This is a genomic window from Nostoc sp. C117, from assembly GCF_043099735.1.
Classification (GTDB): Bacteria; Cyanobacteriota; Cyanobacteriia; order Cyanobacteriales; family Nostocaceae; genus Nostoc.
On sequence record NZ_CP170991.1, the window covers coordinates 6,462,715 to 6,520,385 of the forward strand.

General features: G+C 39.9%; 50 protein-coding genes, 1 tRNA gene and 1 pseudogene (1 of these 52 running past the window's edge). 31 read left to right on the forward strand and 21 right to left on the reverse strand.

Translation table 11 applies throughout. The features are described from left to right. The 5 genes from atpE to ACFG4S_RS27755 form a co-directional block, all read right to left on the reverse strand. Positions 1–105, reverse strand: partial view of an ATP synthase F0 subunit C gene (atpE, locus tag ACFG4S_RS27735; RefSeq protein WP_012411162.1) — the 5' end (the start) only. The gene continues 141 nt to the left of window position 1, outside the view; the window shows 105 of its 246 coding nt (coding positions 1–105); the start codon lies at positions 103–105; its stop codon lies off the left edge, out of view. Positions 106–254: 149 nt separating this feature from the next. Beyond that, positions 255–1,016 carry a F0F1 ATP synthase subunit A gene (gene atpB / locus ACFG4S_RS27740; protein WP_392532135.1) on the reverse strand — a complete coding sequence of 254 codons (762 nt, stop codon included), beginning with the start codon at positions 1,014–1,016 and terminating at the stop codon, positions 255–257. 60 nt (positions 1,017–1,076) lie between these two features. Then, positions 1,077–1,559, reverse strand: a complete 483-nt coding sequence (locus ACFG4S_RS27745; RefSeq protein ID WP_392532136.1) for an ATP synthase subunit I — start codon at positions 1,557–1,559, stop codon at positions 1,077–1,079. A 468-nt stretch (positions 1,560–2,027) separates the two neighbouring features. Next, positions 2,028–3,209, reverse strand: a complete 1,182-nt coding sequence (locus tag ACFG4S_RS27750) for a class I SAM-dependent methyltransferase (protein WP_392532137.1) — start codon at positions 3,207–3,209, stop codon at positions 2,028–2,030. 327 nt (positions 3,210–3,536) lie between these two features. Next, positions 3,537–3,986 (reverse strand): hypothetical protein, encoded by a 450-nt coding sequence (locus tag ACFG4S_RS27755; protein WP_392532138.1) that lies wholly within the window; start codon positions 3,984–3,986, stop codon positions 3,537–3,539. A gap of 287 nt (positions 3,987–4,273) precedes the next feature. On the opposite strand from ACFG4S_RS27755, the gene ACFG4S_RS27760 reads away from it, so the two are divergent. After that, positions 4,274–5,008 carry a 2-phosphosulfolactate phosphatase gene (locus ACFG4S_RS27760; RefSeq protein WP_392532139.1) on the forward strand — a complete coding sequence of 245 codons (735 nt, stop codon included), beginning with the start codon at positions 4,274–4,276 and terminating at the stop codon, positions 5,006–5,008. A 31-nt stretch (positions 5,009–5,039) separates the two neighbouring features. Here ACFG4S_RS27760 and ACFG4S_RS27765 read toward each other — a convergent pair whose 3' ends face one another. Further along, entirely contained in the window at positions 5,040–5,570 is a 531-nt protein-coding gene (locus tag ACFG4S_RS27765) for a hypothetical protein (protein ID WP_392532140.1), read from the reverse strand. Between the two features lie 500 nt (positions 5,571–6,070). On the opposite strand from ACFG4S_RS27765, the pseudogene ACFG4S_RS27770 reads away from it, so the two are divergent. The 8 genes and pseudogenes from ACFG4S_RS27770 to ACFG4S_RS27805 form a co-directional block, all read left to right on the forward strand. Beyond that, a pseudogene (locus tag ACFG4S_RS27770) lies at positions 6,071–9,376 on the forward strand (phycobilisome rod-core linker polypeptide); the annotation flags it as partial. Positions 9,377–9,771: 395 nt separating this feature from the next. Beyond that, positions 9,772–10,257, forward strand: a complete 486-nt coding sequence (apcA, locus tag ACFG4S_RS27775) for an allophycocyanin subunit alpha (RefSeq protein ID WP_392532141.1) — start codon at positions 9,772–9,774, stop codon at positions 10,255–10,257. Positions 10,258–10,322: 65 nt separating this feature from the next. After that, complete coding sequence (apcB, locus tag ACFG4S_RS27780; RefSeq protein ID WP_392532142.1) at positions 10,323–10,811, forward strand: allophycocyanin subunit beta; 489 nt, start codon at positions 10,323–10,325, stop codon at positions 10,809–10,811. Positions 10,812–11,034: 223 nt separating this feature from the next. Beyond that, positions 11,035–11,241: a phycobilisome linker polypeptide gene (locus tag ACFG4S_RS27785; RefSeq protein WP_012411143.1), complete on the forward strand. Its 207-nt coding sequence runs from the start codon at positions 11,035–11,037 to the stop codon at positions 11,239–11,241. Between the two features lie 939 nt (positions 11,242–12,180). After that, a complete protein-coding gene (locus ACFG4S_RS27790) occupies positions 12,181–13,299 on the forward strand; it encodes a sensor histidine kinase (RefSeq protein WP_392532143.1) in 1,119 nt (372 codons plus the stop codon). Between the two features lie 19 nt (positions 13,300–13,318). Then, positions 13,319–13,996 (forward strand): response regulator, encoded by a 678-nt coding sequence (locus ACFG4S_RS27795; RefSeq protein WP_392532144.1) that lies wholly within the window; start codon positions 13,319–13,321, stop codon positions 13,994–13,996. Between the two features lie 132 nt (positions 13,997–14,128). Beyond that, positions 14,129–16,270, forward strand: coding sequence for a substrate-binding domain-containing protein (locus ACFG4S_RS27800; RefSeq protein WP_392532145.1), 2,142 nt, complete (start codon positions 14,129–14,131; stop codon positions 16,268–16,270). Next, positions 16,248–16,910 (forward strand): FHA domain-containing protein, encoded by a 663-nt coding sequence (locus ACFG4S_RS27805; RefSeq protein WP_392532146.1) that lies wholly within the window; start codon positions 16,248–16,250, stop codon positions 16,908–16,910. Before ACFG4S_RS27800 ends, ACFG4S_RS27805 begins: the two co-directional genes overlap by 23 nt. 312 nt (positions 16,911–17,222) lie before the next feature. Here ACFG4S_RS27805 and ACFG4S_RS27810 read toward each other — a convergent pair whose 3' ends face one another. Both ACFG4S_RS27810 and ACFG4S_RS27815 read right to left on the reverse strand, forming a co-directional pair. After that, positions 17,223–18,176: a polyprenyl synthetase family protein gene (locus ACFG4S_RS27810; RefSeq protein ID WP_392532147.1), complete on the reverse strand. Its 954-nt coding sequence runs from the start codon at positions 18,174–18,176 to the stop codon at positions 17,223–17,225. Positions 18,177–18,178: 2 nt separating this feature from the next. Continuing rightward, complete coding sequence (locus ACFG4S_RS27815) at positions 18,179–19,819, reverse strand: DUF4157 domain-containing protein (protein WP_392532148.1); 1,641 nt, start codon at positions 19,817–19,819, stop codon at positions 18,179–18,181. 164 nt (positions 19,820–19,983) lie between these two features. On the opposite strand from ACFG4S_RS27815, the gene ACFG4S_RS27820 reads away from it, so the two are divergent. The 5 genes from ACFG4S_RS27820 to ACFG4S_RS27840 all read left to right on the forward strand — a co-directional run bounded on the left by ACFG4S_RS27820 (position 19,984) and on the right by ACFG4S_RS27840 (position 27,650). Further along, on the forward strand, positions 19,984–20,223 hold the full coding sequence (locus ACFG4S_RS27820; RefSeq protein ID WP_392532149.1) for a hypothetical protein: 240 nt from the start codon (positions 19,984–19,986) through the stop codon (positions 20,221–20,223). Beyond that, positions 20,223–20,747, forward strand: a complete 525-nt coding sequence (locus tag ACFG4S_RS27825) for a phage tail protein (RefSeq protein ID WP_392532150.1) — start codon at positions 20,223–20,225, stop codon at positions 20,745–20,747. The genes ACFG4S_RS27820 and ACFG4S_RS27825 overlap by 1 nt, the downstream gene beginning before the upstream one ends. A 23-nt stretch (positions 20,748–20,770) precedes the next feature. After that, a complete protein-coding gene (locus ACFG4S_RS27830; RefSeq protein WP_392532151.1) occupies positions 20,771–25,000 on the forward strand; it encodes a hypothetical protein in 4,230 nt (1,409 codons plus the stop codon). A 42-nt stretch (positions 25,001–25,042) separates the two neighbouring features. Continuing rightward, positions 25,043–25,615 carry a hypothetical protein gene (locus ACFG4S_RS27835; protein ID WP_392532152.1) on the forward strand — a complete coding sequence of 191 codons (573 nt, stop codon included), beginning with the start codon at positions 25,043–25,045 and terminating at the stop codon, positions 25,613–25,615. Positions 25,616–25,859: 244 nt separating this feature from the next. Next, positions 25,860–27,650 (forward strand): VgrG-related protein, encoded by a 1,791-nt coding sequence (locus ACFG4S_RS27840; protein ID WP_392532153.1) that lies wholly within the window; start codon positions 25,860–25,862, stop codon positions 27,648–27,650. A gap of 297 nt (positions 27,651–27,947) precedes the next feature. On the opposite strand, the gene ACFG4S_RS27845 is transcribed toward ACFG4S_RS27840, so the two are convergent. Beyond that, positions 27,948–28,550, reverse strand: a complete 603-nt coding sequence (locus ACFG4S_RS27845; protein ID WP_392532154.1) for a PEP-CTERM sorting domain-containing protein — start codon at positions 28,548–28,550, stop codon at positions 27,948–27,950. Between the two features lie 460 nt (positions 28,551–29,010). On the opposite strand from ACFG4S_RS27845, the gene ACFG4S_RS27850 reads away from it, so the two are divergent. The 4 genes from ACFG4S_RS27850 (at position 29,011) to ACFG4S_RS27865 (ending at position 34,107) form a co-directional block, all read left to right on the forward strand. Then, positions 29,011–29,424, forward strand: a complete 414-nt coding sequence (locus ACFG4S_RS27850) for a GPW/gp25 family protein (protein WP_392536096.1) — start codon at positions 29,011–29,013, stop codon at positions 29,422–29,424. Next, on the forward strand, positions 29,421–31,622 hold the full coding sequence (locus ACFG4S_RS27855) for a putative baseplate assembly protein (protein ID WP_392532155.1): 2,202 nt from the start codon (positions 29,421–29,423) through the stop codon (positions 31,620–31,622). Before ACFG4S_RS27850 ends, ACFG4S_RS27855 begins: the two co-directional genes overlap by 4 nt. A 185-nt stretch (positions 31,623–31,807) precedes the next feature. Beyond that, positions 31,808–32,839 carry a phage tail protein gene (locus ACFG4S_RS27860; RefSeq protein ID WP_392532156.1) on the forward strand — a complete coding sequence of 344 codons (1,032 nt, stop codon included), beginning with the start codon at positions 31,808–31,810 and terminating at the stop codon, positions 32,837–32,839. 68 nt (positions 32,840–32,907) lie between these two features. After that, a complete protein-coding gene (locus ACFG4S_RS27865) occupies positions 32,908–34,107 on the forward strand; it encodes a DUF4159 domain-containing protein (RefSeq protein ID WP_392532157.1) in 1,200 nt (399 codons plus the stop codon). 471 nt (positions 34,108–34,578) lie between these two features. On the opposite strand, the gene ACFG4S_RS27870 is transcribed toward ACFG4S_RS27865, so the two are convergent. Continuing rightward, complete coding sequence (locus ACFG4S_RS27870) at positions 34,579–35,361, reverse strand: ABC transporter permease (RefSeq protein ID WP_392532158.1); 783 nt, start codon at positions 35,359–35,361, stop codon at positions 34,579–34,581. 136 nt (positions 35,362–35,497) lie between these two features. Between ACFG4S_RS27870 and ACFG4S_RS27875 the strand changes: the two genes are divergently transcribed. From ACFG4S_RS27875 to ACFG4S_RS27885, 3 genes are all read left to right on the forward strand, one after another. Further along, positions 35,498–36,103, forward strand: a complete 606-nt coding sequence (locus tag ACFG4S_RS27875) for a DedA family protein (RefSeq protein ID WP_392532159.1) — start codon at positions 35,498–35,500, stop codon at positions 36,101–36,103. 80 nt (positions 36,104–36,183) lie between these two features. After that, positions 36,184–36,711 (forward strand): hypothetical protein, encoded by a 528-nt coding sequence (locus ACFG4S_RS27880; RefSeq protein WP_392532160.1) that lies wholly within the window; start codon positions 36,184–36,186, stop codon positions 36,709–36,711. A gap of 196 nt (positions 36,712–36,907) precedes the next feature. Continuing rightward, positions 36,908–38,632, forward strand: coding sequence for an ABC transporter ATP-binding protein (locus ACFG4S_RS27885; RefSeq protein ID WP_392532161.1), 1,725 nt, complete (start codon positions 36,908–36,910; stop codon positions 38,630–38,632). Between the two features lie 239 nt (positions 38,633–38,871). Here ACFG4S_RS27885 and ACFG4S_RS27890 read toward each other — a convergent pair whose 3' ends face one another. Continuing rightward, positions 38,872–40,047, reverse strand: coding sequence for a toll/interleukin-1 receptor domain-containing protein (locus ACFG4S_RS27890; RefSeq protein WP_392532162.1), 1,176 nt, complete (start codon positions 40,045–40,047; stop codon positions 38,872–38,874). Positions 40,048–40,492: 445 nt separating this feature from the next. Continuing rightward, positions 40,493–41,950: a YdiU family protein gene (locus ACFG4S_RS27895; RefSeq protein ID WP_392532163.1), complete on the reverse strand. Its 1,458-nt coding sequence runs from the start codon at positions 41,948–41,950 to the stop codon at positions 40,493–40,495. Positions 41,951–42,076: 126 nt separating this feature from the next. Between ACFG4S_RS27895 and ACFG4S_RS27900 the strand changes: the two genes are divergently transcribed. After that, positions 42,077–42,754: an SMI1/KNR4 family protein gene (locus ACFG4S_RS27900; protein WP_392532164.1), complete on the forward strand. Its 678-nt coding sequence runs from the start codon at positions 42,077–42,079 to the stop codon at positions 42,752–42,754. A gap of 196 nt (positions 42,755–42,950) precedes the next feature. On the opposite strand, the gene ACFG4S_RS27905 is transcribed toward ACFG4S_RS27900, so the two are convergent. Next, positions 42,951–43,526 carry a GNAT family N-acetyltransferase gene (locus ACFG4S_RS27905; RefSeq protein WP_392532165.1) on the reverse strand — a complete coding sequence of 192 codons (576 nt, stop codon included), beginning with the start codon at positions 43,524–43,526 and terminating at the stop codon, positions 42,951–42,953. A 150-nt stretch (positions 43,527–43,676) separates the two neighbouring features. Continuing rightward, complete coding sequence (locus ACFG4S_RS27910; protein ID WP_392532166.1) at positions 43,677–43,901, reverse strand: hypothetical protein; 225 nt, start codon at positions 43,899–43,901, stop codon at positions 43,677–43,679. A gap of 42 nt (positions 43,902–43,943) precedes the next feature. Here ACFG4S_RS27910 and bioB point away from each other — a divergent pair, with 42 nt between their 5' ends. Then, positions 43,944–44,954: a biotin synthase BioB gene (bioB, locus tag ACFG4S_RS27915; RefSeq protein ID WP_392532167.1), complete on the forward strand. Its 1,011-nt coding sequence runs from the start codon at positions 43,944–43,946 to the stop codon at positions 44,952–44,954. 82 nt (positions 44,955–45,036) lie between these two features. Here bioB and petL read toward each other — a convergent pair whose 3' ends face one another. Continuing rightward, positions 45,037–45,132 (reverse strand): cytochrome b6-f complex subunit PetL, encoded by a 96-nt coding sequence (gene petL / locus ACFG4S_RS27920; protein WP_392532168.1) that lies wholly within the window; start codon positions 45,130–45,132, stop codon positions 45,037–45,039. Then, complete coding sequence (locus tag ACFG4S_RS27925) at positions 45,099–45,284, reverse strand: hypothetical protein (protein WP_392536153.1); 186 nt, start codon at positions 45,282–45,284, stop codon at positions 45,099–45,101. The genes petL and ACFG4S_RS27925 overlap by 34 nt, the downstream gene beginning before the upstream one ends. A 103-nt stretch (positions 45,285–45,387) precedes the next feature. Between ACFG4S_RS27925 and aroB the strand changes: the two genes are divergently transcribed. The 5 genes from aroB (at position 45,388) to ACFG4S_RS27950 (ending at position 51,037) form a co-directional block, all read left to right on the forward strand. Then, the gene (aroB, locus tag ACFG4S_RS27930) at positions 45,388–46,479 is read left to right on the forward strand and encodes a 3-dehydroquinate synthase (RefSeq protein ID WP_392532169.1); all 1,092 of its coding nucleotides are present in this window, start codon (positions 45,388–45,390) and stop codon (positions 46,477–46,479) included. A 185-nt stretch (positions 46,480–46,664) separates the two neighbouring features. Beyond that, positions 46,665–47,243: a Uma2 family endonuclease gene (locus ACFG4S_RS27935; RefSeq protein WP_392532170.1), complete on the forward strand. Its 579-nt coding sequence runs from the start codon at positions 46,665–46,667 to the stop codon at positions 47,241–47,243. A 57-nt stretch (positions 47,244–47,300) separates the two neighbouring features. Next, positions 47,301–47,879 carry a Uma2 family endonuclease gene (locus ACFG4S_RS27940; RefSeq protein WP_392532171.1) on the forward strand — a complete coding sequence of 193 codons (579 nt, stop codon included), beginning with the start codon at positions 47,301–47,303 and terminating at the stop codon, positions 47,877–47,879. 968 nt (positions 47,880–48,847) lie between these two features. Continuing rightward, entirely contained in the window at positions 48,848–50,251 is a 1,404-nt protein-coding gene (locus ACFG4S_RS27945) for a tyrosine phenol-lyase (RefSeq protein WP_392532172.1), read from the forward strand. 417 nt (positions 50,252–50,668) lie between these two features. Then, positions 50,669–51,037: a hypothetical protein gene (locus ACFG4S_RS27950; protein ID WP_392532173.1), complete on the forward strand. Its 369-nt coding sequence runs from the start codon at positions 50,669–50,671 to the stop codon at positions 51,035–51,037. 198 nt (positions 51,038–51,235) lie between these two features. On the opposite strand, the gene ACFG4S_RS27955 is transcribed toward ACFG4S_RS27950, so the two are convergent. The 3 genes from ACFG4S_RS27955 to ACFG4S_RS27965 form a co-directional block, all read right to left on the reverse strand. Continuing rightward, positions 51,236–52,018 (reverse strand): TrmH family RNA methyltransferase, encoded by a 783-nt coding sequence (locus ACFG4S_RS27955; protein ID WP_392532174.1) that lies wholly within the window; start codon positions 52,016–52,018, stop codon positions 51,236–51,238. An 84-nt stretch (positions 52,019–52,102) separates the two neighbouring features. Then, positions 52,103–52,184, reverse strand: a tRNA-Leu gene (locus ACFG4S_RS27960). Between the two features lie 149 nt (positions 52,185–52,333). Beyond that, the gene (locus ACFG4S_RS27965) at positions 52,334–53,053 is read right to left on the reverse strand and encodes a response regulator (RefSeq protein ID WP_392532175.1); all 720 of its coding nucleotides are present in this window, start codon (positions 53,051–53,053) and stop codon (positions 52,334–52,336) included. 503 nt (positions 53,054–53,556) lie between these two features. Here ACFG4S_RS27965 and ACFG4S_RS27970 point away from each other — a divergent pair. Beyond that, on the forward strand, positions 53,557–54,651 hold the full coding sequence (locus ACFG4S_RS27970) for a response regulator (protein ID WP_392532176.1): 1,095 nt from the start codon (positions 53,557–53,559) through the stop codon (positions 54,649–54,651). A gap of 127 nt (positions 54,652–54,778) precedes the next feature. Here ACFG4S_RS27970 and psb35 read toward each other — a convergent pair whose 3' ends face one another. Both psb35 and ACFG4S_RS27980 read right to left on the reverse strand, forming a co-directional pair. Further along, positions 54,779–54,988, reverse strand: a complete 210-nt coding sequence (gene psb35, locus ACFG4S_RS27975; protein ID WP_392532177.1) for a photosystem II assembly protein Psb35 — start codon at positions 54,986–54,988, stop codon at positions 54,779–54,781. Between the two features lie 238 nt (positions 54,989–55,226). Continuing rightward, on the reverse strand, positions 55,227–55,409 hold the full coding sequence (locus tag ACFG4S_RS27980) for a CsbD family protein (protein WP_392532178.1): 183 nt from the start codon (positions 55,407–55,409) through the stop codon (positions 55,227–55,229). Between the two features lie 756 nt (positions 55,410–56,165). On the opposite strand from ACFG4S_RS27980, the gene ACFG4S_RS27985 reads away from it, so the two are divergent. Beyond that, a complete protein-coding gene (locus tag ACFG4S_RS27985) occupies positions 56,166–56,444 on the forward strand; it encodes a GlsB/YeaQ/YmgE family stress response membrane protein (protein WP_096540082.1) in 279 nt (92 codons plus the stop codon). Between the two features lie 53 nt (positions 56,445–56,497). Continuing rightward, on the forward strand, positions 56,498–57,370 hold the full coding sequence (locus tag ACFG4S_RS27990; RefSeq protein WP_392532179.1) for a hypothetical protein: 873 nt from the start codon (positions 56,498–56,500) through the stop codon (positions 57,368–57,370). The last annotated feature ends 301 nt before the right edge of the window (positions 57,371–57,671 follow it).

Consider the following 57,671-nt stretch of genomic DNA (forward strand, 5'->3'; position numbering starts at 1 on the left):
TGCTTGTCCAGCAGCGTTTCCTTGACCAATACCAGGGCCGATTGCAGCTAAACCAATCGCTAAAGCAGCAGCGAGAACTGAAGCAGCCTGCACTAATGGATCCATGTTGATTTTCCTTGCTTTGATTACAAAACTAACAGACATTACGTTAACGATTAGAAACGTGTTTTTCACGCTGCACCGGGTTCTTTAGATCGCGCTTTGCGATGTTTTGAGCGAATATGCTCTTGGAACTGTGCTATCAACTGAGAAGCTTAATGCTCCTCATGCTCTTCTCCGCCATGTCCCTCCATGGCCTCATGAATGTATGCCCCGGCTAGGGTTGCAAAAACTAGGGCTTGAATGGCGCTGGTAAACAAACCCAAGGCCATTACAGGCAGAGGTACAAACAGAGGAACTAGCAGAACCAGCACCGCTACTACCAATTCATCCGCTAATATATTGCCAAATAAACGGAAGCTTAGGGAGAGGGGCTTGGTAAAATCTTCTAGGATGGCGATCGGCAACAGTACGGGTGTTGGCTCTATGTACTTCTTAAAGTAGCCCAAACCGCGCTTGCTAAAACCCGCGTAAAAGTACGCTAAGGACGTCAGCAGTGCCAATGCAACAGTCGTATTGATGTCATTAGTGGGAGCTGCTAATTCACCTGAAGGTAGCTTGATGAGCTTCCAGGGAATTAGGGCACCTGACCAGTTCGATACGAAGATAAACAAGAACAATGTGCCAATAAATGGCACCCAAGGGCGGTACTCTTTCTCACCAAGTTGGTTTTTTGCCAGATCCCGAATAAACTCTAGGGCATATTCCATTAAATTTTGGATGCCCTGGGGGATTCTTTGTGCGTTGCGAGTAGCAGCGATTGAAGCCACTACTAAAATGCTAATCACAAACCATGAGGTGAGGAAAACTTGCCCATGAATTTTAAGATTGCCCAACTGCCAGTAGAAATGATGACCTACTTCTAATTCGGCGAGGGGAAAAGAATTAAAGGCGTTTAAGACACTAAGCATTTGCATTCTTCAAGCATTTTCCCCAACGAGCGAGGATGGGATTATTGTCTTTGTGAGCCTGACTTTTTAAGAATCAGGAATGAACGCAGTTTGCACCATATAGACGAGGAGCGTGGCTTTGTAAGTGAGAAATCCTAAAAATACGGGCAAAATCTTTAGCTCATGCCATTGAGTTGCCAATACAATCACCCCAATAAACAGAGCAAGACGAGTTTTGCTCAGACGGGTTCTCTCACCACCGAGTTGCTCAACATCTCTAGCCAGCATTTTTAAGTAAACCACACCTGTACACGCCCCAATCAAATAATTGAGAGCAATGTTTAAGGAATAAAAAATCCACACAGAGATAAAAATAATCCCCGTCAAGACAAGTGTGATTACCAACAACCTTTGAAAGAGTTGATAAAACTCTCCCATAGAGTTAGCTAATTCTGTGTCTTCAGAATCAGTTTTAGCATCTTGTCGTGTCGTCGGAGTGGGTGCAATTGATTCTTCTGACAAGCTCACGGGACTCGAAACTAGTACAGTTAACGTATGATGACTGCACATTCAGTCAGCTGAATCATATCACGATCCGGTAACAATACTTTAGAAAAAAACAATTAACTTCTTGCCAAGGTTTGAAAGTAAATAAAGTGACGCTCCCCGAAGTGAGAAAGCGTTTGAGGGAGTCAGAGGGTGAAGCGGCAAATAATCAAGAATCACTGCCTGTAAAATTCCAAATTTCTCCAAATTTGTGCTTTTTTCTGGTGAATAACTGTCCTCCAAGGTTTTTGTATCATCAGCAGCTTGGTGTTGAAACTAAGTTGGTGTTGAGGACTACAGACGCTGACTGCAAAGCAGAACTTGTAGAGTAGCGACTTGTAGTTAGAGTTTGCACCACTGCTGAATTCCAGAAAATTTCAACTTTTGAGATGTGCAATACCCACTTTATTAGGCACTTTTCCAATCTACATTAGATTTACTAAAAGTGGTGATGGGCGATCGCTCATCAGCAAAGTATAAATTCCACTGCGATTAAGCTGGTGTCAATAAAATCAACTGTTGCTTTTGAAGTTTTCTCACCCCATCCAATCCCAATTCTACATTTGCCAAAATCTCTGCCACTGTTGCATGAGCATCACATCTTTGCATAAACTCAAACTCTGCTACAGATAAATTAACAATCTGGTAATCGTAGTTAAAGAAACATTGACTGGGAAATCCCTGAATACAAGGATTAAGTTCGGGAATTGCTGCCAGTAGGACGTTATCGTCTGTCCAGTCGGCTTTGTTCAGGGGAGGACGACCGAGGAAAAACTCGTAATGAGTGACTTCTGGGTCTAATAATTCTATCAGGCGGTAACGTTGGCGATCGCTTAATTCTTGTGCGCGTTCGATCAACTCTGGTGCTTTACCCAAAAGTCTCTCTAAATCCCAAAAACTCGGATTCGAGAAGCCAATAAATTCCAATCCCGAAGCATCAATTAATTCAAACAGCGTCTCAATGTTGTAGTCAATTTCCTGAGGATGAACATACATATCAGCAAAGTTTTCATCCTTGTGGTTTTCTAATGACCAACGTTGTTTATCGTATTTGACAATTCGATTGTTTTCTGGTAAAGAAGCAAATATTTTCCGTCCGACTTGGACGCCATCGCGGTAGTCGCCTTTTTTGTCACCTTGAATTAGGGCGATCGCTTTTTGCATGAGTTGAACTTCCCAGCGTCCCAATTCCCCATAGACAAAAATGTGCATCAAGCCACCTGGGGCTAACTTTTTCGCCAAAGCTTGAATTCCAGCGATCGGATCGGCAGTATGATGCAAAACGCCAACGCAGTTAATTAAATCAAACTCACCCGGTAGTTGTTCTGCATCAAACAAGCTGAGGTGATGAAACTCTACACGGTTCGCGCCAGAACGGTGACAACGCTCTTTTGCTACAGCCAAAGCGCCGCTACTGAGGTCAATTCCCACAACAGAAGCCTGAGGATTGAGGTGAACCAAGTATTCCGTACTCACACCAGTACCGCAACCTGCATCTAAAATCCGGATATCTTGCTTTTGGGGTTTTTGACCTGTGCAGAAGTTATGAGCCGCTAGCCAATTCCAGCGCCAGTTGTAGCCAGGAGGTGGTTCATCCAACAAGGCTTCCGGCGGAAAGGGATAGGTGTTGTAGAGTTTGGCAACAGCAGCACTAACGGTTTGGGAATCGGACATGATGAGGAATAACGCAGCATTTCTGAGTTTAGCGAATGCTGGACACTTCATGCTAGATAAATAATTGCGATCGCTATCTGAAAATGCAATGCTCGATTATTCCAACTTTGTTAAGTATCTATATTTGTTTAAATAAAAACATCGCTACATAAGTAAATCTTCATATATTGAAAAATTTAATTTAATTTATTTATATAATATAAAGCAATAAAAGACTTTGTAAAGCTGTAATTTTAGCAAATCAAAAAGGTATAAATTTACTTCCAGTAAGTAAATATTCATTAATTTCAATCGTCAATAACTTTAGCTATTTTTCATCTGGTAAAGTTATTGTCCATATGAAACTTTCGTCAATTCATCTAAATGTATCAGTCCCATTTTATCAAGATTAAGTTGGTCAAGATAAAAACGCTTCGTTCTGATATCATCCAAATCTGTCACTCCCAATTTTTCCAGTTCATTATCCAATTCATTAATAAAGTTTGCATGACATACCTCCATTTGTTTATCAAATTCACTACGATCTTCTTCTATAGAATCAAGTACTTCCTCAAAAAGAGGATTATCTTTGTCCATTCCGGCAAATTTCAACCAAGGATTTTCTGATTGAGTTGGTTCAATTGCTAAAGTAACTATCTTGGAATTCTCTAACCGATTTTGTAAACTTTGACTGACTTTTTCTATCGCTTCTGTTTCTGTATTACCTAAACCTTGACAGTCTGGTAAACCTATCAATGTTGCTTTAACTGTGCCATCTGGTTGATTTTCAATCAGCACATCATAAGTTAACTTGGGTGCTGTATCGCTAGAGGAAATTTTGACAGCGAAATCATAATATTTTTACTTTTTAAGTTTTATATCGATTATAGCTTGCAACGGAATAATTTATAAACGCCGATGCACTTACCGCCTAAACTTCGGTCAAAGCCTTATATTGAGGTGTGGGCATTAGTTTATAGTCAGGGTTAAAGCACTAAAGTGGTGACTACAAAACTTTAATTATTTACACTGGCTTACTTATCTATAGTTTGATTTTTATAATATTATCTTTTGCGATCGCTCCAATGATTTACAATCAATCAGAGTTTAATTTACGCTGTGAATGGGGTCTACAAGGAGTTGCTCAACTCGCTCCCATCAGTGATGTAATTGTGATAGTTGACGTTCTCTCTTTTTCTACCTGCGTGGAAATTGCCACTAACAACGGCGCAATAATTTTTCCCTACGCAATCAGAGATGAATCTGTCATAGATTATGCCAAATCAGTGCGAGCAGAATTGGCAAGTCATAGACAACATTGGACTACAACAGGATATTCTCTCTCGCCAAAATCGGTGCTTCAGATTCCTGCTGGAACTAGACTAGTTTTACCATCACCTAATGGTTCTTTTCTGACTTTACATACTGGGAATATACCAACTTTGGCTGGTTGCTTGCGAAATTGCCAAGCTGTGGCGCAGTTTGCTCAAAAGTATGGTGATAAAGTCGCTGTGATTCCCGCCGGTGAGAGGTGGAAAAAAGATGGTAGCCTACGTCCTGCATTTGAAGATTTAATTGGTGCTGGGGCAATTCTCAGTTATTTACATGGCAGTCTATCACCTGAAGCTGAAGTAGCTGTGACAACATTTCAGGCTTTCCAGCAGGATTTACTGGGGTACTTGAAAAAATGCAGTTCGGGTAAAGAGTTGATTGAAAAAGGTTTTGAGTCAGACGTTGAACTGTCTGCCGCCTATAACGTTAGTGATTGCGTACCTTTCTTTACTGATAATGCGTATGCAAATTACACGCCACAGGCTTAATCAAACTCAAAAATTACGAATTACGAATTAATTAAACGTCGCACTGATTAGTTTGACAATATTTTGCATTATCTATAAACTCTTGCAACTTATTCAAGGGAATTATCTCTAATGATGACCCACCCTGTACCTCAGAAGCGATGTAAACAAACTTTTGTCCGCGATAGAATTGGTCGCGTCCAACTTTGGTGACATATCGAGACTTCTGGAAGTCATTGGCAATATTAGAATTATAAATATTTTGTAACAATTTCACTGTATTGGCATTTTTTGTGGTGAATTTGAGGCGTTTATCACCACTAACGGTTATGCCTTCTTTAGTCACTGTCCCATTTTCTTCGGTGACATCAGCATAGAAGTATAAATTTCCCTTTGTACCCTCATAACCGTGGGCTTCGCTGTTATATTTCAGAGTGGGTAGTTGAGCTCTTGTTTTTGCCCAGTTGACAACAGTGCTGATGTTTTGACCTGGAAGCGCATGTGCAGGAGTGACAGCTAATATAACGGCTATAGCAGACGCAGTAATATTTAAGAAATAGTTAAATTTAAAACTTTTGTCCATAGTATTTTCCCTAGATAAAATGATGATAGCTAAAGCTTAATTCACGCTAATTTAAGAATTATTTCCCGTGGTTGTGATTGATTAATATTCAGCTATAAGTAGCAAAAACAACTTAACATTCACCAGTGACCATTGTCCACTAAGGTTATTCATGATCGGGTGGATACTAAATTGTTACCCGTTGGTAAGTTGCATATTCATGACAAAGGACAAATGACAAACTACCAATTCACTTTGTTACAAAACTTAAATTTTGTTTCAGACAAACAAGGTGTCTATTTGAGACTTGACGCATTCAAGCTACATATTCTACACACTTCTTAATAAACCAGCCTTGAGAACGCAAAACGTTCTAATCTAAAAGCTAATTGGGTTAATTTACTGGCAGTTTTGCAGGCAGTACTCTTAGGCTCATAAAGCATAGACACACCGATGTGTCAAGCCTCAAAGCGACCCAGACTTAACACATAAATGATTATGATGGGAGTTTTAAAAATCCGATGAGTGTTAAGGCAAGTGGTGGAAGCTCAGTTGCGCGTCCGCAACTATATCAAACCCTAGCTGTAGCGACAATTACCCAAGCAGAGCAGCAAGACCGCTTTTTGGGTAGTGGTGAACTAAATGAACTGGCAAGCTATTTTGCATCTGGTGCAAAGCGTCTAGAAATTGCCCAGACGCTCACGGACAATTCCGAGATTATCGTGTCTCGGGCTGCCAACCGAATTTTTGTCGGTGGTTCGCCAATGGCTTTTTTAGAAAAGCCCAGAGAAGCAGAACTAGTAACTGCTGGTGCTAATGTTCAACAAGGGATGCAGCTGGGAACTGTAACCTACGTTGAAAGCCGTGGTGGGTTCCTAGAAAATTTACGCTCAATCTTTAACTCATCCCCCAGTGGTCCCACACCTCCAGGTTTTAGACCAATTAACATTGCTCGTTACGGACCGAGCAACATGGCTAAGAGCTTGCGGGATTTATCCTGGTTCTTACGCTATGCTACTTATGCGATCGTTGCTGGCGACCCCAACATCATCGCCGTGAATACACGAGGTTTGCGGGAAATAATTGAAAATGCCTGTTCTGGTGAAGCAACACTGGTAGCTTTGCAGGAAATTAAAGCGGGCGCTCTTTCATTTTTCCGTCAGGATGCTGAGGCTACAGAAATTGTGTCTCAGTACATGGATGTTTTGCTCACAGAGTTCAAAGCAGCCACACCTTCCAATAAACTGCGCCAACGTCCTTCTAGCGACCAGCAAGGGTTGCAACTGCCGCAAATTTACTTTAATGCAGCAGAACGGCGTCCGAAGTTTGTGATGAAGACTGGGTTATCAGCTAGCGAAAAAAATGAGGTAGTTAAAGCGGCCTATCGGCAAATTTTTGAGCGCGACATTACCCGTGCTTATAGCTTGTCTATTTCTGACATAGAATCCAAAGTGAAGAATGGCGATATCTCCATGAAGGAGTTTGTTCGCCGTCTAACGAAATCTCCCCTTTACCAAAAACAGTTTTACCAGCCTTTTATTAACAGCCGAGTCATCGAACTGGCTTTCCGTCACATTTTGGGACGGGGACCAAGTAGCCGCGAAGAAGTACAAAAATACTTCTCGATTATTTCTACTGGTGGTCTAGCAGCCTTAGTGGATGCCTTAGTAGATTCTGCTGAATACAGCGACTATTTTGGCGAAGAGACTGTACCCTACCTCCGGGGTCTGGGTCAAGAAGCACAAGAATGTCGCAACTGGGGACCGCAACAAGACCTGTTTAATTACAGTGCGCCTTTCCGCAAGATCCCTCAGTTCATTACTACATTTGCAGCTTACGAGCAACCGCTACCAGATCAACATCCTTACGGTTCTGGTAACGACCCCTTGGAAATTCAGTTTGGGGCGATTTTCCCGAAAGAAACTCGCAACCCCAGCACCAGTCCTGCTCCTTTTGGCAAGGATACCAAGCGCATCCTAATTCACCAAGGGGCAGGGATTAATAACCAAAATAGCAATCCTAAGGCACGCGGTGAAGCTCCTGGTACTCTTGGACCGAAGGTCTTCAAGTTAGACCAACTGCCTGGTACCATTGGCAAAAAAGCTGCCAAAGGTTCTAGCGTCAGATTCTCCGAAAGCTCCACGCAAGCAGTGATTAGAGCTGCTTACCTGCAAGTTTTCGGTCGAGATGTTTACGAAGGTCAACGTCCGAAAGTCTTGGAAATTAAGCTGGAAAACGGCGACATCTCCGTGCGGGAGTTTGTCCGTGCTTTGGCTAAGTCGGATGTATTCCGCAATCTGTACTGGTCATCGCTGTATGTTTGTAAAGCGATCGAGTATATTCACCGTCGCTTGTTGGGTCGTCCGACTTACGGTCGTCAAGAAATCAACAAGTACTTCGATCTCGCTGCTAAACAAGGCTTCTACGCGGTGGTTGACGCCATCATTAACAGCGTAGAATACAGTGAAGCATTTGGTGAAGATACAGTTCCTTATGAACGGTATTTGACTCCTGGTGGTGTGTCCGGCCGACAACTGCGCGTTGGTAGCATTCGTGAAGATATTGCGGCGAAAGTCCAGAAGGAAGTAGTACCGAGCTTTGTGACACTGGGTACTGTCACTGAAAAACGCACAGAACCAGATATTCAATTCCGCATTAACCAAGGCGTTAGCAAGCAACGGGAACAAACCAAAATCTTCAAGCTGGTGGCGAATACCAGTGATAAAGTTGCACTGCAAACTTTAATCAGTGCTGCGTATCGTCAGATTTTTGAGCGCGATATTGCACCCTACATCGCTAAAAATGAATTTACGGCGTGGGAAAGCAAACTGGGTAATGGTGAAATCAGTGTGAAAGAATTTATTGAAGGTTTGGGTTACTCAAATCTTTATCTGAAAGAATTCTACACACCCTACCCCAACACCAAAGTAATTGAGTTGGGAACGAAACACTTCTTGGGACGTGCGCCACTAGACCAGGCAGAAATCCGTAAATATAACCAGATTTTGGCTACTCAAGGTATTCGTGCCTTTATCGGTGCTTTAGTAGATAGTGTGGAATATAACCAGGTCTTTGGTGAAGATACGGTGCCTTATCGTCGCTTCCCGACCCTACCAGCGGCAAACTTCCCCAATACCGAGAAGCTTTACAACCAGCTAACTAAGCAAAATGATGATGTAGTTGTACCTAGCTTTAAGCCTGTACAACCTCGTCCAGGATCTAGTGATACGCCGCTTTTAGCCCAAGCGATCGCAGATATCGCAGCCCAAACAAAAGCGATCGCGGACAAACAGCCCTCTTTTGCTGAATTGGGTCGTTCTTATAACAAGAGTACCGTGGAATCCGTAGAACTAGGAGTACGTAAACATGCACGTATTTACCGTCTCGCGGACAACACAAGTCCAACTGAAAGACAACAGGCAGTTAACGCTATTTATTCTCAGGTATTGGATATCTTTAGCGGTCAAGTGCCTGATAATTTCCGCTTGACTGACCTCGATAACAAACTCCAAAATGGTGAAATTTCCGTCCGGGAGTTTGTGCGTGGTCTGGCGAGTTCCGAAATCTATCGCCAGCGCTTCTACACACCTTATCCCCATACTAAAGTGATTGAGTTCCTCTTCCGTCACTTGTTGGGGCGTGCGCCTACAACTCATGAAGAAATTCGCCAGTACAGCACACTGCTAGATGATAGTGGTTTGTCGGCTGCTGTAGAAGCAATAGTCGAAAGCCCAGAATATAGCCGCTACTTTGGTGAAGATGTTGTGCCTTACAACCGCTTCCCATCGTTGCCAGCAGGTAACTACCTCGGCAGCGTACAGGTGGCTGAGTAGGAATTAGGGAGTGGGGACTAGGTAGGTAAACTTTACAATCCCCAATCCCCAGTCCCCAATACCTATTACCCAGTCCCCATAACCCTTTGCAACCTTTCGTAATATCGTTCTCAGATTGCCCCGAAAACAGTAAATCTGAAAATTAATATTACAAAGTATTAAGAGCAGTCATAAATGCTCAACAGAATGCCGGAAAATGTTTTGCGGAAGGTAACTGAGTTTAAAAGCTTGTGTACTTATGTTGACTCAAGCAAATTCTTAATTTATTAGTCCTAGCAGTTATTCAACTGTTGTGTCTAAAAGCACGAGAAAACAAACTCAGTAAACCAGTTTTAAGTCGCACCAGTTTAATCAAATCCTGGTTTCATTCGTATTGGAGGAATCCATTAATGAGTATCGTCACGAAAGCGATCGTGAATGCTGACGCAGAAGCCCGCTATCTCAGCCCCGGTGAGTTAGATCGGATCAAATCCTTTGTCGCAGCTGGTGAGCGCCGTCTGCGGATTGCTCAAGTTTTGACAGAAAATCGCGAACGGCTAGTTAAGCAAGCTGGCGATCAACTGTTCCAAAAGCGTCCTGATGTTGTGTCTCCTGGTGGTAACGCTTACGGTCAAGAATTGACCGCTACTTGTCTGCGTGACCTCGATTATTACCTCCGCCTCGTTACCTACGGTATCGTTGCTGGTGATGTCACCCCCATCGAAGAAATTGGTGTTATCGGTGCCCGTGAACTCTACAAGTCTTTAGGAACTCCTATCGATGGTGTTGCTGAAGGTATCCGTGGGTTGAAGAACAGTGCTGCTAGCCTGCTATCGAGTGAAGATGCTGCTGAAGCTGGTGGCTACTTCGACTATCTAGTTGGCGCTCTACTGTAGGCTGAAGCTATTTACCTGCTGAAACAGAAGTATTGCAATACGGTTGGAAATAAGGAATTAACAACATGGCTCAAGACGCAATTACCGCTGTCATTAACTCCGCAGACGTTCAAGGCAAATACCTAGACGCTTCTGCTTTAGAGAAGCTAAAAGGCTATTTCTCTACTGGCGAACTGCGGGTACGTGCTGCTAGCACCATCAGCGCCAACGCTGCTGCAATTGTCAAAGAAGCTGTAGCAAAATCTTTGCTATACTCTGACATCACCCGTCCCGGCGGCAACATGTACACCACTCGCCGCTATGCTGCTTGCATTCGTGATTTAGACTACTATCTCCGCTATGCCACCTACGCTATGTTAGCTGGCGATCCTTCCATTCTGGATGAGCGTGTACTAAATGGCTTGAAGGAAACCTATAACTCTTTAGGTGTACCCGTTGGAGCTACTGTACAAGCTATCCAATCCATCAAAGAAGTAACTGCCAGTTTGGTAGGTTCTGACGCTGGTAAGGAAATGGGCGTTTACTTAGACTATATCTCCTCTGGCTTAAGCTAAGAACTAGTTTGCGCTTAAGAATTTAGGTGCGGCTTTATTAAGGTCTGGAAATCAGCCGTGAGTGCTAGAACGTTGTATTGCTTATCTTGGTAAATTATCAGTGATGAGTGTTGGTGGTCTAGTATTGATGTTTGATTTCCAGCCTTTGAATGATTAAAAGATTTGCACTCAAGATTTTGAGATAAAAAAAGTTTTCACAAACTATACAGGAGATTTTCAGAATATGTCCCGTTTGTTTAAAATTACTGCTCTAGTTCCCAGCCAAACCCGAATTCGTACCCAACGCGAACTGCAAAATACTTACTTCACTAAGCTAGTTCCTTATGAAAACTGGTTCCGCGAACAGCAACGTATTCAAAAAGCGGGTGGCAAAATCATCAAGGTAGAACTAGCAACTGGTAAGCAAGGTGCTAATACTGGCTTGTCATAAGTGCTATAGACAGAATATTTTTTTAGGGAATTGGTAAGAGGTCTTTTTAGACCTCTTTTTTATTTAAGAATTGATACTAGAAGAAATTTGGTAATTGAGTATTTAATAAATAACATCGTAATTACTCTCAGCGCAACTCTGACAGATAAGTTGAGTATGTATCTAAGCACAGGCAATTGAAAGTTATTCAAATTAGCTAACGATACTTATGTATCCAAAGCTAGTTCGTTGGCAAAACGAATTTGGCTATTACAAATTAACAAGATTAAGGAGAGGGAACTGAGTTTTAGATTGAAATATCCTCTATCGATGAAAAAGCAAGCAGTGACAGCAGAAGTCAGAAGTACGACAGACTTTATGCCTAGCTACCAGACTTAGTGGTTCATCAACCCAAAATTCATAGGTTATGATTGATTTGGGGCACAAAGATGCAGGGATAGGGAAATTTTAGCTTAGATAATTAGGGCGAGCATTTTGCCCACCTTTGCGTATGGGCAGACTTTTTGGCTTACTCTCAAAGATTGAATAATTTATTTTTTCGAAATCTCTAAGTTTGAAAACTTGTATTTTTCGTTTATAAACCCGATTTATTTGGTTTTTTAAGAACAGTGAAAGATATTAGCTTTATCAATTAGCTGCAAGACTAATGAAAGCTAAACTCACAAGGATGTTAAGGAAAAAATCTCACATTTGGCAAAACATTTCTTAAAAAATCCGAAAAGCAGCAACTCCAGTTTGGAGATTAATCTGGAGATGATTGGTATATACGTACAAAAGTTAAGATGCGTTTATGAATGTAAAGTTAATAACTACTTAATAATTACTTAATAATTATCTCCGAAGATAAATTAATAAAAAAATAAACATTGCTGTAACTGCATAAATTTATACTGGACAGCAGACCGATCAAAATATTTGTGACATAAGGCGAGTGAAGCTATGACATTAGGCTTTTCTCTACAAAAACTAGAAAATGGCTCTAATTATTTGAGTTCTTCAGATATTCAAAGTTTTTGTCAACTTGAATCTGAGCAGTTAACTAGTCAAGATCGAATTTTTTTCGCTCGTATTGTCTATCATGATTGGTTGCTCAGAACTCATCAGGAAGTGATTAATTATCGTCAAAACCAACCTCCTTTTTCTCAAAAAACTTTAGCTTATTTGCGCTCAGAAGTATGGTTGACAGACTTTCCACCTATTTTTACTTTAGATAAATTTCCACTGGAGGATTCTTCATCGATTTGCTACATTTGTCCCATAGGCTATAGAAATCAAAAACCTGAATACATTCAAATTATTACTGATAAACCTCTATCTGATAGTTCCAAATTATACACAAAACGCTGTGCCATACTATTAAGTAAGTATGTAGATATTTACATAGATTATGGCAGACAAAAAACCGAGATTCAACTACTGGAAGATATTTTACATCGAATAGGGCATCAATTGCGTAATTCTCTAGGACTGATCGGACTGTATGCACATAATTTATGCTTAGGATTAAAGGAGAATCCTTGGCAAGAACAAGCAACTATCATTAGCGAAAGCATACAAGATTTAGATACTAATTTAAATGAGCTTATTGATTGTGGTCAAGGTGCAAAATTAAGGGTTACCCTTCAAGATTTAAGAAGTTTAGTGGTTGAAAGTGTAAAAAACTTACAACCATTGATTAATGATAAGAAACTTACAATAACCATTTCTGATACATCTACAATCTTAAAAATAGACCGACTACAAATGAAGCAAGTATTTGACAATATATTGAGTAATGCTGTTCATTTTAGCCCTAATTTAGGAATTGTTAACTGTAGCTGGCAGATTTTCCAAGATGAAGTTTTAATTAAAATTTCCGATCAAGGTCCAGGGCTATCTCCAGAGGATTTACAAAAAATATTTACTCCTTTTTATTCCCGTCGTAGAGGAGGTACAGGGCTCGGTTTAACCATTGCCAAAAAAATTATTTTGGATCATCAAGGAAGTATTTGGGCACAAGTTTTATCCGAAAGAGGAACACAAATTTCTGTAATTTTGCCTAGACCAAAAAGCGGATAATTAATTCATAATTAAAAAGATGATTGACGATAAAAGACTTTCAGTTTTACTGGTAGATGACGAAGAACGGTTTCGCCAAGGGTTACGTACCCTACTAAATTTTTATAATATTAATTCTGAATTACCTGTAGAAGTTGTGGGTGATGCAGATTGTGTAGAACAAGTTTTAAAATTTACAGGTCATAAGAATCCAGATTTGATTTTGCTGGATATGCAATTGACAGGATGTGATGGGATTACAGTTCTGGCACGCCTAAAGGAAACTGGGTTTTCTGGTAAGGTTTTAGTATTATCTGCTCATCAAGAAGATGACTGGATTTTTCGAGCAATGCAGGCGGGAGCCGCAGGTTATGTGTTTAAAAATCGTTTGGCGACTCAGCTCTGTGAAGCTATTAGTACTGTAACCAGATCGGAAATTTATTTACCTTCAGAAGTTGCTAGTCGCTTTTTTCGGTTTTTTCAAGCTTATTCGGATTCTTGTGTGAGAGCATGTCATGAAGTACATTTAACTGAAAGAGAGCAAGAAGTTTTATACTGGTTAACTCAAGGTGCTTCTAATGAAGAAATCGCTAAGCATTTATATGTGACGGTTGCTACTATTAAGGCTCACCTCACAAGTATTTTTGAAAAACTGAAGGTTACTAGCCGTACTCAAGCTATTGTGACTGCACTCAAGTTAGGATTAGTTAAAGCTTGATAACTCAGGAAGCAATAGACGCAATTAACGAAACTCTTTGTAACCTATTTAACATTTAAATTTCATAATATCCTCAGTATTCAGGATATTTGGTAACAGAAGGTTTCTCATTTTGAATTTTGAATTGCTTATATGCCTTCATTTGAATCTTTTTATCAAGAATACCCCTGCTCTTACAATTCTCCCTTAAATTGCGATCGCCCTTTTCAAACGGCACAGCAAATCAAGGGAGCTAAGTTTTGCTTGGAATGTGGTTTTCCAGCAACTTTACCGCAGGAGGCCGAGATTAAAGGAAGTCAGGGTACATATCAAATAGTTAGTTTTTCCGGTGTGCGGGGTTTAGGACGCTTATATTCAGCTATCCAACTCAAGGACAAACAGCCTGTAATCATCAAAGAATACCTGCTACCCAATCGCTGTTTTAATGAAAACGAGACTCTCAAACGGAAAGATAGTTTTAAAAGGGTAGGGGGAGTAAGTTTAGCCGATAGTCGAATTCAAAACTTTCGGCTGGTAGAAACTAAAGAAGCGATCGCTGATGATAAAGGAGAACGCTGTTATCTAATCGTCAAAGGGATAGACTCATCCCAAACTTTAGGTCAATATATCATTGAAAAGGGAGCAATGACAGCTCCTCAGGTACGAGAAGTACTAAATCAAGCATTACAAACTCTCCAGTTTCTCCACACCCAAAAGCTACGTTTTCCTTCCAACCAAGTACAACTCGGTTTAACTCATGGCAACATCAGTTTAGATAGTACTTTAATTAAAGTAGAAAATCATCAAAAGTTTTCTATATATTTTTGTGACTTAGCAATCTGGGAAAACTTATTTATTCCACCCATTATTTCTCAACCAGCGTCGGCTAGACCCGAACAAGATTTACAATCTTTAGGAATGGTAGCCTTTTATTTATGGGTAGGACGGACAATTAATTTGGCTTCTAACCAAGCTTTAGATCCTAGAGATAATCAACAATGGCCAGATACCGATAACCATTTAAAAGAATTTATTTATCGTTTAATTGGGCTGGAGACTCCTTTTGAAAATGCGGAAGCAGCTCGCCAAACTCTGTTGCAACTTCCCAAAGAAGATCCCGCTAACAATTCCGTGCGTTCTTCTGCTTCTGAAGAAATAAAAAAACCTTTAGCAATGCCCTTAATTATACTACTAGGAATTTTGGCTTTCTTACTACTAGGAGGTGGAATTTGGTGTTTGTTTTTCTTTTTTAGTAAAAAAACAAATCTTCCTATATACATAGAATGGGCTAAACTTGTGCGGAATTTCTCTGAAATTCCTAACGTTCCTTCGGGACAATTTACTTACACAGGAGAAAAAAATAGTTCATGGAGTTATATTTTAACCCAACCAGTAGATAACAATCGTCTAGGAGATATATTGGCTAAACCAAAGCCAGATGCAGCAGTAACATATAATTATGAATCTGTTTTGTCATCAGATGTAAATAATCCGATGAAAAGTGTAGAAGAAGTACAAATAGGTAAAAAAGACTTTGCAATTACTAGTTTAGTAAATAACATTACAAGTAAACTTACTAAAGAACGAGTTGCTTATGATGGGTTGATTGTTTTTGTAGCATTTAATAAGAGAGACTCAAATCTCGCTAATGCTTTGGGAGGGCAAATTAGTCTTGAACAATTGCGTCAAATTTACACAGGTAAAATTACCAATTGGCAACAGATTAATCCGAAATTTCCAAATTCTCTTGATATTAAACCTTTTGCACCAACTGAACCGGAAGCAATAAGTAAATTTCAAGAAATAGTTCTGAAAAATGACCCTCAGGACAAAGCTTTATTTGCAGCGAAAATTACTAAACTTGATACAACAAAAACCCAGAACCAGATACGTAGCGAGACTCTAGAAGGGCGAAGCACTGGGATTATCAGTTTTGGGATTATGAGTAAAACCTGGAAACAGTGTACAGGCTATCCCCTAGCGATCGCAGTTGGTAACAAGCCACCTAGCCAGCCTTTGTTTCAAAAGCGCGATCGCCGCTCAATAAATCCTTCCGATGACTTGTGCCAACATGATGATTATTATGTTGATGTCACAACTTTCCAAAGCTACCCCTTGGGATACCCTATTTTTGTAGTGTACCCTCAAGACAGCAACCGCCTAACTGGTGGTTCTACATTTGCCCAGATGCTAACTACTCGTCAGGGTCAGTGTTTACTTAGTAAAGTAGGTCTTGTAGCTTTACAACCTATGCCTGATGATATAAATTCCTATGCCTGCAAATCGGTGCCCTAATCCTAGTTGCGAATATTTTAACCGCGCCCTGCCTAACAATGCTAAGGTTTGTCCCTGGTGTTCCACTCCTGTGGGTAATGTAGTTTCCCCGACACCACAAGCGCCTATTCAGCCACAGCCTAGTCAACCACCTATTCAACAACCACCTATTCAACAACCACCTAGTCAGTATCAGCGGCCAGCAACAGACCAACCTAATTACCAAGTTCCTCAACCACAACAACCCCCCGTAGATTATTCAACAGTCTATCAGCCACGGGTTTCTTATCAACCAACACCTCCTGTTTATACCCCCCCGCCTCAAAGAGCGCCACTCTTAAAGCTGATTCATAGCACTGGCAGGGAATTTCAGCTCGTTGGCGAAGGAGGTTATATTGGTCGCCGCAGTCAAAGTCCAGGAATAGCGCCGCCAGAAATTGACTTGACTGGCATTCCCAATGAAGGAATAGTCTCTCGTCGTCATGCGCGAGTTGATTGGGACTGGTCGCAAAATGCATACATGATTGTTGATATGAGTACTAATGGTATTTATTTAAACAATACTCCTCTAACTCCTGGGATGCAATATCGACTGCTTAACGGCGATTCATTGAGGTTTGGTCAGGATAATCTAGTTAATTTCACAGCATATTTAATGTAATAGAAAGATTGTATTTCTCAGGAGTAAGCGGTGTAGTAGCTTTGTAAAAAGCTTGAAGATTTCATGGGGTAGTTGAGCGATCGACTACCCTTTAATTTTGGCAAGAGTTACCATAAATTAAACTGAATTTGACATTACAAATCGTTAATGCACGCCACAAGAATTTGAAAGATGGGGCGATCGCACTAAATTAAGTTTCATACACGAGCGATCGCAAGACTATTAAGATAGTCGCTACAAGAAAGGCGATTGCAGTGAAAAATGGTATCTTTTTGCACCATCAAAATTAAGCGATCGCACTTTTCAAAAGCGCTATAATGCCTTAGCCTTTAATAAACGTTCGCCATCGCGCCATAACCAATCCAACCAAAGTCTAAGAATTTTGCTTCCTGCTGGATTAACGCAGTTATCGAGGAGCGTGATTGCCCGATCTCGATGATCGAGGGCTAAGTTTATCAGTCTCGTCCGAACGTGCATTTCGTCAAGCAAAGCGCATAATTGAATGCGGTCGTATCCTTGGGTCGTCTGCTGTTGTTTTAAAAGTTGGGAAGCAGGATGATCGAGTTTCAAACCAAAAAGTATGGGAAAATTCATCTTTGCTTCTGCCAGACTATTGGTTATGATTGGGAACCATAATGACTCAATGTCATCTAATATTTGTGTCATCCAACCTAGATGAGTTCCACAATTAGAACACAATTCAATTAAATTGATATCAGAAGAAGTGATTTGTGCGCCTGCATAAGCAGCAAATTCATAAGCAGGTATGGTCTTGAATTTGACGATCTCCTGATATTCTTCCAGTGATTTTGCAGTTCTCTTTATATCGCGCTCTTGTCCTTGACAAACCTTGAGAAATGAATGAAAGTAGCCATTGGTCAGACTTGCTAATTTCTGGGTTGGTATCTTGATATTTACCAATTCTCGAATTGTGAGAGTATTGAGTGCGATCGCATAATTAATTGCCTGTCCAACACCAATAGATTTATATAAGGCATAGGGATTATCTTGATCGGCGCAATCATCGATAATCCTCAAGGACATATCTGCGAGAACAATAATAGCGGCGATATCAATGAGTGCGCTACTGTTGCTACCAACTGCTGTACCTGTGGCAACAGTTAATAGTATCATAGGATTCAAAGGACTAGGAAGAATATTATTAACTAAAGCTCCTAACTCTAACCATTCCCCTTGAGCTATTGCAATCGCCCTACTACGAATATCAGCAAGTATTTTCTTGTAATTAATTGCACTTTCAATCATTATTAGAACAAGTTGGATACGTCTATTTTATTTCCACTATCTTGCTTGGTTTTAGGCTGTTCTAAGGTACCTTGGACTGCCCTGCGGTGTATCTTGCCTTGAAGCTCGTAATATTCCTCGAAATTTCTACACTCTAAGATCAGACCAAATGAAGATATCCAAGTGATGCTTGCGACTTCACTCGTGTATCGCTGGGAGAGATCTCTCAATGCATTTTGCGCTATTAAGCAACTATTCCATTCGTAATATTCTTGAATCAGCGAGCGTTTTGACGCTGCATTTTTAGGATCGTAATCATTTTGATATTTTCCTAATAAAGAAGGATCTTCAATATAGGATTTCATCGGCGTATCCAGGAGTATGCCTTTATCGTAATCACTCTCTATCTTTTGGAATATTCCAGCCTGTGCTGCATTGGCAGTTTCAAAAACGATATTCAGGACAGTCGTAGGCATAGGTGCTTCCCGATCAAAATAGGTAACGCCATCTTTGTAATAAGCTGCGCTAGTACCTCCCCCTTTCTTAGGCTTATCTTTATATTCAACACCACCTTCCTTTCCAAAGGTGTTATTAACTTCTGTATCTGCTGTTCCTCGCAACTTCGCAAAAGCTGGAGAAGAGTCTGCGAGCTGATTTGCTATGGTGCTAGGCGATGCTTTGGCACTGGTGTTAATTAGAGCATCAAGCGTAGGAGGATTGCTTCCAATACTCCCACATATAAATTGTCTAACAGGAGCGCCCTGAATCGTTCTGTTTTGTAATGGTTGACCTAACAGTTCGCTGCTGTGTGCTGATTGAGAAGTTGAGGGTAGGCGTGACTCCACAGATGATAAGTTGTTTGCTTTTTCTCCCATGATGTCAGCTTCTTTTTCTAGCATGAGGTCAACATTGGCATAGATTCCTTTCATTTGAATGGAAGGCTCTACTCTTCCTTGCTTTTGCTGAACCACATGCCAAGCTTCGTGCGGAAGGTGCTTTTCCTGTCCTGATGCAACATAAATATCTTTTCCTTGGGTATAGGCTAATGCCTGTATCTTTGCAGGTTTCGCAGAATTATAGTGAACCTTGACATCATCCATTGCTATACCAGATAGGCTTTCAATCCCTGCTTTTAAGTTATCCGATAGTCCAGTTTGGTTCGGGCGGTGCGCCTCTCCACCCCCTTTTGCTTGGTTGATAGACGCTTCTAAGTCTGGGATAGCAGCCATTCCACCTTTAGCCTGATGCTGCACCAGCGAAGACATTTGTAATTCTTCTGACTCTGACTCTGCTATTTCTTCCCGTTGCACCACAGGGGTAATCGAACTTGCCAGAGGTTTCATTTGCCATTCTTCCTCTTCTGGCATTTCTTGGCGCTGGATAGACTGATAATTTAGAGGTTGCCCTAATCTGACCATCACCTCTTTTGCCACCGTATCAGCTTCTTGCTCGTAAATATCTCCTGGCTGATTAACTGTGAGTTTGGTTTGGGGACGATGCAGTGGTATTCGACTAATGTCGTGGACTAGAGATTTGTTGTTTGGCGTTGCTGGGGATGAAGCACCAGAGGACTGTGAACCAAAACCAAGTGTTGCTTTTCTGAGTACAGATATTGAGAAGGAATCTGTGGAAACTTTTTTAGGCTGAACTATGCGTTCTTTCATTTTCTGATGTCCAAGCCGTAAGTAGATAAATATTTTGCTGATACCTATATCTAGGGTACAGCGATCGCATTTGCAACACAATTGTGAAATCAAGTTCGACTTTTGGCTACTTTTGATTCTGATGCAGTAGCCTTAGCCTGGATTCTAGGAGAGTTTTTTTATTTATGGACTCAAATCAGGAACAAGCTTTTTTTACGTTTAATGGAGACGTTGGCGGTACTGCTGGATACGCTGGGGTTTCAACGAGTTCTAATGCCAGCAAAGTCGGTCAAACGGCAAGTAAATACCTCAACGATGCACTGCTGCTGAACCAACTCACAGAGCATGTCTATAAACTTTTGCAAGAAGACCTGCGATTGCAGCGAGAAAGAATAGGTAATTATAGTTCTCATAGGTGGTTCTAATGGCTGGAAATGCTAATAATGGCAACGTTACTCACGAATTAAATTATGTCACTAGTAATCGTTTTTACATAGAAATAGACAGTTCTATTGCAGCATCTTTTACTGAATGTACAGGCTTAAGCCTTCAAATTAAGAAAAATGTTTTTCAAGAAGGTGGTGTCAACGACCAGCAAAGAATATATTTAGGCCATACAGAATTTTCCGACGTAACTCTTAAACGTGGAGTTACCGACCATCCAGGTTTTTGGAACTGGATAAATGCAGTTTTTGATGAAAAAGAGAAAACATCCAGACGAAATGTCAATATTCTGATTTTTAATCAATCTGGTGAAACGATGATGAGTTGGACTTTGATTGGTGCTATTCCCATAACTTGGAAAACACCTACACTACAAGCAGATGGCAAGGCAGTTGCTATTGAAGAATTAACTTTGGCTTATGAAGGCTTACAAGTTGCAAGAACTACAGGAGGAGGCAATCTTGGACAACGAAATGAAAAAACAGGATATTTCGTTTCTAGTTAATCATTTATTTTTTAAGTCTATTTATGCAAATAATTCAACATACACTAGGAAATAATATTTATCCACTTGGGGTAATATCATCTTTATCTACTACTCACAGATTAGGCTTAAGGCAAGAGTCTGACTTTCTGCATTCGCAAAGTCGTTTTATCAGTCCTACACAAACAAAATCACCATTACTTAACTCTTCGGAATTTTTATTATATCGTCAAGAAGAACCATCGATAAAACCATTCATAGATTACGATAGTTGGGATAATCAAGATATTGACTTTAATCCTTCTGATTCAATAGATTCACAAGAAAATAAGAATTCTAATAATCAGAAAATATTAAAACAGAGTACTCTAGAAATATTTCCAACTATCATCGATCAAAACAATACGATTAATGATACATCACCACAAATAAATACTAAAATTGATTCAATAGATTTAGAAGAAACTAATAATTTTAATAATCAGGAATTAGTAAAAACAAGTATTCCAGACATATTACCAACTATTATTGAAAACAAAACGATTAATAATACATCACCAGAAGTAAATATTAAAACCAAGTATAAAGCAAAACAAAAAAAGAAACCTCAACAGACACAAAAATCAAAATCTATAACTAAAAAATCAGTAAAATCATCTGCGGCTAAGAATGTTGTTCAAACTTCTGATGAAAACAATATTAATATTCATCCTAAATTAATAGCATCAGAACAACCTCCGTCTGCTAAACTTAATTCCGAACTCCCCAGATTACAACAAGACTTGGCTTTAGATAATACTACAAATGAGGATGATTATGTTAGTAGTATCTTACCTAGTACAAAGGCATCTACTTTGCCTAATATTGAAGAAGAACCAAGTTTTTTTCGGAAACTTGCCGAGGTAGAACAGCAAGTTTTTTCTGATTTACCATCTGATTTAACAAGTTTAGAACCGTCTATCTCAGATAAAAGCTTGCCATTACAACAAAAGAAAAAATTGGACGTTAACAAAAGTGAATTAGCGCATAATTCACCTATAGAATTAACTTTTCCTCCTAATGTGGAGGAAAAATTTACCTCGTCTAGTAAGTTTACTGAAAATGAACAGCAAGTAATTAATCAATCATCACAATTAGTTGATACGTCAGACATTAGACTCAGCCCAACACCGCTACAACAGAATATTGAAACATATCAAGTTCCTCCTAAAGTTCAAAATCAGAGTAATGATTCTCTAACTAATTTAATCTCCAAAAAAGAACTATCATCAACCTCAAACTCTCTATCGCCTACAAAAGAATCACCCAATACAAATAATAACTTTGAGGTAATTACAGCCATTGAGCCAAATTTCATCTTAGAAAGTACCACTAGTGATTTGGACACAGGTAATACTGTCCCTAGTAATTCTCTAGAAAATGCACCTTTACCTTCAGCGCTTACTTCAGTTAGTGTTGAAAATACTGTAGAGGGGAACAGCTATGCGCCTCTAAAACCTATTGCTGTAAATATTCCTGAGTCTTCCGCTACAAAAAGCTCTATTCCAATACAACAAGAAGAAATTGATTCGATTATCCCTAGTGAGTCTCTAATCTCTGCACCTCTTAAACTAACACCTAGTTCAGATTATATTGAAGATAAACTTAGTTTTATTGGCAACTCTAATAATAATGAACAGTTAGGAACTTCAGAGTCACAATCAGATGTATCGGTTAATGTTTCAGATGTCTCAGCAAATTTAATTTCACGGCATAGTGACAACAATCTTGAGAAGATTATCAGCAAGTCTACAGAAAGTGAACCTATCTTAGTAGCACCTGAGATTGTTGAAGTACCAAAAGTTAGCGCCACATTACCTGAGATTGTCCAAGCACCAGCAGTTAGGGATGTATCACCTGAGATTGTTGAAGTACCAAAAGTTAGCGCCACATTACCTGAGATTGTCCAAGCATCAGCAGTTAGGGATGTATCACCTGAGATTGTTGAAGCACCAAAAGTTAGCGCCACATCACCTGAGATTGTCCAAGCACCAGCAATTAGGGATGTATCACCTGAGATTGTCCAAGCATCAGCAGTTAGGGATGTATCACCTGAGATTGTTGAAGCACCAAAAGTTAGCGCCACATCACCTGAGATTGTCCAAGCACCAGCAATTAGGGATGTATCACCTGAGATTGTCCAAGCATCAGCAGTTAGGGATGTATCACCTGAGATTGTTGAAGCACCAAAAGTTAGCGCCACATCACCTGAGATTGTCCAAGCACCAGCAATTAGGGATGTATCACCTGAGATTGTCCAAGCATCAGCAGTTAGGGATGTATCACCTGAGATTGTTGAAGCACCAAAAGTTAGCGCCACATCACCTGAGATTGTCCAAGCACCAGCAATTAGGGATGTATCACCTGAGATTGTCCAAGCATCAGCACTTAGCGATGTATCACCTGAGATTGTTGAAGCACCAAAAGTTAGCGCCACATCACCTGAGATTGTCCAAGCACCAGCAATTAGGGATGTATCACCTGAGATTGTCCAAGCATCAGCACTTAGCGATGTATCACCTGAGATTGTTGAAGCACCAGCAGTTAGGGATGTATCAGCTGAGATTGTCCAAGCACCAACAATTAGCGCCGCATTACCTGAGATTGTCCAAGCACCAACAATTAGCGCCGCATTACCTGAGATTGTCCAAGCACCAACAATTAGCGCCGCATTACCTGAGATTGTCCAAGCACCAACAATTAGCGCCGCATTACCTGAGATTGTCCAAGCACCAACAATTAGCGCCGCATTACCTGAGATTGTCCAAGCACCAACAATTAGCGCCGCATTACCTGAGATTGTCGAAGCACCAGCAGTTAGCGCCGCATTACCTGAAATTGTCCAAGCACCAGCAGTTAGGGATGTATCAGCTGAGATTGTCCAAGCACCAGCAGTTAGGGATGTATCAGCTGAGATTGTCCAAGCACCAGCAGTTAGGGATGTATCAGCTGAGATTGTCCAAGCACCAGCAGTTAGGGATGTATCAGCTGAGATTGTCCAAGCACCAACAATTAGCGCCGCATTACCTGAGATTGTCCAAGCACCAACAATTAGCGCCGCATTACCTGAGATTGTCCAAGCATCAGCAGTTAGGGATGTATCATCAGATGTTGTGGAAAAATCGACTATTTTACCGAAAATAGTGGAAAATGAACAGACAATAGAATCAAAATTATTAGGAGCGATCGCAAATCCGAAAATTTCAACCTTTATTGATACCTCAGATAACCAAGATATCGCAGAAAAACCAACTCTTCTACAAAATCAAGTCAGCACACCACCTCAAGCTGAACAAAATACCACCATTAAAAATTTCGCCGCACCTAAAGGTTATGCTACTGGCGGTCAAGTAACAGACTCCCAAATTCAAAATCCTCAGTACATCGCACCCTCGGATACAGTACCTGCAATGCTTACACCTGGGGAGTTTGTGATTAATACCAGGGATGCACAAAAAAATCTAGGTCTACTACAGCACATTAACACTGGTGGTACACCCCAGGATATTATTCTTCCAAATTTAGAGATACCAAATCCCAAAGAACCAGAACAAACAACTTCTCCTCAGACTTCGACTAAAGTCGATTCTTTTTCAGACACTTCATTACAACTTAAAAGCTTTGATAATCAATCACCTCAAAAATCTAATTCTTTAGTTCCTTCTTCTTTGGGGTTGAATGTTGAAAAACAAAAACTTTCGATACTCAATTCTCCACAGCTGAGTAGTGTTGAAAACAAAATGACTGATGGAGGTGAACCTTCACCTCAATACTCATCACCTCCGATGATTTTCAGAAAAGCAAATTCTACAAATTTTAGGACTAAGACACCTTCCAAATGGTCAGATACACCTTCTGAATGGTCAAGTGTAGAAGAATTATTAAATGGAAATGATGATAAATTTACAAGTTTCTTTACGGGTGCAGAATCTAAAAATCAAAATTCTGAATTTTCTCCTGTTTCAAAATCAGAATATTCACAAGTTTTTCCTAAACATCTTCCTGCACCTAGAGGTTTTGCTGATGGTGGAGAAGTCACTGTATCCGATGCATATGAAAACAGAGAATCGCTAACTGAGACAGTAGGAAACAGTTTTTCCCAAGACGAAGAACATAACAAAGATAATACATCCGAACTTGAAACTTTAGCTCGTGAAATCTATAGCAGATTACGCCAACGTCTAGAAATTGAGCGAGAACGTCACGGTGGTTATTCAGGTCGTTTATCTTGGTAAATATCATTTAATAAATTTAGGAAATTTAGGAGAGATATTCAAATGTTAAATCTACCAATTATTGTTACTCAAAAACCAATTATTGTTACTCAAAAGCTGAAACCACAACTTGAGAAAGCGAAACTTATAGCTTATAAAAAAGAAGCCCCAGATATTGAATTGATGTTTAATCCAACAGAGGTTAGTTTTAGTCGGTCTGTTGAGTGGAAAAGCAATGATGGTAATAGAGGTACTGAACTCTTACCAAAGGTTAACTTTTCTGGTGTAAAACCTTATATGTTTACCTTGAAACAATTGTTATTCGACACTTATGAAACGAAAGAGTCGGTGATGAATAAGTACATAGACAACATTAAGAAAGGTGTAGAAACAATTCAAGGATCGGCTGATAAGCGTCCACCTGTTTATATATTAACATGGGGAACAGAGTATTTTTATTGTGTAATCACGAAGCTAACTTACACATTAAATATGTTTTTGAGTGATGGAACACCGGTTAGAGCAATAGTAGATATAGACTTGCAAGAAGTAGATAAAAATAACCTTCCTGGAGGTAAAGAATCTCAATCTAAAGGAAAAAACCGCACAAAAAATTCTAAGGTGGCGAAAAATTAATCAGGAATCAGAATACTTACAAATTAAAAAATTAGCTAATATTTTATGAATGAATATAGCACTTATGGGAATATTAAATCATTTGTGAATATTCTGATTTTAGTAATCCTATTTGAGTTGTAAAAATACTCTCGTGGAGAATAGAAAAACAAAGGATAAATGATTTAGGGTTGTTATAATCACTCCAAAAAATCTAAAATTTACAAGCTTTGTCTGAAGATTTTACATTTATACAAGATAGTTTATGCCTAATACCAAAGAATATTTAAGCGAACCGGAACTCGCAATAGAAGGAAAACCTGCTTCTCCTGAATTACTTAAAGATTTACTGCAAATTACTGTAGAAGAGAGCTTGCATTTACCAGCAATGTTTACGATGGTGATACATAATAGCTATCTGCCAACATCCGATCGTTCACAAAATCAACCTTGGCGATATGACGATCTGTTAAAAATTGGGAATAAAGTGAAGTTGGGTTTTACTTCAAGTATTACTCTAGATCCGAATTTTAAAGATCTGATAGAAAAAATACTAATACAAGGCGAAATTACAGGGATAGAAGTTCACTTCAATGAAAAATCTGAAGCTAATATAATAGTCCGTGGCTATGATGTTTCTCATCGTCTTCATCGAGGTCGCTATAATCGTTCTTTTTTAAATACAACCGATAGCCAAATAGTAGAAACAATAGCTAAAGAGGTAGGTATACAAACTGGTAAGATACAAAAAAGTACTCCAATTCACAAGTATGTCTTCCAAGAAAACCAAACTAATATGGAGTTTTTGCAAGAAAGGGCTGCTCGTATTGGTTTCGAGCTATTTATTACAGAAGACAAAATAAATTTTTCCCAACCAAAAACTCAGGGATCTTTACCATTAAAATGGCTAGATGATATTAGTAAATTCAATACCCGTGTTACGAGTGCTGAGCAGGTTAGTTCTGTGGAAGTACGCGGTTGGGACTATACTAAGAAACAAGTGATTACCTCAACAGTCAACAAAGAAAAGCAAATGACTAAGACAGGTAATCAACTAGGAAGCAGTACTAGTAGTGCATTTTCTAATATTAAAGCCCCAAAAATGATTGTTGTAGATAAACCTGTTGCCAGCCAAAAAGAAGCAGAGATAATGGCTCAGGCTTTGTGTGATGAACTGGGAGGGGAATTTGTTTATGCAGATGCTACAGCAACAGGGAATCCTGATATTCGCCCAGGACGGCTTGTTGGTCTTAATGGTATGGGCGATCGCTTTAATGGTGAATATTATGTCACAGAAACCCGCCATTTCTTCAAGAACCGGGTTTATGAAACTGAGTTCAGTGTACGCGGGTTACGTGCTGGTAATTTATTCACAACTCTATCGCCGAAAAAACATTTACAGCCATCTGAGACTTTATTAGTCGGAATTGTGACTAATAATAAAGACCCACAAAAATGGGGTAGAGTGAAGCTTAAATTCCCCACCATGACAGAAGATCATGAAAGTGACTGGGCGAGAGTTGTAGCTGTGGGAGCAGGAAAAAACAGAGGTTTCGACTGTTTACCAGAAGTAAACGATGAAGTGTTAGTAGGTTTTGAGCATGGGGATATCCATCGTCCTTACGTGATTGGTGGTGTATGGAATGGTAAAGACGCACCACCCGAAAAAGTAGATGACTCAGTTGGCAGCGGCGGTGTCAGATTACGCACCATTAAAACTCGTGTTGGACATGTTTTACAGTTTGTGGAAGAAGATAAAGCAACCAGTAAAACAGGTATTCGGGTAGAAACTAAAGACGGTCACAAAATATATCTCAATGATAGTGATCGCTATATCGAACTTAAAACCGCAGGGGGTCATACAATCAAAATGGATGACAAAGGTCAATCTATTTCTATTCAAACCACAGGCGGTCATCAAATCGAAATGAGGGATATAACTAAATCTATTTCAGTAAAATCAACAGGTAATCTCTCATTAAATGCTTTTGGCAATATAGATATTACCGCCAACGGTGAGATTACAGTCAAAGGTGCGATTATTCGACTTAATTAGTCTGGGAATGGGGAATGCAGTTTTGATGTGCGTCCACTAGTCAAAAAGTTTTTTTCAGGAGCAAAAATTACTCGTTCATGAGTATCAAAGACTCATTACCCGGCAAAATATGCTCGTTAATCCGCAAAATATACTCGTTCATGAGTATCAAAGACTCATTAACGAAATAATATTAGAAGTTATTTCAAAATAAAAATTCCTTAAGATGCCCAGATAATCAACTTTTTCAACAAGTCGGTAATCTGGGTAGGAATAAACATAAATATTTAGCGCTTAATGCACGCTACTTAAGATTTACTAAATTACTTTTGCTGTCTTGTCAGTCAATTTGGATGACTTTTTACGTTTAACAGCTGAAGCAACACCCAGAGTACCGAAGGCGAGTAAGCTAACAATAGAGTTAGGTTCAGGGACAGTGACTATACTTGCAAAAAAATTAACAGGTAACTCACTATCTTCAGATCCTAAATTTTCAGCACCTGATATAAATGGTGGCGCCGAAAAAACCTCTAAATAACCCGGTGTATCCAAAAAACCGGCAAAAAATGGACTAGAATAATTTCCCCCGGAAGTGGAATATCCAAAACCATCACCCGTTAACTGTTGAGTATTAAGACTAATTAAATTGTCAACATTAAAAGGTTCGTTTCCTGGTACGGGAGTTCCAGTAGGTTGCAGACCAGTAATTGTTTCGCCATTTCGTGTGCCAGTAATTCCTAAAATCTGATAGAAACCCAAATTATCAGGAGTGTTATTAGTAGTAAAAGTACCACCGGCCGTTATGCCAGTACCAGAATAATTCCAGTTCCAATTTAAAGCGGAGGCGGCTTGCATTGTGCCGAAAAATAATCCAGATGTAGCAGCAATAGCTGTAACAGATAGTAGAGCTAAGTTTTTCATGGAGATTGTTGTTAGTGTGATTGCTTTTAGCACGCCAAAGGCGATCGCAAATTTTAAATTTTATAGGTTGAGTTAAGCTACAGCACAACCCAGAACCAATGGAAGTTTACCACCAAACATATAGCAAAGTACTAAGTGCTGAGTGCTGTACATGGATAGCGGGGCGTTTAGCCCGTGCTGAGTTAGCACTTAAGAGTTAGGAGTTTTGTTTATCTCCTTGTCCCCTTGTCCCCATACTTCTCTACGAGAGGCTGCGCCAACGGCTTTGCGGTAGTTGAATCTCGACTTCTCCTAACGGAGACGCTACGCGAACGCTCGATTTGAGCGTAGTCGAAACTCAGTACAAGTCTCCCCATCCCCGCGTCTTGTTTGTTCATCCTCGACCTTTGGCGAATAGGCTTAAACCCTCTGTGCCGATATCTTTGAAGATATCCATGTAACAGCTGTCTAAGTGCCAGATATGGTTTATGGTCGCGATCGAGCCTATTTGGGAACAGGTTGGGCTTATCCTCTGCATTTAAGCGTGCAAGGTGGGATAAAGCTTAGCCGTGAAGATCAAAAAGTTAAAGAATCTATTTGGATTATCCTCCGCACTGGAGTCGGTGAGCGGGTTTATCGACCTAATTTTGGTTCGCGCTTATCTGAACTAGCGTTTGCAACTTTAAATACTGATACCCTGCTGCGAATCCGTATTTATGTTTTGGAAGCTTTAGAAGTTTGGGAACCACGGATTATTGTTGATGAAGTTCTGACTGATGCTGACCCTCTGCGTGGCAGAGTAGATATCACCATCAATTATCGACTTAAAGACAGTCCCGATATTTACAGCTTTGTTTATCCTTATTATTTGGTTTCAGCTGGGGAGGAATCGTGAACTTTGACTTTTTACCAAAATTACCTTCTTCCAACTTAGACGATCGCGCCTTCGATGATTTAGTAGACGAATGTATAATGCGTATTCCGCGCTACTGTCCAGAATGGACAGATCATAACCTCAGCGATCCGGGAATTACGCTCATTGAGTTATTTGCTTGGTTAACTGACCAGATGTTGCTCAGATTTAACCAAGTACCTCGAAAAAATTATGTCGCTTTTCTAGAATTACTCGGTATTCGTCTCCAGCCTCCCGCCCCAGCATACACAGAATTAACTTTTTATTTAAGCTCGGCACTGCCGGAAGCCTATACTATTCCCGCAGGATTAGAAGCTTCAACTATCCAAACTGAGACAACAGAATCTATTACTTTTAGTACAGATTCGCCGCTAATTATCGGCAAACCCCGAATACAGCACTTGTTAACTGCTCAAACCACCGAAGATATTCCCCAATCTCTACGAGAGAGAATCACAACTTCCTGGACTCGTCAATCTAACGGTTACTGGACAGGTAACGAACAGCCGATATTTGAAGAGGAACCGCAGCCTGGCAATTGCTTTTATTTAGCAATTAATTCTGACGATTCTTTAGATGCTAATGTCTTAGAAATTATTTTCCAAGGGGCGGCGGCTACCCCTGCTGGGATTAACCCAAATCAACCTCCCCGAAAGTGGGAAGCCTGGGATGGTGAAAATTGGCAACCAGTTTTATTGCAAGAATCAGATGATAAAACTCGTGGCTTCAGTTTTTATGAAATGGCTCAACAAGGTGGAAATCCGTCTCAAGGAGCAGAAGTACGTCTGCATTTACCGATGATTTGGCCTGTAACTAACTTTACCTCTTACCGAGGTCGCTGGTTGCGCTGTAGCTTTGTCATCACAGACACAAATCAATCTGGTTACAATCGTCCACCACGACTTACTGGGTTAGCAGTGAGGTCAATTGGCGGTACAGTTAGAGCTAGTCACAGTAAGCTGATTCTAGATGAACGCTTAGGAATTAGTGATGGGACACCTGGTCAGAGTTTTCAGTTACAAACAGCACCAATTTTAGAACGCAAAGAAAACGAGTATATTTTAGTTACTCCTGCGAATGGTTTGCCTCAGAAATGGACTGAGGTGAGAGATTTTGCTGATTCTGCACCGCATCACTTTCATTACACCGTTGATTCCCTCACGGGTACAGTGCAATTTGGCCCGTTGATTCGAGAACCTGGTCAACTCAAACAGCAAACCCAAGTGCGATCGCGCATTCAGCAACCACGATTAGACGACACATCTGTACAAGTTAGTACTCTGGAAAACAGAGAGTCTGAACACCAGTATGGGGCGATTCCTCCCCGTGGCTCAGAGATTAGAATGATAGCTTACCGTACAGGCGGTGGTAGAGAAGGCAATGTTCAAGCTGGGGCAATCCAGTTTTTAAAGTCTGCATATCCGTATATTGCTAGTACAATCAATCGGATACCAGCAGTCAATGGTGCTGATGCCGAGTCACTAGAACAAGCTGTGATGAAAGCACCGCGAATTCTTCGCACCCGCGATCGCGCCGTCACCGCCGAAGATTTTGAAGTTTTAGCCCAACAAGCAGGTAGAGGAGCGATCGCTCGTGTCCGGTGTTTACCAGCAAATGCACGTAGGCAAGCAGGTATAGTTAGTTTGTTGATCGTTCCCTTCGCCAATACAGATGCGATCGGTCAAGGGGATGGCATGACACCAGAAGAATTTGCCCTCAGTAACGCACTCCAAGACCAAATCTTGAGTTACTTAGATGAAAGACGTTTATTAGGAGTACAACTAGAACTACAAGAGCCAAATTACGTAGGCGTTTCCGTACAGACAGAAATTACTCTAGAACCTTCTTACGACAACCCTTTTGCCAGAGAAGAAATTCGCCGCAATTTAAGAGTATTGCTGTATAAATATTTAAATCCATTAACTGGAGGAATCGACGGCAAAGGTTGGCCATTTGGGCGACCCGTTTATACATCTGATATTGTTGCCTTACTGCAACAAACCCCAGGCGTCCGCCATTTAGGCCAAGTCCTAATGTTTGCCATCCGCAAACAAGGAGAAAATTGGAGACGACAATCATCACCAGAACAATTAATTGATCCAGGATCGGAAGGTTTAATATGTTCTTGGGCTGATACAAATCTGCGTTCAAATCACGATATTCAAATCATTAATCGCTGATAAGTCATTTTATTGGGAGTGTTGACTGTTGACTGTTCATTGTTGATTGTTGACTGAGGATGAGGAGTTATTATTCCTCTACCCCTCTACTCCTCATATCCCAGTCCCCAGTCCCTAGTCCCCAATCCCCAATCCTACTGAGGAGTTATTATTCCTCTATCCCTCATCTCCCAATCCCCAATCCTATGGTTCAAAGTCGCTCTAGTCCGGCTGTAAGCATTCAATTAACGCCAATGCAAATTCCCGAAGCTTTACCTGTAGCAGGTTTAGACTTTGCTAATGCGGAAAACACGGATGTGGCTTCTCGTAGTTTACTCTTACATCCTGGATACCCAAGCGAGATGATCGTGCAAGTGCAAAACTTAGAACCGCGTCCTTTGCGAGTAAACTTAAGCGTTGAGGGAAATTTTCCGCCTGAGTGGTGTCAAATTGGCACAGAAGGCACTGAGATACCACCTCGCGGACAAATGGATGCAGTTCTCTACTTTTCTATTCCTGAGACATTTTTTGAAGATCGAGAAGCGATCGCCCCAGGAAAAAAAGATAGACTAACTCTTAATTTTCGCAGCCTAATTACTCTACACATCGACCGAGGTACAGACAACGAACAAACCCACAGAAGCGAATACTTTGATTTATACATCCGTCCTTACACCGCCTACATGGAATTCTTGCCAATTTTGTATCGAGAAGTAGACTTTATTGGTCGCTTCATGAAAATATTTGAGCAAGCTTTTCAACCAATAATCGATAGTTACAACGTCATGTGGGCAAATCTCGATCCCTTGACAGCACCCCAAGCACTACTACCCTTTATGGCTCATTGGGTTGCTTGGCAAGTAGATTCTGTTTGGGATCTCCAGCAACAGCGGCGTTTAATTCGCCGAGCCGTAGAACTTTATCGCTGGCGAGGAACTCGTAAAGGATTGCGTCTCTACTTACATCTTTATACAGGACTACCTTTAGACGATCATTTACTTAATGAAGCAGATAAACATATTAGTATTACAGAACCTTTCGGACCAAGTTTTATTATCGGAGACGCACAACTAGGAAATGCAGTTTTAGCAGGTGGACAACCATATCACTTTATAGTCCGTTTGCGTTCCAATATTTCTAGTGGCATCATCAATGAAGAACTTATCCAAAGAATAATAGAACAAGAAAAACCCGCATTCTGCACCTACGAACTATCTATTGAAAATCCTCCTAGCTAATAAAATCTCAAACTTATTCTCTGTATGTGAGCTTTTCTTAATTTTGAATTTTAAATTTTGAATTACTTATGTCCCATCCTTTCCCACCCCCACAAATTAAATCTTTTGAACGTCTGCAAGCCGCAGATGGTTTACTCATTAATGCTGAACGTTGGCGAACAGCCCACGATTATCATCGTCTCCGGCAAAATGCTCAATATCAAAGTTTAAATCAACCAGGAATTGTCTGTGGTTTAGGCGTCCGAGATGTTACTGCACCTACCCAAGTAGAAGCCAGATATCGAGATGGACGTTGGGTGCAAATTCAACCTGGTATCGCCATTGATTTAGCAGGTAATTTAATAGTTGTACCTACCTCCTATGACTTTCCCATTGATATAGAAGTAGCAACTTCAGAACCACTCATGATCTACTTAGTCGTCAGCTATGTAGACCCTGATGAATTGCGGCGCGGACAGCAAAGAGATATTGTTCAAGAAACCTATCGAATTGACCAAAGAAACTCCACACCAGCCAGTTCAGAAATAGAAATATGTCGAATACTCCTGCAACCAGGACATACTGATATTACCCAACCTGCGGATGCTTTTTTTCCTGGATATAACAATGTTGATTTGCGTTATCGCCGCCAAGCACAAATGCGTCCCCAAGCACTTGTGTGTATGGCACAGGCGAATCATAGTGACCCAGAATGTGCGCGTAATTTTTTCAGCCTTTCCTACTTATTGCAAGCAGTAGAACCGCTATATCCAAGTTTGCGAGGTGCTGATGAACCAGGTCAGGTTTCTTTATCAGAAAATATTCAAGATTATGACCTACTTTATTTGACAGGCGGACAGGCTATATCTTTAAATAGTCTAGAATTTGAATCCCTCAAAAATTACTTAAATTTAGGTGGCGTGCTTTTAATCGATGCACCAGCAAATGCGAACCCTTTGATTGAAAGTACTCAAGCATTAGCACAACAATTAGAGAGTCCTTTAAGGCCTTTAGAAGAATTACAACGGAGTCATCCTTTAAGAACAAAACCTTTCTTATTTGCTGCTTTACCAATGGTTAATCAACAGCAGATTAAACTATTAATGGGTGGAGGAATTATTTTAGTAATTGGTGATTTAGCAACTGCTTGGGGACTCGATAGAGATTTGAGTTTACCCCGATTAACTATTCGTACAGCTCAGGAACTCGGAATTAATATTCTTCACTATGCTTGGAAGCGTCGGCAGTTAATCGGTTTGCAACAAGAAGATAATTCCGGACAGTGGTAAGTATAGCAATTTTCGGCGTTGCATAAAGTACAAAGCTAGAGGTTTTAAGGCAGAGGAGGTAGTAGACAGGGTTCTTATTTGATTTGTGAATTTCTTATTAAGGAATAAGAATTAAATAACATATAATTTATGTCCTTGGTTTACCTCACCCTCAATCCCTCTCCTTATAAAGGCTACGGTGTACATACAAGTTATCGAATCACTACCAGCCCTCGAATTACCCCACCCTAACCCTCCCCTTGTAAAGGTGAGGGAACTAGATTTTCCGGTTTCCCCCCTTTCCAAGGGGGGATTAAGGGGGGTAAAACCCGGATCTCAAATGTAACTCCGATTTGTGTGTACACCATAGCCTTATAAAGGAGAGGGAAGCTAGAGACAGGATGAGGTTTTGCATCTTATTTAATCCACGTTTCTAAGAGGATGTTTGAAAAGTTTTGAGATGCGTGTTTGTATGTTAATACACGGACTATTTTAACTCGAAGCACTAGTATAAAAGCGCAACGCAAACCGCCAAAACCTAGTAGAAACGAAAAGCAAGACCATTGCCAATATTCCCGCACCTATCAACCAGCTAATTTCACCCCTACCCAACATCACTTCTGCTGGGACTGTAGTTAAAAAAGTGACTGGTACTACGAAGGTGAAAAAAAAGCGGTATGCAGTTGGATAAGCTGTGATTGGATATCGTCCTGCTTCCAATAAACTACGTAGTACTTCAGTTGCATTGTATATTTTTACGAACCAGATACTAGTCGCTCCCAGCATAAACCATAGGCTATATAGAATCACTGAGCCAAAAAATAAGGGCACTACACTGAGTAGATATTTGTCTATTGCTATACCGAGGCGTTGACCTGCGTAGCCAATAATGATGCAGCCAAAAAGAATATCTGGTATTCCCCAAGGTGAAATGGTGTGAGTGGAAAGCCAAAACTGACTGCCAATGGGTTTCAATAATACAAAATCAAGAGTGCCTACTTGGACATGGCGGACAATGTAATTTAAGTTCGGCGCGAGAAAAGTAGCAGAAAAACCTTGCAATAAAGTAAAAATTCCCAGAACTACTAAAGCTGCTTCCCATGACCAGCCAGCAAAAGTGTAACCTGTACGGTAAAACAAGAATAGTCCAAAGAGACTGCCGACAAGATTTCCCAAGCTGCTGAGGGTTGCAATGAGAAAGTTGATGCGATATTCCAACTCAGCTGCGATCGCAGCACTCCAAAATAGTCTTAGTACTTTCAAATATTTTTGCATCTTGCACCACACCTGAACTAAATATTTACTTTAAAATTCCCAAAGAACTTTACGTAAATTTAATATTACTTTTTATTCAGAAAAATTGCTGAACGTTAAGATGTTGTAGGCCTATTGTTCAAAACTCAGAATTTTTATGCATTTTGATTTACCACAACTGATTAAATCACTTGGCTACTTTGGGGTGTGGGCGATTGTCTTTGCTGAATCTGGCTTGTTAATTGGTTTTTTTCTACCTGGGGATAGCTTATTGTTCACTGCTGGGTTTGTCGCATCTCAGAATTTACTGAACATTTGGGTTCTAATTTTTGGTGCTTTTGTTTGTGCAGTTCTAGGTGACAATGTTGGCTATTTTACTGGACATAAATTTGGCAGAAGACTATTCCAGAAAGAAGATTCTTGGTTGTTTCATAAAAAACATCTTGTTAAAACCCAAAACTTTTATGAACAACACGGTAAAAAAACAGTTGTTCTAGCACGGTTTATGCCAATTGTACGGACTTTTGCGCCCATTGTGGCGGGCATTGGTGCGATGCATTACCGAACCTTTATGTCTTACAACTTAATTGGTGGCTTCCTTTGGACATTTGGAATCACCTTATTAGGCTTTTTCTTAGGAAAATCTCTCCCACCTGAACAGGTAGACAAGTATTTGTTACCGATTATTGGATTAATTATAGTTGTTTCTTTACTGCCATCGATTGTTCATGTAATACAAGAAAATAGAGCAAACAAAGGTTGAAAATCAAGGTCGTTAGTCTACAAAAATATTACTTAGTGAGAATGACAAGTAAATAGCAAGTATAACTGGATAATATTTTTATGGATTCCCTTAACCTCTATTTATTTCGAGAAAATCTTTTCTTTGTCTTAGTTGCCACACTTTTTATCGTGGTTGTGAACTGGGGTTGGAAAAACACAAAGCCTTACACTTTGCCTCTACCGTTTCCTGGTTGGTATAAATTTTGGTTTGGCTCAGTGCAAATACTAGGAGTACTGCTGCCTTTAGTAGTAATGCTATTCTGGGGTGTATGGTGGGGCGATCGCACTGTATTAACTGTAGTTGGTTGGTACTTTATAGTACTAGTATTGCAAATTATTTCTGAGGCAGTAGCGCTTAGGCAGTTGCAAAATGTAGTGTGGGTGATGATTCCTTACATATACTTACCGTACCGTTTCTGGCAATTATATGAGGGTTTAACAATTTTAGGTTCTGAAACAGAGTTGCGATGGGTGCGATATTTCTTGATTTTTGAACTTGTGTTGTGGATTGTCAATTACGCCATAGATGTCTCTCAACTATCAAGGCTGTTTCACTGGGAAGTCATTTCAAGTACTGAACAGAAATAGATTCAGGGTATGGGGACTGGGGACTGGGGAGATGAGGGAGATGAGGGAGATGAAAAGAGAATTTCACCCCACCACCCTATCTCCCCACACTTCCAATGCCCAATCCCCAATGCAGTTACTTTAATTTAACTGTTCAGAAACTCCCTAAAACCTGATAGCGTCAAACAAAGGAAAATATTATTGTGGACGTTAAAGCTTGAAAACGCGTTCTAATTACTGGCTACTACTGCCTTATATTCGACCCCAGTGGCAAACCATCAGCAAGGGATTTGCTGGCATATTGGGATATGTGCTGGCGACATTAGTGTTAATCAATCTTGCCGGGAAATTGGCAATTCCCTTTGGACAAGGTAATGTAGTAGCGATCGCCCAAATAACTGGCATCTGTGCCTTAATCTTTTTAGTTAGGGGCTTGTTTCAGTCTATACAAGATATGTATATGGCGAAAGCTGCTTTAAGAGTTGCTTTTCATCTCCGCCAACAAGTCTATACCCATCTCCAAAAACTAAATCTCAGTTATTTTGAAACGGCAAAAGCGGGTGATTTATCTTACCGCCTCACAGAAGATGTAGACCGAGTTGGCGAGGTGGTAAATAAAGTATTTCACGATTTTATTCCCTGTATTTTGCAGTTGCTGGCAATTCCGATTTACATGATTTACCTGAATTGGCAACTGACACTAGCAACGGTGATAGTTGCGCCACTGATGGGTATTTTAGTCGGCTGGTTTGGTGAACGGTTACGCAAGTATTCTTTAAAAAGTCAAAATCGGGTGTCAGGTTTATCGGCTATTCTTTCAGAAGTTTTCAACGGTATTCGCTTGGTACAGGCTTTTGCTGCGGAAAACTACGAAATCGCCCGCTTTGGCCATGAAGCAGAACGCAGTTTAAAAGCAAAATATTCAGCCGAACGGCTAAAAGCAATTCAGATTCCCATTGTGGGATTTTTGGAAGCATTAAGTGCGTTATCTTTACTCATAGTTGGGGCGTGGCAAATTTCCCAACGCAATTTGACGGTAGCAGATTTTTTCAGCTATTTGGCGGCGGCAGCGCTATTAATTGACCCCATTGGTCACACCACTAACAACTACAATGAATTTAAGCAGGGTGAAGCTTCCGTTGACCGTGTTTTTGAATTGATGGCAATTCAACCGACGGTGATAGAAAAAACAAATGCGATCGCTCTACCTCCAGTCAAAGGCAAAGTAGAATATCGTCATATTTCTTTTGCCTATAAACCTGGCGAACCTGTATTAAAGGATATCAGTTTATTGGTATTGCCGGGTGAAGCGATCGCTCTTGTGGGTGCTTCTGGCGCTGGTAAAACCACATTTGTCAATCTCCTACCCCGTTTCTACGACCCCAGAACAGGTCAAATTTTGATTGACGACGTTGATATTCGTGATGTCAGGCTGCATAGTCTGCGGCGACAAATTGGCATTGTTCCCCAAGAAACCATCATGTTTTCGGGGAAAATTGCCCAAAATATTGCTTTCGGACAAGATGTTTTTGATATGGAAGCAGTGACAGAAGCGGCGAAAATTGCTAATGCCCATCAATTCATCAGCGAATTGCCAGAAGGTTATCATACTTGGGTGGGCGAACGTGGGGTAAACTTATCTGGGGGACAAAGACAAAGAATAGCGATCGCTCGTGCTGTTCTCCTCAATCCTCAAATCTTGATTCTGGATGAAGCGACATCTGCATTAGATTCTGAGTCAGAAGCACTTGTGCAGGAAGCCCTGGAAAGACTGATGGAAAAACGCACAGTGTTTATTATTGCCCATCGTTTATCGACAGTTAGAAGGTGCGATCGCATTTTAGTCCTTGAACAGGGACAAATTGTCGAATCGGGAACCCATGAAGAATTATTAGCCTTAGAACGTCGCTATGCGCGGTTTTATGCCCAGCAATTTAGTTAGTTTGATGGAAGCGAATCAGAATAAGCTGTTACGCGTTTAATTTGTACATTTAGCTGATGACTGATGACTAATGGTCGTTGACTGTTAACCTTTAACCGTCAACAGTCAACGACCATCAAGAGTGTTTATATACTTTAGACGCGCATCAGCTGAACCAAAGACTTTGATACCCAAAATTGCAAAGACCCGATAAATCGCGTCTCTTGCCTTAAAAAAACCGTATTCATATGATTCCTTATTTATAAATTTAGCATAATTTTTGCGAAAATAATTTCGTTAACAATATCCATGACATCATTTACTACATCTTCCGCTGTTGATGCGTCGTTGATATATTGATTTAGCGACTTAAATTTATCAGTTGATATATTTCCCATTAATTTACTATCCCAATTTACCAGCATTTCATCGAACACTTTTTTGGCATCACCATTAGTACATACGATAGGAATTACCGGAATTTTTTCTTGTTTAGCATACAGATAAGTCTCATAAGTTCCACCAACACCTCCCACAAGAATAACCAAATCTGAATGTCGCAAACAATCGAGCCATTCATTAATACCTGACTCTGTATATTCGACTTTTCCACCCTTAAATACAGGTTGTTTTCCTCGTGGAACAACGTGGGTTAACTTATCAGTTAAGCGTAAATTTTTTTGTGCGATTTTTTCAGCAAACTTATCAGCCACAACATAATCTACTCCCTGCCATCCACCTGTAATCAGGTTATAGTTATATTCGGCTATTTTTTCACCAAGCTTTTGAGCGCACCAATTGACTTCATCCGGAATATTAAAATTTCCTGTTCCTGCAACTAAGATACTCTTTTGACTTCTGAGTTTTGCCGCATCATTTCTAATAGCATCAGTAAGCTGATTAATAAATGCATTAAAGTTTTTAGATGGATCGATGCTTAGTTTATCAGAGATGAATGAAATTAATTCATCAACTTTCCCGTAAATTTCTATAATTTTTTCAGCAACATCATGCATTGCTGAATATTCACGATCTGATAATTCAGAAGCAATGAGTTTTTCTATTTTTTCTCTCTGCTGCTTCCAGTATTTTATATACTCACTCTTCCCTTCTTTAGTATATATATTCGCATCTTCTAAAATAACTGGAAAAACTTTTTGTTCATAATCTTTGTGTTTCATTATTTCAACAGCTTCAAACATGCAGTATTCGGAACGCAGATATTTTTCGCTGACTACAACAATCACATAATTGCCACGACCAATTTCCTGCATGAAGTTGTGTATACTTTTGCCTAATGTTAAGTAATTGCGATCTCGAATTAAATTGTAACGTTCAGAAATAAGTGCTTCAGAAATTTTATCGACTAATTCTTCGCGTTTACTGCCTAATTCACTATTGTCTTTCCATGCATATGATATGTATATTTGATTCATTTTTGTTAGATTTTATTTAGATGCTATGGTGAGAAATTTGCAAACCAACAAAGCCTAGCTACGTGGACTGAAAAAATAATCCGCGCAGATAAAGATAAGTCTGAGATAGGTTTACAACCATCAGAACTTCGGAGTTGGCTCTGTGTAGCTGCGATTTATAATTGCCAAGGCTGAATAAAATTTTACTTTTATATTGGATATCTAACCTACGTATTTTCTCGTAATTTAATTCAGATTAATATACAGGACTCATCTTTTATTTTGGAAATATATCTAGTGGTGTGTTAGCGAGAGCGTAACACACCATTTATAAGGATTTGGTTCATAATTGTTTCTAGAGACGTTGGAGTGCAACGTCTCTAATTAGATTATTTCGTTGTGTCGGATACAGCAGAGATTTAATTCTAATAAATCTATTGCTATCAAGATAATAGCTATAATTTCACTATTTCCTTGATTGAATTGCCTTAATTAAATCATAAAAAGGTTGCCAATTATCTTCCTGAACAATTGGCTCCCAAATGGATTCAATCACGGGTCTTAATAATGCAGTTTTTGGATTGTGAATGGCTAGAGTTTGGGAAATTACGTCTAGGCGATCGCTATCGAAATCATTTAAGATTGTATGATACAATATGCACCAATCATCAAAAAGTCCTGACGCTCCTGGTACTGGTACAATATCAGAAGTGTTCATCACAAAACCTGGTTCATCTCGCCATTTTGATGAAAAGGTGCGAGCCATCTCATAAAAAAATTGGTGATAACCGACTTTGCTATCTTTCAAAAACTCAATCGTTAGATTCAAGAGCTCCTCTGCTTGTGGATGTGGCAACTCTACAAAACCCAACTTTTTCAACATTAAAGACCTGTATTCTGCTTGATAATACTCATCAAACTTTCCTAATCCAAACTTCAAATCGTCTTTGTCAATAATTGCCTTGAAAGGTTCTTGAAGCATTTCTAGATTTAACTGGCAAATACTTGGTTGATGACTGTAACAATAGCGCCCATAATAGTCGAAATATGCAGCTATAAAGTATGGGTCATAAGTAGGTATAAATGCATAAGGACCATAATCAAAACTTTCACCTGTAATCGACATATTGTCAGTATTAAGCACTGCATGACAAAAACCAGCAGCCATCCATTGCGCTGCTAATTCTGCAACTCGTTTAACTAATTGGGCGTAAAACAAGGCATATTTATCTTCTTCTGCGTTTAAGTCTCGATAATACTCCTGAATTACGTGGTCTAACAGCTTCTTCGTTAAATCTGGACGCTGTAAATAGTGCAAGCGCTCAAAAGTACCAAACCGAATATGAGAACTGCTCATTCTGACCATTACAGATGAACGGGTAGGCGAAGGTTCATCCCCCCGCCACAGGGATAAACCTGTTTCAATCATGCTCAAACAGCGCGAGGTACGTACACCCAAGTAGTGCAGTGTTTCTGCAGCCAGAACTTCGCGGACTCCACCTTTAAGCGTCAGTAAACCGTCGCCACCACGGGAATAAGGTGTCCTCCCCGAACCTTTCGTGCCAAAATCGTATAATTCACCATCAAGACCGCGTACTTGCCCGTACAGAAAACCTCTGCCATCACCCAACAGTGAGTTATATTCACCAAATTGATAGCCGTGGTAACGCATTGCTAACAAAGGTTTGCGCCGGTCAAATTTACCAAAAGCTGTGATGAAATCTTCATCTTTAACTACTTGGGGGTCAAGACCCAAACGAGGTAGTAGCAAATCGTTACGCCAACGCAAGATGTGTTGGGGAAATTCTGCTGCTGCAACCTCGTCGTAGTAGTCATCGCCTAGAGATTCTAAGGCGCTTTCATACTTCAGGGAGAGAAAAGGATTGCTAGAATTCTTGTAGTTTCGAGTTTCAGCCAGAGTCATTACGAGCAAAACTTAATTCATTCTTTCCCTTAATACTACCTCTGGCTTCGGCATCAGCATCAGCATCGACAAAGAAAGCAGTTTATATCTATTGTGGCAGCACCAATATCACATTCAGGAAGGATAATGAATAAAGTTTTGCAATTAAAGAACAAACTCACTCAGTTGACAATTTTGGATGCCACATTTCAGGTTTTTGGCTCACAGACACACGAATATCAACTCAACCCTTGCTTGATAAATACAGATATTGAAGTATTTGAATCTAAATATGATGTAACGTTACCAAATGATTATCGTAACTTTGTTTTAGAACTTGGTAATGGTGGTGCTGGTCCTGGATACGGTCTATACGGAATACCAGCAATTGAATCTGAAAATGCAATTTCTCTAACCTCACAGCAAAACAAATATGACTCTCTGTCTAAATTATTTCCTTTGAAACAAGCCTGGAATAATTTGGATTTAGTTGTTGAGAATAAAGCGGATTTTTTGGTGAATCTTGATGCCTACTTTAATCAGAAGTGTATCCCCGGTACACTCTTGCTTGCAGATTATGGTTGTGGAATTTACGCCATATTAGTGATTACGGGAGAGCAACGGGGCAAAATTTGGATAGATGACCGTACAAATGATAATGGCATATATCCTGCGTCTTTGAGTTTTTGTCATGCTTTTCATGACGCCGACCATGATGATTTTCATCCCAATAGCGATGAAGAACAGGCTTTAAGTTTTTATGAATGGTATGAAGACTGGCTCAACCGAAGTTTGGAGCAAATTGCTAGCTTTCATAATTCCTAATTAGTATGTCGGGACAATTAAAGCTAGCTGGCAAGAACTGTTACTGGTCATTGAGCAAAACAATTCTGAGCGCTGTTACCAGTAGCGGGGCGTTTAGCCCGTGCTGAGTTCTGACTTTTGCACATCCCGTGAAAAGTCAGGTGCTGAGTTAGGAGTTAGGAATTTTTTTATCTCCTTGTGCCCTTGTCCCTAATTTTCAATATTTGGGTGGTTGCCAATTAGGATTTGTGAGACTTGTTAAAATATGATCTTCCCATTGCCCATTAATTAATAAATAGTCTCTAGAATATCCTTCAATGACAAAGTTGAGTCTTTTAAGCACATTGCCACTGCGGCGATTGTGAGGCATATAATTAGCCATAACACGGTGAAAATTTAACTCTTGAAAAAGATATTTAATTGCTACTTCTAGCCCTTCTGTCATATATCCTTTGCCTTGTTTTGTTTCAGCAAGGCTATATCCTACATAGCAGAAATGAGCAGCACCCCGAACAAAATTACTAAAGTTGACAGTGCCAATGATGACGGTTGGATTTTTTTTGGTAAAAATAAAGAGCTTTAATGATTGACCATTGATAAATTCTAAAAAATTATTTTCTATTTGATATTGCCAATATTCTTGAGTGAAAAAACCATCAGCCCAAAGAGGATAGAATGGAGTAAGATAGGTTTTATTATCACTAAAGTATTTAATAATTTGGGGTATATCCTCTTGAATCGCTACTCGTAATAACAGGCGATCGCTTTTAATTAATGGCAGTTCTAATTTCATATACTATATTAATCAACCGCATGTCTTCCAAAAACATTTTCCAGATTTTGTAAATTCTCTCATATCTGCGGCTTAGCAGCGATTAGATTAGCCATCTCTTTATCAGAACTTACACAAGTGTCGTATTTTTTTCGTAAAGTTTATCATTAGTTATTTGTTATTCTCCTGCAATGCCCCATGCCCCATACCTTTGACAATACATAGAGTAAGTATTTTTGCTCTTAATCTGCCATTCAACCAAAATCTTGATAAGCTGATGTCTAAATATCTAGAGCCGAAGGATTTATAGCCAATGAGCGATCGATCGCAGTGCGTGGCATAACTTCTAAATAATATCGCTTTGCCCAAACGCTCTACGGCAGGAAATTCAACCAAAAGACAGCTCTCGATCAACCCAATAGATAAAAAGGATACGTGATGTCGGTGGGAATACGCGACGATTGGCAGGAATTAGAGATTCGGGCGATATATAACAGGCCATTTCTAGAGCTTATTTATCAAGCTGCTAGCGTGCATCGCCAATATCATGACCCAACAAAAATCCAAGTTTGTAAGCTCATATCCATTAAAACTGGAGCTTGTCCAGAAGATTGTAGCTACTGTGCCCAATCTTCTCGCTATAAAACTGAGGTAAAGCCACAAGCACTCCTAGAAAAAGAAACAGTGGTTAAGATTGCTCAGAAAGCGAAAGAAACTGGTGTTAGTCGCATCTGTATGGGTGCTGCTTGGCGAGAAGTGCGGGATAACTCACAATTTGAGGAAGTCCTGGAAATGGTCAAGGATGTGACAGCAATGGGTTTAGAAGTGTGCTGCACTTTGGGTATGTTGACGGCAAATCAGGCCAGGAAATTGGCAGAAGCGGGACTTTACGCCTATAACCATAACTTAGATACCTCAGAAGAATATTACAGCACAATTATCACTACAAGGACATATGGCGATCGCCTCAACACAATTGAGAATGTCCGTCAGACAAATGTCACCGTATGTTCCGGCGGTATTCTTGGTTTGGGCGAAACTGTCGATGACCGGATTGCTATGTTACAAACTTTGGCAAACTTACATCCTCATCCAGAGTCTGTGCCGATTAATATTCTCTCCCAAGTACCAGGCACACCCTTAGAAAATCAGCCTGATGTCCCCATTTGGGATGTTGTGCGGATGATTGCCACAGCGAGGATTTTAATGCCAGCTTCCGATGTGCGCCTTAGTGCAGGTAGGGCTAGACTTTCCCAAGTTGAACAAGCTTTGTGCTTTATGGCAGGAGCCAATTCTATCTTTTCCAGCGACGACAACAAAATGTTGACGGTGACAACTCCCTGTCCAGATTATGATAGCGATCGCGAAATGCTGAATTTACTCGGTTTAGAAATGCGTCCACCTTCCCAAAGACAAGAGAAAATCGCAAGTCCAGCAGTCTTGGCCTAAATATCTTGTAGGATGGGCGTCTCGCCCGTCCCGCATAAACCAAGGGCAGGCAAGATGCCCGCCCCACAACAAAAAGTCCTGGTTAAATTATCTTGGCAGTCCGCAGACCAAAAAATAGACCAAGAGCGATGCCAAAGAATAAACCTAAGAAGCCGATGTAAGATACAATCGCAAACATTTATTTTTCTCCACAATACTTCCTAAATCTATTGAATCATTAGATGTTGGATATTGGGCATTAGGAGTGATGAGTGCTGTTAGCGGTAGCGGGGCGTTTAGCCCGTGCTGAGTTAGGAGTTTTGTTTGTCCCCTTGTCCCCTTGTCTCTCATATCTCCTTGTCCCCTTGTCTCTCCTACCCCCTTGTCCCCTTGTCTCCCCTATCCCCAGATTGCGATAGAATACAGCCCACGGGCGCTTATTTGGGGTTGGGCAATGAATTCTGTAATTAATGTAAATTTACCAGAGCAGTCTTATGAAATTGCGATCGCACCTTCGAGTTTAGATCAACTCGGTCAACACATGGCCAGTCTAAAGTTAGGCAAGAAGGTATTGCTGGTTTCTAATCCGACGATTTTTAAGCATTTTGGCGAAAGAGCCGTTGCATCCCTAACATCTGCTGGATTTGAAGTTGCTAACTGCGCCCTACCACCTGGTGAACGCTACAAAACCCTTAACTCTATCCAAAAACTCTACGATGTCGCCTTAGAAAACCGCCTAGAACGTTCTTCGACTATGGTGGCTTTGGGAGGAGGTGTCATTGGGGATATGACGGGCTTTGCTGCCGCAACTTGGCTGCGGGGCATTAATGTTGTCCAAGTACCTACCTCTCTGTTGGCAATGGTAGATTCGGCAATTGGTGGCAAAACTGGCGTGAATCATCCCCACGGTAAAAACTTAATTGGGGCATTTCATCAACCACGCTTGGTTTTGATTGACCCAGAAGTATTGAAAACTCTTCCGATGCGCGAATTTCGAGCCGGGATGGCAGAAGTTATTAAGTACGGTGTGATTTGGGATGCTGAATTGTTTGCCCAGTTAGAAGCAAGTAAACGCCTCGACCAACTCCGCTACGTCAAATCCGACTTAGTTTACAGCATATTAACTCGTTCTTGTCAAGCTAAAGCCGATGTTGTTGGCAAAGATGAGAGAGAAGGTGGATTAAGGGCAATTCTCAACTATGGACATACCATCGGTCATGCAGTGGAAAGTTTGACTGGTTATCGTTTGGTGAATCACGGAGAAGCAGTGGCGATCGGTATGGTAGCAGCCGGTCAAATTGCTGTGGAATTGGGAATGTGGCAAAATGTTGACACAGAACGTCAAAACGCTTTAATTCAAAAAGCAGGTTTACCGACTCAGTTACCAGCTGAAGTGGATATTGAAGCAATTATTGATGCGTTGCAGTTAGATAAAAAAGTCAAAGCTGGGAAAGTACGGTTTATTTTGCCAACGCAAATTGGTGTAGTAACAATTACCGATGAAGTTCCATCAGATATCATTCGGCAAGTGTTGCGAGGAATGTAAACAATTTGAAGAAGAATTCAGAATTCAGCAGTCAGAATAAAAATTAGTTGCCCTGCTCTTCAATAGACGTGTTGCACAAATAATTTTTTATCTCACGCAAAGGCGCAAAGAATAACTTTTGCAAGAAGTTTAATTACGAATTACGAATTACGAATTACGAATTACGAATTACGAATTATTGACCCATGATACTCAAAGCCAAGAATCAATTAACTTTACAAGAGTTCCTAAATCTTTCATCAGGCGAAGGAGACATAACTTATGAGCTTATTGATGGTCACGCAATTCCTAAAATGTCACCAAAATTTTTTCATGCAAAACTGACCCGCGTCCTTCTCAATTTTATTGAGCAATGGTGTGAAGAAAAAGGAGAAGTTTGTCCCGAATGGGCTGTTGCACTAACCCGTCGAGGACGAGATTGGGTACCAATTCCGGATATTTTATATATCTCTTATGAACGTTTACCTACTAACTGGGATGAAAACGAAGCTTGTCCTATTCCTCCCGATTTAGTGATTGAAATTATTTCGCCAGGGCAAACCTTTGGACAAATGGCAGCTAAAGCCAAAGATTATTTAGATGCTAAAGTGCTGCGGGTGTGGGTATTAGATAGTCAAGCCAGAAGTATTACTGTTTTTTATCCAGATGCAGCACCACAAACTTATATGGGAGATGAATTACTGAAAGATTCTTTATTTGAAGGATTAGAATTTACTGTTGAGCAGGTGTTTCAAAAAGCGAAAATACCATTAGATACCCAATAGTACATTTTGGGCATCTAGCACAATTTGATTAAAACTAGTAGACAGCGAATTTGTGTTATGAGACTCGAAGCCAAGAATCAATTAACTTTGCAAGAGTTCCTAAATCTTTCACTAGGCGAAGGAGATATAACTTATGAACTTGTTCATGGTCAAGCAATTCCTAAGATGTCACCAAAAAAATTTCACTCTAAACTTACCCGCGCCCTTCTCAATTTGATTGAGCAATGGTGTGAGGGAAAAGGAGAAGTTTGCCCAGAATTAGCTGTTGCATTAACCCGTCGAGGGCGAGATTGGGCGCCAATACCCGATATTTTATATCTTTCTAATGAACGCTTACCTGCTGATTGGGATCAAGAAGGAGCGTGTTCTGTTGCTCCCGATTTAGTGATTGAAATTATTTCCCCACGGCAAACCTTTGGGCAAATGGCAGCTAAAGCCAAAGATTATTTAGATGCTAAAGTGCTGCGGGTGTGGGTATTAGATAGTCAAGCCAGAAGTATTACTGTTTTTTATCCAGATGCAGCACCACAAACTTATATGGGAGATGAATTACTGAAAGATTCTTTATTTGAAGGATTAGAGTTTACTGTTGAGCAGGTGTTTCAAAAAGCGAAAATACCATTAGATTCTGAATAGCAAAATTTGAGACATATCATAATATTCCAATCCTAAAAATTTATAAGTGCGATCGCATGGATCAAATATCCTGATTTTAGTGACCGCTAAGGTATTATTCTTTTCTAGTACTTTAGTCCTACTCTATTCGATAAAAATAGGAATAAAATCCCTAGTAGTAAATAATTATTTTGTAATAAAGTAGAACTCCTTGCAGAATTTGGTTAAAAAGGAAAGGTTAAGGAACAAATGTGTGGATTTTCCTTGTACCTTTCCTTTTTTCTTTATCCAAATTTTTCTAGTGGTTATGTATCAAGCAAAAATTAATATATACTCTGTCTTAGTTCCCAGACTATTGCCCAGGAACTAGAATAATCTTGCCTAAACTAAGCGTTAGAAAACATTGAAAGCATTACTAAAACTACAGCTAACGCACTAACCCAAAGGGCTAACGACCCCCAAACAACTGAATCTTTTTGTACTCTCTGCCAGAAATTGGTGACTGAGTTATTCCGAATTGCCATTTTATAACCTCCAATTTTTATGATGCTTTTAATGAATAAATGCAGAATTCCTAATTTAGAATTCTCATAAACTCATTACCGAGCGATAAACCAAACAAAACTTTACAAAAAGAGATTTATTGATGCTTAACTTAATTCTCCCATAGGTAACTGTTTACACTCTAGATAAAGATGATTTTGAGAGAATTCTTAACGCTTCCTTAATTATGTATAAAAAGATGTATTTTTTAAATTCCAAGTACGGAAATATTCCGTATATTTTTCTTTGACTTGTGTTTATCTAAAGTTAGTATTTGATTTTTGAAAAAATAAGTATACATCTGTTCTGTACTTTCCTTAGCTACGCAAGTAAGTTCAGTAATCAAATTTAATTTCTATAGTTATGACGGTCTTGGCAACAACAGGTATTAGGAACCAAAATGGTATGCAAATATTTTGCCAACCTGTATAAAGGAGCATCAATCTATGACCGACAAGAAGCACACTTCCCCACGCCGCCGTCGCTCTTGGGCAGAGCCATATAAAATCAAGGTGGTTGAGCCGTTAAAAATTACTACTCATGCTGAACGAGAACAGGCGATCGCCACAGCAGGTTACAATACTTTTCTCTTGCGTTCTGAAGATGTCTATATTGATTTGTTGACTGACAGCGGCACCTCTGCCATGAGCGATTACCAATGGGCTGGGATGATGCTGGGTGATGAAGCTTACGCTGGTAGCAAGAATTTCTTTAATTTAGAAGAAAATATTCAGAAATATTACGGCTATCGCTATATAGTTCCTACTCACCAAGGACGTGGGGCGGAAAACATTCTTTCTCAGATATTGATTAAACCAGGTGATTACATACCTGGGAATATGTATTTCACCACAACCAGGCTGCATCAAGAGTTAGCTGGTGGGACATTTGTAGATGTCATTATTGATGAAGCCCACGATGCCGAATCATTGCATCCATTTAAGGGTAATGTAGACCTGCAAAAGCTCACAGACTTAATTGAGCGAGTTGGCGCAGAACGCATTCCCTATATCAGCGTCGCCGGAACCGTGAATATGGCTGGCGGACAACCGATGTCAATGGCTAATTTACGGGCGGTACATCAGTTAGCCCAAACCTACGGTATCCGGATTATTCTTGATGCTACTCGCGCCGTGGAAAACGCCTACTTTATCCAGCAGCGAGAGGAAGATTATGCTAATCAGGCGATCGCCACTATCTTACATGAATTTTGCTCCTACACTGACGGCTGCACCATGAGCGGCAAGAAGGATGCATTAGTCAACATCGGTGGTTGGCTGGCTCTCAATGACTATAATCTCTACGAAGAAGCACGTAATTTAATAGTAATATATGAAGGTTTGCATACTTACGGTGGCATGGCTGGGCGAGATATGGAAGCTATGGCACGCGGTATCGAAGAATCAGTGAAAGACGATCATATTCGTGCGCGTGTAGGGCAAGTTGAGTATTTGGGACAAAAGTTGTTAGATTGGGGTATTCCAATTGTTGTGCCCATTGGTGGACATGCGATTTATTTAGATGCCAAACGCTTTTTACCACAAATTCCCCAAGACCAATTTCCGGCACAACGCCTAGCAGCGGAACTGTATTTAGAGGCAGGTATTCGGGCGATGGAACGGGGTATCGTTTCTGCAGGACGCAGTAAAGAAACCGGCGATAATTATTATCCAGAGTTAGAACTAGTGCGTTTGACTATTCCCCGGCGAGTGTATACCCAGGCTCACATGGATTTGACTGCTGAAGCAGTTGAAGAAGTTTATTATAATCGCGATCGCCTACGAGGACTGAAGATGATTTACGAGCCAAAATATCTGCGGTTTTTTCAGGCACGGTTTGAATTGCTGTAAAGGTTATGTTCATATTTGCTATTTTTGACTAAAATACAGCAGTTTTCTTTTGCATGAAGCACAAAGTTACGGGTTTTGAGGCAGAAGGCAGGGTAGCGCAGTGTTAGCGAACTGCGTACTCTTAGAGAGCGTCGGCAGGAGTTAGAAACTCTTTATATCCCAATACGATTGGGTTAGGGCTTTTTGATGAAAATTCTAAATCACAAAGACGGGATAAATCGGCGTCTCTACAAGTATTTTGGTCTTATCTGAACTGTATTGCTTTATATCCTGATTTTGAGTCTTACATTTTCTACCTCACTTACTTGGAAACTGGTGTAACAACAAACAACTGCTACATAGTCCAAGTTTTTCAGTTGGTAGTGTAACGGAAAGAGTTCAGTTTTCATTAAGCGATCGCATAAACAAAATAATTTTGTGCCGATTCATGCCATCAATCCTTTTATGTGTAAAGTTGATAAAGCAGATAGGCACAAATATGATGTTATATATGCAAAATTTAAATCTATAAAAATTACGCTAGTAAATCAGGATTTTGAAGTCAACATTATGGAGCAAAGTCACCAACCGCAGCGCTTGGATGCCGATCAAGAGTTTGAAGAAGCCCTCGAACAATTAGAGGATATCTTACTAGAAAGTCCTAATGAGGATGAAGATACACCAAAATTACATACTCATAGTGCTAATGAAGTTGAACTCGCTGAAGATTTGATAGATATTGATTTAGCGGCTTTTGAGGACGCCGTTGCTGATATTGAACAATATTTGGAGCAAAAAGCGAAATAAAAGTTAGGATTTGGGCATTGGGTATGGGGAATTGGGTATTAGTCGGTCATTCGTTTTTCTCTGTGTCCCCGCGTCTCCCTCATCCCCTTAGGGACTTCCAGAAAATAAATTATCCCATTTTCATAGTGGCAGATTCTTTCTCCTCTGCCTCCTCTGCATACACAACGATGGAATATTTTTTTAGTTGGAAATCCCTTATTACTCTTGACTCTTTTGCCTTTGAGCTTCGTACAACATTAAAGCAGCGGCGATCGCCACATTCAAAGATTCCACCCCTGGACTCAGAGGAATTCTCACTTGCCGATCTGCGATCGCGATTAAATCAGGCGACAACCCGGCACCCTCATTTCCCAGTAAAATCAAACTGGGTTTTCGCCAGTCCACTTGCCAATAAGTTAATGTGGCACTAGCCAAGGTTGCTACTACCTGCATTCCTGCTTGCTGACTTTCTTGGACTGTTGCTTTTAAATCTTCGGTTACTGCCGTTGCTAGGCGAAACCATTGCCCAGCCGATGCACGTAGAACTTTTGGACTATCTAAATCTACACTATCTCTACTTACCCACAAACCCGATGCCCCCGCACCTGCCGCAGTACGGATCATCGTACCCAGGTTACCAGGATCTTGCACTGTTTCTAAAGCTAAAATTATACCAGTAAACGGCACTTTCGTTTGACCATCACTGCGTTTTGCCGTTGCCACCACACCATCGGGTTGCACTGTAGTAGCAAGGGCATCTAAGACTTCTTTACTCACAATTTCGGCGCGATCGCACTGACTACAAGCTTTTTCCCACAGTAAAGAATGGGTCGCTTGCCAATCTGGAGTACAACATACTGTCTCTAGTGGGTAACTCACTGCACAAGCTTCTTCCAACAGGTGCGTCCCTTCCAGCAAAAATAACTGCTGCTTATGACGCTCCTTGGTTGAGTGGAGTTTACGGATTTGCTTGACTAGGGAATTCTGTAAGCTGGTTAACATCAAAACATTTAGGAGTTAGGAGCGATCGGTTAGGAGTTAAAAGAAACTAAATTAACTCTTCACTTGTAACTCTTAACTCTGATATGCGGAACCCGGGACTTGAACCCGGAAGCCTTGCGGCACTAGAACCTGAATCTAGCGCGTCTGCCAATTCCGCCAGTTCCGCTGGGGATTGTCTTTATTCACAATTTCTTATCTTTGCGTATTTTTTTACGTTTGTCAAGTGATATTTTCAAGCTAACGTCAAAAGTTAAAAGGCAAAAGAAAGAAAAATTGAGTATTTCTTTTGACTTTTTACTTAGTTATTGTTACTTTTTAAGGTACTAAGCCGGCACGCAATGCACGTACAGCTGCCTGTGTACGGTCAGCAACACAGAGTTTATTGAGAATACCCCGAACATGAGTTTTGACAGTACCAACGGTTAAATAAAGTCTTTTGGCGATTTCTGCATTATCACACCCAGCAACAATTAACTCTAAAACGTCCATTTCCCGTTGAGTTAAAGGATAGCTAACGATAGTTTTCTCAACATCTGGGTCAATACCTTCAATCAACACTCTTTTTACAGCTGAGCCTCTGCTGCCATCGGGGAAATCTTGACGTATTTGCTGTAGTACAAGATCTGCGATCGCTGGATCGATCCATGAGCTACCTGCATAGGTCGTTTGCACAGCCTCAATTAGTTTCTCACTTTCGATATCCTTCATACAATAAGAATCTGCACCTGCTGCAAATGCTGCTAAAACTGCTTGTTCGCTATTCTGCATTGTTAAAATCAGCAGTTTTGTTGTATAATCCTCCTTCTCTGATTGATATTGTCTAAATGTGCGTGTTAGTTCAATACCATCCATGTCAGGCAAACCAATGTCAATAGTAGCAACATCAGGCTTGAGAGTTTTCAGAAGTTGTATTCCATCTGCGGCATTAGCCGCTTCACCGACAATGTTTATTTCTGGCTGAGTTTGCAAGGCAGCCCGTAAACCAATTCTTGTAAGGTTATGATCTTCAATCAGCAGGATCTTGATTTCACTCATACTTGCTTAACTGTACTGTTATCTATCTAAAGTAAACATTAAAATAGTCTTGTTCTTACATTTGGGATTTTATACAAAAAGCAATATGTTTGCTATTGTTCCCCGAAGTGCATCTATCTTTAGACATAAATAACCTTATCTCGGAAGTTTTTCTCCCGCAAGAGTTTCTAGCTGAAAAATATAATTTAATCCAAAACTATTTTTATACTTCTATAAAGATGCCAACCTTCAGAATTTACAATGGGCTAGGCTCGGCTATTTTATTATCTCGCAAAGATATATTCCTTGGATAATCAGTCTGTGACTATACTTGTAAAAATATAAGTTTTCATATTATTAAATACGCAAACTCTGTCTTTGTCTAAGTGTAAATACTTAAACAACTATCCTTAATTCAGGAAACTTTAAACGAAAATGTGAAATTTTAATAATCTCAACGTTGTTGAAGTAAGCTATTACTAGATTTGCGAGGGATAGCCAAGCACTTCTTTTTTTATTGAGCCATGTCTTTAACTAAAACTGTTAAAAAAGATAAAATTCTCGTTGTCGATGACGTTTTTGACAATTTACTGGTCTTAGAAGCAGTCCTAGAAGATAAGGACTATGAAATTACCTTGGTGGAAGATAGCAAAATTGCTCTGAATCTGGTTGAGCAATCGCCGCCAGACTTAATCCTCCTAGATGTGATGATGCCAGAAATAGATGGCTATGAATTCACTAGACGCATCCGAAAAAATCAGGCGTTGCCATTTATCCCGATTTTGTTGCTCACAGCTCACTATGAGTCTAGCGTTGTTGAAGGGCTTGATGCTGGTGCAGATGACTTTATTCGTAAACCATTCGATCCAGATGAACTACATGCACGAGTGCGATCGCTCCTTCGTCTCAAGCATAGCATCGATGAACGAGATCAAATGGCTAACCTGCGGGCAGATTTTGTCTCACGTTTTACTCACGATTTACGTATACCCTTAGTAGCCTCTAACCGTGTATTAAAATTATTGATCGAAGGTAGGTTTTGCGATGTTTCGCCACAATTACAAGAAATAATTAATACCATGATTGGCAGTAACCAAGACCTGCTAGAAATGGTAAATACCTTGTTAGAAGTTTATCGTCATGAAGCAGGTTGTAAAACCTTAAAAATTTCTCCTTGTAATATTCAAGAATTAGTTAGTGAAGTTACTCAAGAATTGACTCCCTTAGCTGAAGAGAAAGGATTAGCTGTAAATATTAATACAAATAAAGCGGCAAGTACCGTGATGGGCGATCGTGTAGAACTGCGGCGAGTTTTGACAAATATCATCGGTAATGCTATTAAATTTACAGATAAAGGTTCTGTAAATATTCACTGTTCTCTCTCTTTGACAGATATAACTATTAATGTCCAAGACACAGGACCAGGAATTTCTCAACAAGATCAAGCAATATTATTCGAGCGATTTCGCCAAGGTAAACATCAGCGTTCTGGTAGTGGTTTAGGACTATATCTATCTCGCTGTATTATCGAAGCGCATCAAGGCGCAATTGATGTCATATCTGAGCCAGGACAAGGCAGTACATTTACTATACGTCTTCCTCTGGCTGACGAAAATTAGTATGACATAACATACTGTATTTTGTGCAAGAGATATTTTGAAATTAAAAAATAGTGTTCACAAACAAAATCCGTGAACACCAAGAACACACTTAGACTTAGGAGGAGCGAGACAAATATTTTATTTATTACTTATCTATTTCTGGAACAACATCAGGACGCTGTTTATCTTCCCAACCCAGAGGACGTTTAGAATTGTACCAGGCAATTGACCCGATAGTAACAGCAGCAATAAAACCTACTATCAATAATGCTGTCAGTACAATAGAATAACTAGAACTAGCTTCTGATGTCACAGCTATGTCAGTTAAAAGATAAGTAAATAGTAGATTAATCATGACTTGACACCTTTGAAAAAATTAGTGATGGCTTAGGAAATTATTTTGTAAGCAGTATTGTCAAAATTTATGAAAGCCTTATATGTTATACCAATTCGCCAAATACTTACCACCAGTTCATTTGTTGCAAATAAACCAAATAAATATTTATGCGAATGGCATAACATAGACTTCATGGGAGGAGAAGGTTTAGGAACTTATGATTTTAGCTAAACCTTATGTCTATATAAATTCCAGTCTAATCTACAGCTTTCTTAACTTCATCTTTGACATTTTCAACTGTGTGACGAACCTGTGATTCTGCTTGCTTAGCTTTACCTTCAGCTTTATCATCAGGGTTACCTGTGATGTCACCAATTATTTCTTGAGCTTTTCCTTCGACATTTTTAGCAACAGCCTTTGCTCTATCTTCGATACTCATAATTGACTCCTAAAATGGAATTAGTTAACTGTGTTATTCGTTATTGCTTACCAAACTGGGTTGGTGCTGCAATATTTATAGATTACTTTTAAAAAAAAATTAATTCTTCTATCTGAAGATATTTTTCTCAAAAATATTTGTTCCCATTTTATATAGTTATTTAAACCTTAGAGTAACTCTTAAGAATTCCAGAAATATTCTAAAGATAGTAAAAATGATGATATTCCTCTATCTGAAGATAAACTTATTCATGAATAATATGGTAGTTCACTAATCAGCAAGAAAATATTTAGTGAACACTAACAAGTCATTTATCAAATAAATCTTAAGTAATTTGGAAGTATATGAGGTACAGAATTCTGGACTATAAATCAGATATAAACACTTTCTAAATCTGCCGACGTTCTCTATGAGACGCTAAAAGCTTAGCTTGCAACTCTTACAGAGTACCCGGAGTCCCTACCGCTGCGCTATCCTGCCTTCTGCCGAAGCTCGTAGACTTGCTACCGCTGCGCTATCCTACTTCTAAACCCACTTCATGTTAAGTCTCCAAGCCAGGTGTAAAGCCTGTTTTACTTCTGAATTCTATATATTCATTCTCACAGATGATCTTATGGAGATCGATTAATATCTAAAGATTTTTCATATTAGTTCTCTAGATAGATCGTGAATTTTGCAAACAGATTTTAATATAAACATAGTTAAACGAAACAAAAACAAACAACATTTTCGTGAAGAAAGGAGAAGTGGAATATTATGGGTAACATCATTGCTTGGTTAGTTTTGGGTTTAATTGCTGGTGCTTTAGCTAAATTCTTTTATCCAGGAACCCAAGGTGGCGGTATTCTCTCCACCATTGTCTTAGGAATTCTCGGTGCTGTAGTCGGCGGTTACTTAGGTCAGGTTTTGTTAGGTAGTGGTTCGGCAGCGGCCGCATCCGTAGGAGCTTTATCACTAGGAAGTATTTTATTTGCTGTTCTTGGTGCTATGCTATTGATTTTCCTTTGGGGATTACTAACTCGTAGCGCTGTGTAACTACCTCAGATCGGAATTTTGGGAATCATTTTGAGTCGCAAAAAATAGGTAAGATGACATTAGAAAAAGAGCGAAGATCTATAGGAGTTTTCGCTGAATTCTCAGATGCAGAATTGGCACTTCAGGAACTAAAAGCTGCTAATTTTCCAATGCAGAAAGTTTCTATAATTGCCCGGAACGCACAAAAACAAAGTGATATTGCTAGTATTGAAGTTAAAGAGAATACTGGCAATGCATCTGAGGAAAGTACTGGAGCTATTACTAGTGGTGCTTTAGCTAGTTTGACTAGCTTATTAGTTGGTACAGTTGTGTTGACACTTCATGGTATCGGCCCAGTCATGTTAGTCGGAGCAGAAGCAAGAGCGATCGCTACTACTTTAGCAGGTGGTGCGATCGGTTCAACAACTTGTGGTCTGCCAAGTGCTTTGCTAGCTTTAGGAATTCCCAAGGAACAAGCGCAGGATTATAGCGATTTAGTTTTCCAAGGTTACTATTTGGTCATAGTGACTGGTGTAGAAGTAGAAATTCGTTTTGCTAAGAGGGTTTTTAATCGCCATAGCATTCAACAATGGAGCGTTTATCAACCATACTTATCCCCGAAAAATCGCTATAAATATGGAGTTGGTGTTTTTTCTCGGCTTCACGATGTGGAAGCTACAATTACTGAACTCAGAAAAGCTGGCTTTCCTATGAGTCAAGTCTCACTAATTACTAAAGATAACTACAATGTTTTAGGAATCCCCGACACTCTCGTAAAATATTATGAAGAGCAATTGAACCTTGGCTATTTCCTTATATTGCTAAATACTACTGATATCTATATGGCAGGTGCAAGAGCTATTTTAGAGAGTAACAACATTCAACATTTTCGGATCTATAGCCAATTGGTAGTTAATGCAGCTAAAAACGATGTCTACGCCAGTTAATTAATAATCTCTAGCTAAATGTCAAACTTAATTTACTTTTATCCCCAGTTTCTCTCAGAAACTGGGGATACGATCGTTATTAAAAGATGATGTATATTTCCCAATATACCAATAAATTCTACTTTTTTATTTGCAAAATCTGTTTTTTAGATCAGTAACTGCACTGATAAAAACCAACTTTTGGGAATAAAATTAGATATTCCATATATACTGGAATAATAGTAATTTAATTATCTAAAGCAAAAAATAATTAGAATTTAAGGTGGTTGCTTATTTTGAAATAAGTTATACTATCTCAAGA

Excerpts from the sequence above, each read along its gene's own strand:
- ACFG4S_RS27840 (WP_392532153.1), top strand. The coding sequence starts at position 25,860 with ATGCCTAATACCAAAGAATATTTAAGCGAACCGGAACTCGCAATAGAA.
- ACFG4S_RS27760 (WP_392532139.1), top strand. The coding sequence starts at position 4,274 with ATGATTTACAATCAATCAGAGTTTAATTTACGCTGTGAATGGGGTCTA.
- ACFG4S_RS27800 (WP_392532145.1), top strand. The coding sequence starts at position 14,129 with ATGCCTTCATTTGAATCTTTTTATCAAGAATACCCCTGCTCTTACAAT.
- ACFG4S_RS27965 (WP_392532175.1), bottom strand. The coding sequence starts at position 53,053 with ATGAGTGAAATCAAGATCCTGCTGATTGAAGATCATAACCTTACAAGA.
- ACFG4S_RS27875 (WP_392532159.1), top strand. The coding sequence starts at position 35,498 with ATGCATTTTGATTTACCACAACTGATTAAATCACTTGGCTACTTTGGG.
- ACFG4S_RS27750 (WP_392532137.1), bottom strand. The coding sequence starts at position 3,209 with ATGTCCGATTCCCAAACCGTTAGTGCTGCTGTTGCCAAACTCTACAAC.
- ACFG4S_RS27815 (WP_392532148.1), bottom strand. The coding sequence starts at position 19,819 with ATGAAAGAACGCATAGTTCAGCCTAAAAAAGTTTCCACAGATTCCTTC.
- bioB (WP_392532167.1), top strand. The coding sequence starts at position 43,944 with ATGTCGGTGGGAATACGCGACGATTGGCAGGAATTAGAGATTCGGGCG.
- ACFG4S_RS27850 (WP_392536096.1), top strand. The coding sequence starts at position 29,011 with ATGGTTTATGGTCGCGATCGAGCCTATTTGGGAACAGGTTGGGCTTAT.
- ACFG4S_RS27955 (WP_392532174.1), bottom strand. The coding sequence starts at position 52,018 with ATGTTAACCAGCTTACAGAATTCCCTAGTCAAGCAAATCCGTAAACTC.
- ACFG4S_RS27765 (WP_392532140.1), bottom strand. The coding sequence starts at position 5,570 with ATGGACAAAAGTTTTAAATTTAACTATTTCTTAAATATTACTGCGTCT.
- ACFG4S_RS27865 (WP_392532157.1), top strand. The coding sequence starts at position 32,908 with ATGTCCCATCCTTTCCCACCCCCACAAATTAAATCTTTTGAACGTCTG.
- ACFG4S_RS27835 (WP_392532152.1), top strand. The coding sequence starts at position 25,043 with ATGTTAAATCTACCAATTATTGTTACTCAAAAACCAATTATTGTTACT.
- ACFG4S_RS27845 (WP_392532154.1), bottom strand. The coding sequence starts at position 28,550 with ATGAAAAACTTAGCTCTACTATCTGTTACAGCTATTGCTGCTACATCT.
- ACFG4S_RS27895 (WP_392532163.1), bottom strand. The coding sequence starts at position 41,950 with ATGACTCTGGCTGAAACTCGAAACTACAAGAATTCTAGCAATCCTTTT.
- aroB (WP_392532169.1), top strand. The coding sequence starts at position 45,388 with ATGAATTCTGTAATTAATGTAAATTTACCAGAGCAGTCTTATGAAATT.
- ACFG4S_RS27980 (WP_392532178.1), bottom strand. The coding sequence starts at position 55,409 with ATGAGTATCGAAGATAGAGCAAAGGCTGTTGCTAAAAATGTCGAAGGA.
- ACFG4S_RS27970 (WP_392532176.1), top strand. The coding sequence starts at position 53,557 with ATGTCTTTAACTAAAACTGTTAAAAAAGATAAAATTCTCGTTGTCGAT.
- ACFG4S_RS27935 (WP_392532170.1), top strand. The coding sequence starts at position 46,665 with ATGATACTCAAAGCCAAGAATCAATTAACTTTACAAGAGTTCCTAAAT.
- ACFG4S_RS27805 (WP_392532146.1), top strand. The coding sequence starts at position 16,248 with ATGCCTGCAAATCGGTGCCCTAATCCTAGTTGCGAATATTTTAACCGC.
- ACFG4S_RS27860 (WP_392532156.1), top strand. The coding sequence starts at position 31,808 with ATGGTTCAAAGTCGCTCTAGTCCGGCTGTAAGCATTCAATTAACGCCA.
- ACFG4S_RS27880 (WP_392532160.1), top strand. The coding sequence starts at position 36,184 with ATGGATTCCCTTAACCTCTATTTATTTCGAGAAAATCTTTTCTTTGTC.
- ACFG4S_RS27745 (WP_392532136.1), bottom strand. The coding sequence starts at position 1,559 with ATGTGCAGTCATCATACGTTAACTGTACTAGTTTCGAGTCCCGTGAGC.
- ACFG4S_RS27795 (WP_392532144.1), top strand. The coding sequence starts at position 13,319 with ATGATTGACGATAAAAGACTTTCAGTTTTACTGGTAGATGACGAAGAA.
- ACFG4S_RS27900 (WP_392532164.1), top strand. The coding sequence starts at position 42,077 with ATGAATAAAGTTTTGCAATTAAAGAACAAACTCACTCAGTTGACAATT.
- ACFG4S_RS27810 (WP_392532147.1), bottom strand. The coding sequence starts at position 18,176 with ATGATTGAAAGTGCAATTAATTACAAGAAAATACTTGCTGATATTCGT.
- ACFG4S_RS27825 (WP_392532150.1), top strand. The coding sequence starts at position 20,223 with ATGGCTGGAAATGCTAATAATGGCAACGTTACTCACGAATTAAATTAT.
- petL (WP_392532168.1), bottom strand. The coding sequence starts at position 45,132 with ATGTTTGCGATTGTATCTTACATCGGCTTCTTAGGTTTATTCTTTGGC.
- ACFG4S_RS27870 (WP_392532158.1), bottom strand. The coding sequence starts at position 35,361 with ATGCAAAAATATTTGAAAGTACTAAGACTATTTTGGAGTGCTGCGATC.
- ACFG4S_RS27820 (WP_392532149.1), top strand. The coding sequence starts at position 19,984 with ATGGACTCAAATCAGGAACAAGCTTTTTTTACGTTTAATGGAGACGTT.
- psb35 (WP_392532177.1), bottom strand. The coding sequence starts at position 54,988 with ATGATTAATCTACTATTTACTTATCTTTTAACTGACATAGCTGTGACA.
- ACFG4S_RS27905 (WP_392532165.1), bottom strand. The coding sequence starts at position 43,526 with ATGAAATTAGAACTGCCATTAATTAAAAGCGATCGCCTGTTATTACGA.
- ACFG4S_RS27925 (WP_392536153.1), bottom strand. The coding sequence starts at position 45,284 with ATGAGAGACAAGGGGACAAGGGGACAAACAAAACTCCTAACTCAGCAC.
- apcB (WP_392532142.1), top strand. The coding sequence starts at position 10,323 with ATGGCTCAAGACGCAATTACCGCTGTCATTAACTCCGCAGACGTTCAA.
- ACFG4S_RS27985 (WP_096540082.1), top strand. The coding sequence starts at position 56,166 with ATGGGTAACATCATTGCTTGGTTAGTTTTGGGTTTAATTGCTGGTGCT.
- ACFG4S_RS27785 (WP_012411143.1), top strand. The coding sequence starts at position 11,035 with ATGTCCCGTTTGTTTAAAATTACTGCTCTAGTTCCCAGCCAAACCCGA.
- atpB (WP_392532135.1), bottom strand. The coding sequence starts at position 1,016 with ATGCAAATGCTTAGTGTCTTAAACGCCTTTAATTCTTTTCCCCTCGCC.
- ACFG4S_RS27940 (WP_392532171.1), top strand. The coding sequence starts at position 47,301 with ATGAGACTCGAAGCCAAGAATCAATTAACTTTGCAAGAGTTCCTAAAT.
- ACFG4S_RS27890 (WP_392532162.1), bottom strand. The coding sequence starts at position 40,047 with ATGAATCAAATATACATATCATATGCATGGAAAGACAATAGTGAATTA.
- ACFG4S_RS27990 (WP_392532179.1), top strand. The coding sequence starts at position 56,498 with ATGACATTAGAAAAAGAGCGAAGATCTATAGGAGTTTTCGCTGAATTC.
- apcA (WP_392532141.1), top strand. The coding sequence starts at position 9,772 with ATGAGTATCGTCACGAAAGCGATCGTGAATGCTGACGCAGAAGCCCGC.
- ACFG4S_RS27945 (WP_392532172.1), top strand. The coding sequence starts at position 48,848 with ATGACCGACAAGAAGCACACTTCCCCACGCCGCCGTCGCTCTTGGGCA.
- ACFG4S_RS27830 (WP_392532151.1), top strand. The coding sequence starts at position 20,771 with ATGCAAATAATTCAACATACACTAGGAAATAATATTTATCCACTTGGG.
- ACFG4S_RS27790 (WP_392532143.1), top strand. The coding sequence starts at position 12,181 with ATGACATTAGGCTTTTCTCTACAAAAACTAGAAAATGGCTCTAATTAT.